Annotated in this window: 37 protein-coding genes and 8 pseudogenes (1 of these 45 running past the window's edge); 16 read left to right on the forward strand and 29 right to left on the reverse strand. The window is 69.3% G+C overall.

Features of this window, described 5'->3' with window-relative positions:
• Positions 1-416: pseudogene (locus CED_RS14740) on the reverse strand (transposase); the annotation flags it as partial.
• Positions 417-652: 236 nt separating this feature from the next.
• Between CED_RS14740 and CED_RS26255 the strand changes: the two are divergent.
• Positions 653-817, forward strand: a pseudogene (locus CED_RS26255) (IS5/IS1182 family transposase); the annotation flags it as partial.
• A gap of 118 nt (positions 818-935) precedes the next feature.
• Here CED_RS26255 and CED_RS14750 read toward each other — a convergent pair.
• Positions 936-2339 (reverse strand): DUF2786 domain-containing protein, encoded by a 1404-nt coding sequence (locus tag CED_RS14750; protein ID WP_011436454.1) that lies wholly within the window; start codon positions 2337-2339, stop codon positions 936-938.
• A 480-nt stretch (positions 2340-2819) separates the two neighbouring features.
• Here CED_RS14750 and CED_RS26260 point away from each other — a divergent pair.
• A pseudogene (locus tag CED_RS26260) lies at positions 2820-4106 on the forward strand (BTAD domain-containing putative transcriptional regulator); the annotation flags it as partial.
• A gap of 1839 nt (positions 4107-5945) precedes the next feature.
• Here the strand turns inward: CED_RS26260 and CED_RS22770 are convergent.
• From CED_RS22770 to CED_RS14775, 3 genes are all read right to left on the reverse strand, one after another.
• Positions 5946-6815, reverse strand: a complete 870-nt coding sequence (locus tag CED_RS22770) for an ABC transporter permease (RefSeq protein WP_011436452.1) — start codon at positions 6813-6815, stop codon at positions 5946-5948.
• A complete protein-coding gene (locus tag CED_RS14765; protein WP_011436451.1) occupies positions 6812-7891 on the reverse strand; it encodes a daunorubicin resistance protein DrrA family ABC transporter ATP-binding protein in 1080 nt (359 codons plus the stop codon). The genes CED_RS22770 and CED_RS14765 overlap by 4 nt, the downstream gene beginning before the upstream one ends.
• A 510-nt stretch (positions 7892-8401) precedes the next feature.
• Positions 8402-8791, reverse strand: a complete 390-nt coding sequence (locus CED_RS14775) for a helix-turn-helix domain-containing protein (protein WP_011436450.1) — start codon at positions 8789-8791, stop codon at positions 8402-8404.
• A 108-nt stretch (positions 8792-8899) separates the two neighbouring features.
• Between CED_RS14775 and CED_RS14780 the strand changes: the two genes are divergently transcribed.
• The 3 genes from CED_RS14780 to CED_RS14790 all read left to right on the forward strand — a co-directional run bounded on the left by CED_RS14780 (position 8900) and on the right by CED_RS14790 (position 12861).
• Entirely contained in the window at positions 8900-9520 is a 621-nt protein-coding gene (locus CED_RS14780) for an NAD(P)-dependent oxidoreductase (RefSeq protein ID WP_011436449.1), read from the forward strand.
• A gap of 812 nt (positions 9521-10332) precedes the next feature.
• Positions 10333-11460 carry a sulfotransferase gene (locus CED_RS14785; RefSeq protein ID WP_011436448.1) on the forward strand — a complete coding sequence of 376 codons (1128 nt, stop codon included), beginning with the start codon at positions 10333-10335 and terminating at the stop codon, positions 11458-11460.
• Between the two features lie 168 nt (positions 11461-11628).
• Positions 11629-12861 carry a pyridoxal phosphate-dependent aminotransferase family protein gene (locus CED_RS14790; protein WP_011436447.1) on the forward strand — a complete coding sequence of 411 codons (1233 nt, stop codon included), beginning with the start codon at positions 11629-11631 and terminating at the stop codon, positions 12859-12861.
• A 196-nt stretch (positions 12862-13057) separates the two neighbouring features.
• On the opposite strand, the gene CED_RS14795 is transcribed toward CED_RS14790, so the two are convergent.
• On the reverse strand, positions 13058-13615 hold the full coding sequence (locus tag CED_RS14795; protein ID WP_035911545.1) for a MarR family winged helix-turn-helix transcriptional regulator: 558 nt from the start codon (positions 13613-13615) through the stop codon (positions 13058-13060).
• A 175-nt stretch (positions 13616-13790) separates the two neighbouring features.
• On the opposite strand from CED_RS14795, the gene CED_RS14800 reads away from it, so the two are divergent.
• Positions 13791-15362 carry a DHA2 family efflux MFS transporter permease subunit gene (locus tag CED_RS14800; protein ID WP_035911547.1) on the forward strand — a complete coding sequence of 524 codons (1572 nt, stop codon included), beginning with the start codon at positions 13791-13793 and terminating at the stop codon, positions 15360-15362.
• Between the two features lie 279 nt (positions 15363-15641).
• Here the strand turns inward: CED_RS14800 and CED_RS26265 are convergent.
• The 3 genes and pseudogenes from CED_RS26265 to CED_RS14815 form a co-directional block, all read right to left on the reverse strand.
• Positions 15642-15899: pseudogene (locus CED_RS26265) on the reverse strand (PEP/pyruvate-binding domain-containing protein); the annotation flags it as partial.
• Positions 15900-16050: 151 nt separating this feature from the next.
• Positions 16051-17019, reverse strand: a complete 969-nt coding sequence (locus CED_RS21600; protein WP_160172397.1) for an IclR family transcriptional regulator — start codon at positions 17017-17019, stop codon at positions 16051-16053.
• Positions 17020-17329: 310 nt separating this feature from the next.
• A complete protein-coding gene (locus tag CED_RS14815; protein WP_011436442.1) occupies positions 17330-17890 on the reverse strand; it encodes an LGFP repeat-containing protein in 561 nt (186 codons plus the stop codon).
• Positions 17891-18599: 709 nt separating this feature from the next.
• On the opposite strand from CED_RS14815, the gene ctaD reads away from it, so the two are divergent.
• Together ctaD and CED_RS14830 are read left to right on the forward strand one after the other, a co-directional pair.
• The gene (gene ctaD / locus CED_RS14825) at positions 18600-20315 is read left to right on the forward strand and encodes a cytochrome c oxidase subunit I (protein ID WP_035911551.1); all 1716 of its coding nucleotides are present in this window, start codon (positions 18600-18602) and stop codon (positions 20313-20315) included.
• Between the two features lie 260 nt (positions 20316-20575).
• Entirely contained in the window at positions 20576-21274 is a 699-nt protein-coding gene (locus CED_RS14830) for a GntR family transcriptional regulator (protein ID WP_035911554.1), read from the forward strand.
• A 74-nt stretch (positions 21275-21348) separates the two neighbouring features.
• Here CED_RS14830 and CED_RS14835 read toward each other — a convergent pair whose 3' ends face one another.
• Complete coding sequence (locus tag CED_RS14835; RefSeq protein ID WP_035911557.1) at positions 21349-24216, reverse strand: FAD-binding and (Fe-S)-binding domain-containing protein; 2868 nt, start codon at positions 24214-24216, stop codon at positions 21349-21351.
• Between the two features lie 322 nt (positions 24217-24538).
• Here CED_RS14835 and CED_RS14840 point away from each other — a divergent pair, with 322 nt between their 5' ends.
• Positions 24539-24865, forward strand: coding sequence for a putative quinol monooxygenase (locus CED_RS14840; protein ID WP_011436437.1), 327 nt, complete (start codon positions 24539-24541; stop codon positions 24863-24865).
• A gap of 336 nt (positions 24866-25201) precedes the next feature.
• Here the strand turns inward: CED_RS14840 and CED_RS14845 are convergent, their stop codons facing one another.
• Positions 25202-25606 (reverse strand): helix-turn-helix domain-containing protein, encoded by a 405-nt coding sequence (locus CED_RS14845; RefSeq protein WP_011436436.1) that lies wholly within the window; start codon positions 25604-25606, stop codon positions 25202-25204.
• Positions 25607-25846: 240 nt separating this feature from the next.
• On the opposite strand from CED_RS14845, the gene CED_RS14850 reads away from it, so the two are divergent.
• Positions 25847-27283 carry a DHA2 family efflux MFS transporter permease subunit gene (locus CED_RS14850; protein WP_082456732.1) on the forward strand — a complete coding sequence of 479 codons (1437 nt, stop codon included), beginning with the start codon at positions 25847-25849 and terminating at the stop codon, positions 27281-27283.
• Between the two features lie 40 nt (positions 27284-27323).
• On the opposite strand, the pseudogene CED_RS25375 reads toward CED_RS14850, so the two are convergent.
• Positions 27324-27563, reverse strand: a pseudogene (locus CED_RS25375) (DDE-type integrase/transposase/recombinase); the annotation flags it as partial.
• A 778-nt stretch (positions 27564-28341) separates the two neighbouring features.
• Positions 28342-28641, reverse strand: coding sequence for a hypothetical protein (locus tag CED_RS25380; RefSeq protein WP_083771072.1), 300 nt, complete (start codon positions 28639-28641; stop codon positions 28342-28344).
• A 236-nt stretch (positions 28642-28877) separates the two neighbouring features.
• On the opposite strand from CED_RS25380, the gene CED_RS22790 reads away from it, so the two are divergent.
• From CED_RS22790 to CED_RS14870, 3 genes are all read left to right on the forward strand, one after another.
• Positions 28878-29918: a homoserine O-succinyltransferase gene (locus CED_RS22790; protein ID WP_084680817.1), complete on the forward strand. Its 1041-nt coding sequence runs from the start codon at positions 28878-28880 to the stop codon at positions 29916-29918.
• A 522-nt stretch (positions 29919-30440) separates the two neighbouring features.
• Positions 30441-31163, forward strand: a complete 723-nt coding sequence (locus CED_RS14865; RefSeq protein ID WP_011436430.1) for a TenA family transcriptional regulator — start codon at positions 30441-30443, stop codon at positions 31161-31163.
• Positions 31160-32389: an O-succinylhomoserine sulfhydrylase gene (locus CED_RS14870; protein WP_011436429.1), complete on the forward strand. Its 1230-nt coding sequence runs from the start codon at positions 31160-31162 to the stop codon at positions 32387-32389. The genes CED_RS14865 and CED_RS14870 overlap by 4 nt, the downstream gene beginning before the upstream one ends.
• Before the next feature lie 75 nt (positions 32390-32464).
• Here the strand turns inward: CED_RS14870 and CED_RS14875 are convergent, their stop codons facing one another.
• On the reverse strand, positions 32465-33766 hold the full coding sequence (locus CED_RS14875) for an MFS transporter (RefSeq protein WP_011436428.1): 1302 nt from the start codon (positions 33764-33766) through the stop codon (positions 32465-32467).
• A 101-nt stretch (positions 33767-33867) separates the two neighbouring features.
• Between CED_RS14875 and CED_RS14880 the strand changes: the two genes are divergently transcribed.
• Entirely contained in the window at positions 33868-34881 is a 1014-nt protein-coding gene (locus CED_RS14880; protein WP_023841230.1) for a GlxA family transcriptional regulator, read from the forward strand.
• A gap of 414 nt (positions 34882-35295) precedes the next feature.
• Here CED_RS14880 and CED_RS14885 read toward each other — a convergent pair whose 3' ends face one another.
• The 5 genes from CED_RS14885 to CED_RS14905 all read right to left on the reverse strand — a co-directional run bounded on the left by CED_RS14885 (position 35296) and on the right by CED_RS14905 (position 39550).
• Positions 35296-35898, reverse strand: coding sequence for a phosphonate degradation HD-domain oxygenase (locus tag CED_RS14885; protein ID WP_035911565.1), 603 nt, complete (start codon positions 35896-35898; stop codon positions 35296-35298).
• A complete protein-coding gene (locus CED_RS14890; protein WP_035911568.1) occupies positions 35895-36674 on the reverse strand; it encodes a phytanoyl-CoA dioxygenase family protein in 780 nt (259 codons plus the stop codon). The genes CED_RS14885 and CED_RS14890 overlap by 4 nt, the downstream gene beginning before the upstream one ends.
• A gap of 93 nt (positions 36675-36767) precedes the next feature.
• Complete coding sequence (locus tag CED_RS14895) at positions 36768-37433, reverse strand: GPR1/FUN34/YaaH family transporter (protein ID WP_035911571.1); 666 nt, start codon at positions 37431-37433, stop codon at positions 36768-36770.
• 108 nt (positions 37434-37541) lie between these two features.
• A complete protein-coding gene (locus tag CED_RS14900) occupies positions 37542-38381 on the reverse strand; it encodes an isopenicillin N synthase family oxygenase (protein WP_023841231.1) in 840 nt (279 codons plus the stop codon).
• Positions 38378-39550, reverse strand: coding sequence for a cobalamin-independent methionine synthase II family protein (locus CED_RS14905; RefSeq protein WP_011436422.1), 1173 nt, complete (start codon positions 39548-39550; stop codon positions 38378-38380). Before CED_RS14905 ends, CED_RS14900 begins: the two co-directional genes overlap by 4 nt.
• A 247-nt stretch (positions 39551-39797) precedes the next feature.
• Here CED_RS14905 and CED_RS14910 point away from each other — a divergent pair.
• Positions 39798-42011, forward strand: a pseudogene (locus CED_RS14910) (PQQ-binding-like beta-propeller repeat protein).
• Between the two features lie 159 nt (positions 42012-42170).
• Complete coding sequence (locus CED_RS14915; RefSeq protein WP_160172399.1) at positions 42171-44315, forward strand: SpoIIE family protein phosphatase; 2145 nt, start codon at positions 42171-42173, stop codon at positions 44313-44315.
• Between the two features lie 108 nt (positions 44316-44423).
• On the opposite strand, the gene CED_RS14920 is transcribed toward CED_RS14915, so the two are convergent.
• The 10 genes and pseudogenes from CED_RS14920 to CED_RS25875 all read right to left on the reverse strand — a co-directional run.
• On the reverse strand, positions 44424-45467 hold the full coding sequence (locus tag CED_RS14920) for a S1C family serine protease (RefSeq protein ID WP_035911579.1): 1044 nt from the start codon (positions 45465-45467) through the stop codon (positions 44424-44426).
• A gap of 139 nt (positions 45468-45606) precedes the next feature.
• Positions 45607-46698 (reverse strand): enolase C-terminal domain-like protein, encoded by a 1092-nt coding sequence (locus tag CED_RS14925; RefSeq protein ID WP_011436418.1) that lies wholly within the window; start codon positions 46696-46698, stop codon positions 45607-45609.
• A gap of 1263 nt (positions 46699-47961) precedes the next feature.
• A complete protein-coding gene (locus CED_RS14940) occupies positions 47962-49002 on the reverse strand; it encodes an SDR family oxidoreductase (protein WP_035911598.1) in 1041 nt (346 codons plus the stop codon).
• A 43-nt stretch (positions 49003-49045) separates the two neighbouring features.
• A complete protein-coding gene (locus CED_RS14945; protein ID WP_035911584.1) occupies positions 49046-52141 on the reverse strand; it encodes an FAD-binding and (Fe-S)-binding domain-containing protein in 3096 nt (1031 codons plus the stop codon).
• Positions 52142-52357: 216 nt separating this feature from the next.
• Positions 52358-52615 (reverse strand): hypothetical protein, encoded by a 258-nt coding sequence (locus CED_RS25395; protein ID WP_023841238.1) that lies wholly within the window; start codon positions 52613-52615, stop codon positions 52358-52360.
• 19 nt (positions 52616-52634) lie between these two features.
• Positions 52635-53027, reverse strand: a pseudogene (locus CED_RS26270) (WS/DGAT domain-containing protein); the annotation flags it as partial.
• The gene (locus CED_RS26275; protein ID WP_084680819.1) at positions 52918-53529 is read right to left on the reverse strand and encodes a wax ester/triacylglycerol synthase domain-containing protein; all 612 of its coding nucleotides are present in this window, start codon (positions 53527-53529) and stop codon (positions 52918-52920) included. The pseudogene CED_RS26270 and the gene CED_RS26275, both read right to left, overlap by 110 nt.
• Positions 53530-53861: 332 nt before the next feature.
• Positions 53862-55118, reverse strand: coding sequence for a DUF2254 domain-containing protein (locus tag CED_RS14955; RefSeq protein ID WP_023841240.1), 1257 nt, complete (start codon positions 55116-55118; stop codon positions 53862-53864).
• Positions 55119-55227: 109 nt separating this feature from the next.
• A pseudogene (locus CED_RS22810) lies at positions 55228-55365 on the reverse strand (response regulator); the annotation flags it as partial.
• 173 nt (positions 55366-55538) lie between these two features.
• A protein-coding gene (locus tag CED_RS25875) for a type I polyketide synthase (RefSeq protein WP_035911588.1) crosses the window boundary here: on the reverse strand, positions 55539-57671 show its 3' portion. Its footprint extends 666 nt past the window's final position; only the last 2133 of its 2799 coding nucleotides appear in the window; its start codon lies beyond the right edge, outside the window; its stop codon occupies positions 55539-55541.

Below are 57671 nucleotides of genomic sequence, written 5' to 3' on the forward strand. Positions count from 1 at the left end.
ATGGATCTTCGAGCCCGGTTTGCCGCGGTCGACCGGGTTCGGACCGGTCAGGCTTCCCCCTTTTTCGCTCGCAGGCTGGCCGCGTCCACGATCGCCGATGACCAGTCGACCCGTCCGGCCACACCGTGCAGATCCAAGATCTTGCGGTGCGGTCGAGGCCAGACACCCGCCCGGGTCCACGCCTGGAACCGACGGTGCGCCGTGGGTACCGACACCCCGAACTCGGACGGCAGATGCCGCCAAGCACACCCCGAGGTCAGCACGTAGACCACCGCGGTAAACACCGCCCGATCCTCGATCGGGGCAGTCCCACCGCCCTGCCAGCGGGCCTCGAACCGGGGCAGCAGCGGTTCCACCAGCTCCCACAACTCGTCCGGGACCAGCCGCCCGGCGAGGCTGCTCCCCAACACATCCATGATCGATATGTACCCGGAGCGGCCACGCGAGACACGCTCTTACCGGCATCCGCGGCACCGGCGGCATGGAGATCGACTCCGACGACACCCACCACATTTGGTTCGATTACGAACTCGACGAGTGAGCTCCCCCCGGGTATGTCGATGATCCAGCGCGCGGCGAACAGCCCTGACGCGCGTCCAGCCAGGTGGGTGCGTCTCCGGCGGGCAGTGTGAACACGACGGTGGACAGCACCGAACGTCTCGGCCGGCATCGGTGGAAAGGCGAGAGAACGATCTCCTGGCTGGATGGCTACCGCCGGTTGACCATCCGCTACGAACGCGATGGCCGGAACTTCCTCGGGTTCCTCACTCTGGCCGCCACGATCACCTGCCGGAAGAAACTCCCACCCCCCACATGAGACGGCGAAGCCCTTCACTCCCAGCGGATGCGCGAGGTGCGCCCGCACGCGGGCCTGTCCCGCCCCGAACAGGATGATCGCGTGACCGGTGAGGCGAGGGCCGGCTCCGGCGCCATGGCTATCGGGACCGGGCGGTGGTCACCTCGCCGTAGGTGTGCAGGGAGGCGAGGTCAGCGGCGGCCCGGCCGGACGCCCACCCCTCGCCGTCGGTCGCGTTCACCGCCCGGGCGACGACCTGCGGGAACATCGTCTCGGCTGCCTCCTTCACGGCGTCGCCACGGGCGGCGAGCACAGGCAGCAGCCGGCTCTCGCCCGCCTCGACCGCGGCCTGTTCACTGGCCTGCTCGGTAGCGGCCGTCAGGCGTTGGCCGATCCGGACCGCGAACGAGGCGAGGAACGACTGGCGGAACGACCGGGTGCGGGACCGCCCGTGGCGGGACCCGGCCTGCATCATCGCCGCGGTCGCCTGGACCAGGAGCGAGGTGTACAGCAGTTCGACGGCGTCGAGGTCAGGCTGGAAACCGATCACCGTGGCGAACCCGAGGTTCTTTGTCCACACCGAACGGCATCGGTTTGCACCGGCGACCACGTCGAGCAGGCTGGCCTTGGCCGCCTCGTAAGGGCTGTCGACGCCGACCCGGCGGCCGGCCGGCTCGTCGCGGGTTCCCTCCCGCGCCGCGAGCAGCGCCTCGTCGATGCTGTGCCGGGCCATGAGCTGCTGTGCCTTGGCGGTCAGCGCCTCAGCCTCGTCCGCGAACCCGGTTGATTCGGCCTTCGCCAGCAGCGCCCGGACCTTGTCGAGGATGCGTGGGTCGGCGCTCCGGCCGGCCCCGGCCCGGTGGCCCGGGTCCGCCTGGCCGTGGCCGCGTCCCGCGGGGCGACCTGGTGGGTCGCGTCGTGTGGTGCCTGGCGGGGGGCACAGGGATTCGATCGCGGGAAGGGTGTGCAGAAGGGTGAGCAGACCAAGGGTGTCGGCAAGCGCCTCCGCCCGGTCCCGGCCCTCCCGGTCACCCCAGGCGTCCAGCCAGGTGCCGTCATCCTCCCACCACAGAACGGCGTTAAGATCATACAGCTGGTTCTTCCACCGCTCGTCGACGGTGGCGGCCGCGTATTGCCGCATCTGGCCGGCGATGGCGTCGACGGCGAGTCGCGCCTGGCGCTGGCCTGCCTGACGGTTCACGATCCGGTGCACGTCAGCCGGCTGCCAGCCGCGCTGCCAGGCGGCCTCGACGGTGCGGTCGAACCACCCGGCCAGGGACCGATTGACAACTCGGCGTCCGGCCGGCCCGCCCGGCGCGGCGACGAGCAACTCCACGTACTCGGCCAGTGCCGCCTCATCCCGGGCGAGCTGGGCGTTCAGCGCCGCCGCGACCAGCTGATCGGCGATCCGGCGAAACATCTCCCGCTGGCCGCGCTCCTCCTGGTAGAAGGCCCCTGCCCCGGACTCCGGCGCCTGGGCGCGGACACGGTTCGCGCGGGCCTTCTGTTTTGCCTTGCGTCGTTCCCGGTTCCGGCTGCCCACCCATCACCTCGCTCAGCGGGAGTCCTGATCTCTCGTCCCCAAGGATCGCATGTCGACCGGAGCGAGAAGGACCGACCCCAGGTTCGGTGATCAACTCCGCGGCCATACGGCAGAATGATCCACTTATTCACCTCGTTGAGGTTCGTCATGGCGATGTGCTCGGCGGGCGGCCCGAACGAACCAGCCCCGGACCATGCCGTCGCCCGGACCATGCCGTCGCCCGGACCATGCCGTCGCCCGGACCATGCCGTCGCCCGGACCATGTCGCTCGACCGCGGAACCGGCCCTGGCAACGCTCCTGGGGACGTACGGATCGTTCCTGGCTGCCGTTCTAGACTGATCAGAGTGGTCGTGAGCCTCATGCTCCTGGACGGGGTGCGCTGGGAGGGCACCCCGGTGATGGGCGACCGCCCCCGGGCGTTGCTGGCGGCGCTGGCATCCGAGCCCGGCCGGCCGGTGCGGGCGCAGCGGCTGGCCGAGATGATCTGGGGCGAGGGGTCGTTGGCCAACCCGGCCAAGGGCCTTCAGGTGGTCGTCTCGCGGACCAGGGCGGCGTGCGGTGCCGGTGCGGTGGTGCGCGACGGTGACGGCTACCGGCTCGGTCTCCTGCCGACGCAGGTCGACAGCTGTCTGCTGGGCCGGCTGGTGGCCGAGGCCGCCGAGCTCGTCGCTGTCGATCCGCGGGCCGCCGTCGAGCGGGCCCGCGCTGCGCTGGACCTCGGCGCGGCGCTGCCGCCGGTGCCGGTGAACGGCTCCGGGCCGCTCGCCGGCGTGCGCCGGGCGGCCGGCCGCGACCTGGCGGCGGCCCGACTGCTGTTGGCCCGGGCCACGAGCCGTACAGGTGAGCATGCCAAGGCGCTCGGGCTCCTGGAGGCGGCGCACGCGCAGCAGCCCGACGACGAGGACCTGCTGGTCGACCTGCTACGCAGCGAGGCCGCGGTGCGCGGGCCCGCGGCGGCGTTGGGACGATTCGAGCGCTACCGCCGGGACCTGCGGGAACGGCTGGGGACCAGCCCCGGGGAGACACTCACCCGGGTCCAGCGCGATCTGCTCGCCCTCGACCGGCCCGTCCGGGGCGGGATCCGATACGACGCCACTCCCCTGCTGGGCCGCCAGCACGACGTCGAGCGGCTGCGGGCGTTACTGGACCGGTCGCGGGTGGTGTCGATCGTCGGGCCGGGTGGCCTCGGGAAGACCCGCCTGGCCCATCTGCTCGCCCGGGACAGCACGCTGCCGGTGGTGCACGTCGTCCACCTGGTCGGGGTGGCGGCGCCCGAGGACCTGATCGGCGAGGTCGGCTCCGCGCTCGGCGTCCGCGACTCGATCGGCGACCGCCGGGTGCTGACCCCCGCGCAGCGCGCCGACCTGCGCGCGCGGATCGCCGCGCGACTGGCGCGGGGGCCGGGCCTGCTGCTGTTGGACAACTGCGAGCATCTTGTCGCCGAGGTCGCCGAGCTGGTCGCCTTCCTCGTCACGGCCACCGCCGACCTGCGGGTGCTCACGACGAGCCGGGCGCCGCTCGCGATCGGTGCCGAGCGGGTCTACCTGCTCGGCGAGCTGGTCCGCGCCGACGCGGTCGAGCTGTTCAGCCAGCGTGCCACCGCGGCCCGCCCCACCGTCCGGCTCGACCGTGAGGTGGTCGGCCGGATCGTCGACCGGCTCGACGGGCTTCCGCTGGCGATCGAGCTGGCGGCGGCTCGGGTCCGGGCGATGTCGGTGGAGGACGTCGACCGGCGGCTGGCGGACCGGTTCGCCTTGCTGCGCGGCGGAGACCGCGCCGCCCCGGACCGCCACCGCACGCTGCTCGCCGTGATCGACTGGTCGTGGAACCTGCTGGCGGAGCCGGAACGGCGCTCGCTGCGCCGGCTGGCGCTGTTCCCGGACGGTTTTACCCTGGAGGCGGCGGAGGAGATCCTCGCCGCCCCCGGCCCCGCCGACGAGGCAGCGGGTTCCGATCCCGTCAACGCGGTCGACGCGGTGCAGAACCTCGTCGAACAGTCGTTGCTGAGCGTGCGCGAGCCGGCCGGCGGAGTGCGTTATCGGATGTTGGAGACGGTCCGGGAGTTCGGCCGGCTGCGGCTGGCCGAATCCGGCGAGCAGGTCGCGGCGCGACGGGCCCAGCGGGACTGGGCGGTCGGCTACGCCACCCGGCACGGCGTGGGTCTGGTCACGGAGCGGCAGTTCGCGGCGATCGACGCGATCGCGGCCGAGGAGACGAACCTCGCCGACGAGTTGCGTGACGCGGTGGCCGACGGCGACACCGAGACGGTCGTGCGGCTGCTGGCGGTGCTCGGTATGTTCTGGGCGATCCGCGGCGAGCACCTCCGGATGTCGGTGCTGATCGACGCGGTCACCGCGATGCTGTCCGGCTGGACACCGCAGCCCGCCGCGGCTCAGGCGGCCGTGGCTGCCGGGACCGCGATGGCGACGGTCGCGATCTTCGTGGGGGACGGGCTTCTCCCGGCGCCGATCCGCGAGCTGCTGGAGCGGCTCGGCCCCGAGGCTGCGGGCGACCCGTGGCTGGCCAACACGGCGCGGGTGCTGCTCGCCCTCGACCCGGCACAGCCCACGGACACCGAGACACAGCTCGTGCGGCTGGCGGACGGCGCCGACCGGCACCTGCGCCTGGTCTGTCTGGTGTGGCTGGCCCATCTGCACGAGAACGCCGGTGAGGCACTGGCCTCGGCGGCAGCCGCCGAGCAGACGCTGGCCCTGGCCACACCGCGGGAAGGGCCGTGGCTGACGGCCATGGTGCACACCCGGCTGGCCGAGCTGACGATGCGGCGCGGAGATTTCGCCGTCGCCCGTTCCCACGCCCAGGCGGCCCTGCCGGNCCTGGAACGGCTCGGTGCCCGCGACGACGTCGCACAGCTGCGGGTGCTGCTGGCGTTCGACGCCGTCAACGGCGGCCGGCTCGACGCGGCCGAGGAGTATCTCGCCCAGATCGACCCGTCGGACGGGGCCGTGTACGGCGGCCCGATGATGGCGGCGATCGGCCGGGCCGAGCTCGCGATCGTGCGCGGCGACACGGCTGTGGGCCTGCGCCAGCATCTGGACGCGGCAGCGGGGATGCGGGCGTTGCGATGGCCCGGCGTCGCAACGACCGGCGTCGAGCCCTGGGTGCTGGCCGGCGACGCGGTGGCGCTCGCCGCCTTCGCCTGGCACGCGGCCAGCGCCGACGACCTCGCCACCGGCCACGACCTGTTTCGCGCCANTCTCGTCCGGTGTGCCGACGCGTTGCGACGCAGCCGGGCCACGATCGACTATCCGGCGTGCGGGACGCTGCTGTTCGCGTTCGGCGTCTGGGGCCTTCGCGACGGCCGGCCGGCCGGGATGCCGGCCGGGATGACAGTGCGGGAGGCGGTCCAGCTGCTCGCGCTGGCGAAGCGTTTCTCCTACATCGCGACGATCCCGTCGCTGGGGTGGGCCCGGGTCGAGGCGCTCGCCGAGCGCCGGGCACCCGGCGCACTCCCGGCAGCCCGGTCGGACGCCGAGGCCCGGCGCCCGGCACAGCTGTTCGACGAGGCGTGCATCCTCGTCGAACGGCTGGCCGAGCGGCTGGCCGATCTACCACCGGGCCGCGACGGGGCATCGCCGGGGCACGGGCTACAGGTGCCGCTTGTAGCTGACGACCGACATCGGCAGGAAGATCACGATCACGGCGAGACCGGTGAGCAGCGTCCAGCCGACCTGCCCGGTGAGCACGCCGTTGTTGGCCAGGTCCCGCGTGGCGGAGACCAGGTGTGACACCGGATTGACCCTGGTGAAGGTCTCCAGCCAGCCCGGCAGCGTCTTCGCCGGCACGAACGCGTTGGACAGGAAGGTCAGCGGAAACAGGATCATCATCGAGATTCCCTGCACGCTGCGGGCGCTGCGGGCGACCGTGCCGATCCAGGTGAACGCCCACGCGATCGCCCAGCCGGTCAGGACCGCGAGCACGATCGCGCCGAGCACGCCGGGCACGCCGCCGCCGGGCCGGTAGCCGAGGATCAGGCCCATCAGGTAGGTCAGGCTCGCCGCGATCAGGTAGCGGACCAGGTCGGCGATCATCGGCCCGGCCAGCGGCGCGATCCGGGACATCGGCAGGGACCGGAACCGGTCGAAGACCCCCTTGTCCATGTCCTCCCGCAGCTGCGTACCGGTGGCCATGCAGGTGGTGAGCACGGTCTGGGCGACGATGCCGGGGATGAGCAGCGGCAGGTAGCTGTGGACGTCGCCGGAGATCGCGCCGCCGAACACGTAGGCGAACATCGCGGTGAACAGCAGCGGCTGGAGCGCCACGTCGAAGAACTGTTCCGGGTTGCGGCGCATCTTCTTCAGCGCTCGCCAGGCCATCGCGAAGCTCTGGGTAAGGGTGTCCCCCACCCCGGCGCGGGCCCGGGTACGGGCAACGGCGGCTGCCGGGTCGACGGCCGAGGCCGGCCGCGGCGCGCCTGCGGCCGGCCCGGCCGACGGCCCGGCGAGAACGGTGTTCATCGAGTTACCTCCGTGGCGTGGTCGTCGGGGCCGGTCGCGTCCTGGTCGGGTACCGCTCCGGTCGGGCCGCCGGCGGTCTGCGGGTCGCCGGCGTCGCCCGGGTCGCCGGCGTCGCCCGGGCCGCCGTGGCCGGGACCGGCGCCGTGGCCGGTGAGGGCGAAGAAGACCTCGTCGAGGGTCGGTTTGGCGACACTGACCGAGGCGATCGCGACGGCGGCCCCGCGCAGCGCGATCAGCACGTCGGCGGCCCGGTCGGCGACGTCGAGCGGGACGTTGAGCCGGCCGGACTCGGGCGTGGTGACCGGCTCCTCGCCGAGCACCCGCAGCACCACCTCGCGGGCGCGCTCCTGGTCAGCGCCGGGGGCGAGCTGAAGCTGCAGCGTCGAGTCGCCGACCTGGGTCTTGAGCTCGTCCGGCGTGCCCTCGGCGACCTTGCGCCCGTGGTCGATCACGCAGACCCGGTCGGCGAGCTGGTCGGCCTCGTCCAGGTACTGCGTGGTGAGCAGGACGGTGCAGCCGTCGTTGACGAGCTCGCGGATGGTGTCCCACATCTGGCCGCGGGTACGCGGGTCGAGGCCGGTCGTCGGCTCGTCCAGGAAGATCAACGGTGGCCGGGTGATGAGGGACGCGGCAAGATCGAGGCGGCGGCGCATCCCGCCGGAGAACGCCGAGATCTGTCGTTCGGCGGCCTCCTCGAGACCGAACTGCTCCAGCAGCCGGCGCGCGGTGGCGCGCGCGTCAGCCGAGCGCAGGCCCTGGAGCCGGCCGAACAGCCACAGGTTCTCGGTGGCGGTGAGGTCCTCGTCCACGGAGGCGTACTGGCCGGTCACGCCGATGAGCTGACGGACCCGGTGCGGCTGGGCGGCGACGTCGACGCCGAAGATCTCGGCCCGGCCGTCGTCGATCGCCAACAGCGTGGCCAGCATCTTCAGCATCGTCGTCTTGCCGGCGCCGTTGGGCCCGAGCACGCCGAAGATCTCGCCGTGGTGCACCTCGAGATCGATGTGGTCGACGGCGTGAAAATCGCCGAATCTCTTGACCAGACCACCGGCCTGGACCGCGGGCATGGCTGTCATCCGTCTTCCTTCCGTGGGGTGTCGCGACAACGGGGGATCGACAACGGGGGATCGACAACGGGGGCGTCGGGTCGAGGGAGGCGTCGGATGAGCTGGCCAGAACGCTAGACAACGGCGGTATCACCGCCCCTGCACGCCGGTTTCACCGGCCTTCGACCGGCCGCGCGGGCGGGACACAGGCGCCGCCACCGGCCGGAGCCGCCTCCGGTACCGACGGCCTGCCCGGTCCGCCCCGTGCCCGCCCGTATGCACGATGCGGGCAGGCACGTCACCCGCGAAGCAGAGTGATCGCGCGGCCGGCGGGACCGGCGGTCGTGGTGACGCCGGTGCGTTCGCCGATGGCGGGGGACGTCGGGGCGCTGGTCGAAGATGGCGAGGGTCCCGGTGTCGAACTGGAAACGGCCGAGGTAGCGGTCACGCTGTGGGTCTCGCTCGGCTGGATCGGCGTCGCTCCGCACGTTTCGGTATGTGTCCAGAACTGTGCGGCGCGTCGGCGATAGCCACGCCGCCTCATCCGGCGCGGTCGAGGCGGAGGGCGCGGTCATACGCCTCGCGGGCGTCGAGGAGCTGGTCCCAGTGCTCGGCGACCCAGGCGCAGGCGACCGCCATCGGCTCCAGCATGCTGCGGCCCAGCGCGGTCAGCTCGTACTCGACATGGGCGGTGGCCCTGGCATCCAGGACGGTGCGGGTGATCAGGCCGTCCCGTTCAAGGGAACGCAGCGACTGGGTGAGCACCTTGGGAGTGACCCGGCTCAGCGGCACGCGCAGCTCGGAGAACCGGCGCGGCCCGTCCTCAAGGCAGCGGATGATGAGCGCTGCCCACTTGTCGCCGAAGCGGATCGGGTTGAGCGAGGACGGGCACAGCTCGTCGAACATGTCGGCGGGCAGGGGCTTCCTCACCGCTTCACGATAGCCAGCCAGCCGGTATCCCCGCGGTAACCGCCATCCCCGATAGCGTCCGCGCACCGGCAGGCGCAAGGGCACCGGCATACGGGGAGAGGGGTTGCCGTGAACATTGTGGTGTTCGGCGCGGGCGGGCGTGCGGGGCGGCAGGTTCTCGCCGAAGCAGGTCGCCGCGGCCACCGGGTCACCGCCGTGATGCGCGACCCCGCACGTCATGGCGACCTGCCGTCCGACGCCCGGGTGGTTGCGGGTGATGTCACTGATGCGGTAAGTGTCGAGCGTGCGGCGGCCGGACAGGACGCGGCGATCAGCGCCGCGGTCGACCTGTCCACGCCGGCGCACGACTTCTTCACCGCGTCGTCCCGCGCCTTGGCCACCGGGCTGGCCAGGGCGGGCGTGCGCCGCCTGGTGGTCGTCGGCCTCTCCTCGATCCTGCCGGGGGCATCTGGCGCCGCGTTGATGGACGAGCCCGGCTACCCGAACGAGTACCGTTCCTTCTTCCTCGGCCACGCGGCGGGCCTCGACGTGCTGCGCGCCTGCGAACTCGACTGGGTGTACGTCGCTCCCGCTGGGGACTTCGACCACGACGGGGCGCGCACCGGCCGGTACCGGGTCGCCGAGCACGGCGACCCGGCCAGCCGGATCGGGTACGCGGACTTCGCGATCGCGCTGCTCGACGAGATCGAGGAACCGCGCCACCACCGCGCCACCGTCAGCGTCCAGTAGGTGCCGATCCATGACCAGCGGGCGGTCGGATCATCACCATCGGCAGTAACGCCGCCGACCGGATCCCCGAGCCGGGTGGCAGCGTTTACGCGGCCAGCAAGTCCGCGCTGACCTATAGCCGTAACCCGTTCGCGATAAAATTTTACCCGCCGTTCTATGCCCGGACATCCACGCGCCTGGCCGGGCCCGCCGTTGTCACTTCAGGCGCGGCCATCAGGTTGTCAACGGCGGGGGATGGGTGGCGTGATGCGACCGTGGCGACCTCGGTTGCCGCGAGGCAGGAAGTATGGGCCCGAAGCAGCGGGGTATCAACCCACGGCCGTGCTGGCTCTGATGTTCGTATCAGCCGATCTCAATTGTCGATGGCTGGCCCCGGGCGCAGAACGTCGATCACCCACTCGTATCGGCTATGATTGGCTCGAAGTCAGTGGAGACCAGTATTTCGCCGGCATGTTCAGCTGCCCAGACTGCCGCACCCGGCGAACGGGTGCCGCCGATGGCCTACCAGGACGTTCGCGACAGTTGCGGAAGGGACGCGGTCATGACGTTCGCATTGTCANCCGGATCGACGGCCATATCTTGCACCGGGACCCGCCGGCGCGGATAAATCAGGAGCGGCATCGGGCACGGCGTCCAGAGCCGGCCTGGGAAACTGGATGTTTTCCGGCTGGCCAGCCGCGGAGACCCCTATACACCCTCCGTACGCTCCGCGAAAAGGCCGGTTCCACCTGCTGCCCCTCAGGGAGGAACCNGTCGTTGTATCTCGAGAATTTGTTGAAGCCGTCTGCTGACGGACCAGAGGAGCGTACTCAGTGGACAAGATCCAAACAATCGAGGAGCTACACACCACGGCATCCGATCTCACCGGACTCACCGACTTCGGCCCGGCGGACTATCTGGAAGGGCTCGAGGTGCTCCTGGCCTCCTATCAGGAAGAGGCGAGCCTGACGCCGCACGGCGTCCAGCTGGTCCAGGACGAGTTGTGCGGCATCCTGATGGCCCGCCTGTTCAGTGAGGCCGGGTGGCAGAGACATCCCGAGCACGCCCAGGTCCCGATCGAGAGGCCGGTGTTCATCGTCGGTATGCCGCGGACCGGCACCACCACCCTGCACCGGCTACTCACCGCCGACTCGGCCAACCAAGGGCTCGAACTGTGGCTGGGCTACGCTCCCCAGCCCCGGCCCGCACGCTCGACCTGGCCTACCAACCCGATCTTCCAGATGGTCCAGGGGGGCGTCGACAAGTTTGTCGAGCAACATCCCGGCTACCTGGGCATCCACAATCGCAAAGCCGGCGAGGTCGAGGAGTGCTGGCTGTTGACCCGCCAGTCGATGGTCTCGCCGTATTTCGAGTTCACCGGGTACGTGCCGACGTACTCCGCGTGGCTGGCAGGCCGGGACTCGACCGAAGCGTACCGGCGGCATCGCCGCAACCTCCAACTGATCGGGCTGCATGACCCCGGGCGACGCTGGGTACTCAAGTCCTCCAGTCACATGCCCTGTCTGGATGCCCTGCTGGCGACCTACCCCGACGCAATGGTGATCCAGACCCACCGCAGACCCGCTAGTACGGTACTGGGATCGGCGTGCAGCATGGCGAGCAAGCTTGCCGCGGGCATGTCCTCAGTTTTCCAGGGCGAGGTGATCGGCCCTACCCTGCTCGCACTCGCCACTCGCACTCTTGCGCGATTCGCCACGGAGCGGGCCAAACACGACCAGGCCAGATTCTACGACGTCGAATTCGACGAGTTCACCGCCGACCCGCTGGCGGTCGTCGCCGACATCTACCGCCACCTCGGATGGGACCTGGCCAACGAGGTCCGCCCGGCCATGTCGGCCGTGCTGGCCGAAGACGCACGCCTCCGTTCGCACCGCTACGACCTGGCCCAATTCGGCATCAGCGCCGAGGAAGTCGACTCCCGACTCGGCACCCTGCTCTGAACCGACCGGAACTCGGTGGCTCCGAACTCGGTGGCCCCGTCGTGGGCTGACCTGGTCTCGGCCTGCTCTGTTTGCGCCGTCCAGCGGTCTCGCATTTGCCCTTCCACCACCGAGCAACGAGAAGACGCCAACACTCCTGGGCCTAACTCGCCGAAATGAGGGACGATCATGACTGCCTTGTCCGCGGAGCCGGCGCTGGCCCGCTGGGGTTTCTCCGAATGGGTCGAAAGCGCGAGGCGAAGCGGTGAACTGATCGCGACTCCCGAGCTTGACGACCGCAACGACGCGGTCATAAGCATCAACGGCAGAAAAGTGGTCAACTTCGCCGGCATCGGCATCCTCGGATGGCAACACGACCCGGACGTGCGCAACGTCTTCGTCGAGACGGCGATGAACTATGGCCTGGTCGTCGGCGGCTCCCGAGTGGTTCAGGGCGTCGCCCGGCCACACCTGGAACTGGAGGCGCTGGTCGCCGAGATCACCGGCCGGCAGAAGGCGCTCACCTACGCCACCGGGCTGCTGGCCAACGTCGGGTTCGTGCACGCGATGAGCGCCAGGTTCTCGTTCAACGACCAGCCCGGCGTGGACAACGCCGACACGGTGTTCGTGCTCGACCGGGACAGCCACTGGAGCATGTGGAAGGCCGTTGAACGATTCAAGTTCGGACGTAACCTGATCAACTTCCGCCACAATGACATTGCCGATCTCAGGCAGGTGCTGGAAAACCTCCGCGGCCGGCGGGTCGTTGTCGGATTCTTGACCGTGTACTCCGACGGCTCGATGGCTCCGGTCGGCGAGATCCTCGACCTGTGCGACGAGTTCGGCGCGGTCAGCTTCGTCGACGACGCGAACGGCTTCATGGTCTACGGCAACGGCGGCCACCGGTTCGCCGCTGAATACGAGGAGCTGCGCCGGGCGACTTTCCTGATGGTGTCGTTCGGCAAGTCCATCGGCTTGGGCGGTGGCGCCCTCGCGGGACCGGCCGACGCTCTTGATGCGTTCCGCTTCCTGTCGGGCACGTCGGTGTTCACCACCAACATTCAGCCGCCGACCGCCGGCGCCATCGTCCATGTGCTGCGCCGGATGAGACAAGACCCGTCCGTGATGGAACGCTACCTCGACCGAGTCGACCGGCTGCGGGAGCGACTGCTCGGGATCGGCTGCACCATCAACGCCACGCCGACCTACGTCACATCGATCTCGGTGGGCTCGAACCACACCGCCGTACGCGTCCGGCAGGACTTCCTCGATCGCGGGTATCTGGTACCGATGTTCGGCTACCCGGCGGTGAACAAGAACCAGACCGTGATCCGGCTGATGGTGAACAACCGGCTGTCCGACGAACACCTGGACGGCTTCCTCGACACGCTCGCCGAGCTCAAGCAGAAGTACGAGTTCTGAACCAGCGCTGCTCGGTCGTCCGCGGGCCGGCCACGGCGGCGGCACGATGATCTCTCAGATCATGCCCAGCCATCTCACCAGCCCGGTCACCCAGGCCGCTGCCGACGAGGCGACCGCCGCCGCCAGTGGAACGATCCCGCTTTTGTGGACAGCGAAGACGGGGTCACTCGGTCAGTAGGAGCAGAAGCGTAACCGATCAGTCAGATGGGGACGTGACGGGACGCGGGCGCAGCGCCGTGGGAATAGTGGGCTCCGCGTCGACGACGCGGATGAGCAGGCGCAGCAGCTGCTGCTGCTCATCCGGCGAGAGCACCTGCAGCGACGCCGGGGGAACGGACAGCATCTCCTGGGCCTGGGCCAGAACGCGTCGGCCCTCCTCGGTCATCGCGACCGTCTTGGCCCGCCGGTCGGTCGGGTGCGGCTCGCGCCGGGCGACGCCGCGGCGCTCGAGCAGGNCGACGACGCTGGTCAGGTAGCTCGGGTCGTGGCGGAACATCTCGACGAGCTCGCGCATCGGGCGCGGGCCCCCCGACAGCACCAGAAGGATCTTCAAAGCGGCCGGCGTGAGATCAAACGCCTGGCAGACGGTGTGCATCCGGCTGGGCGCCTCGCCGCTGAAGGTCAGCGCCAGCATGGCGCGCCACGCCTCGCGAGCTGTCGCCTCGCGAGTGCCCGCCTCGCGAGTGCCCGCGTCCCGGGCGGTCGCATCTCGGGCAGTCGCCTCCCCGGCGGCCTCCCGAGCGGCTTCGATCATGCGTCGATCGTATCGGCAAGCCGCCGCGAACGTCTCGTTGTCACGACGATATATTTGACACAACTCAACGAGCGTCGGATGCTGGGCGGCGACCAGCTTTGTCCCGTCCGGTCGCCGCAGGTCCGAACGCGACCGACCGCCCCCGGCGTCTGCCGCCTTTGCCACGGAGATCAACGTGCCTGACCAACCCAACGCGGCCTCGCCGCCCGCCACCGCCGCGCCCGGGCCCGCCTCGGCCGCCAAGCTGGACCCGGCGCTGATCCGACTGTCCGCCACAGTGATGCTCGGCGCGATCATGGTGATCCTCGACACGACGATCGTCTCGGTCGCCATCCACGCGCTCGGTAACGAGTTCCACACGTCGCTGTCCACGATCTCCTGGGTCACCACCGGTTATCTGCTGGCGCTGGCCGTCGTGATCCCGCTGGCCGGCTGGTCGGTCGAGCGGTTCGGCGCGACGCGGATGTGGAACATCTCGCTGGCGCTGTTCNTCGCCGGCAGTGCCCTGTGCGGCCTCGCCTGGTCGGCAGGGACGCTGATCGCCTTCCGGGTCCTGCAGGGCCTCGGCGGCGGCATGATCATGCCGATCTGCATGACCCTGCTCGCCCAGGCCGCGGGCCCGCAGCGGATCGGCCGGGTCATGAGCATCATCGGCGTCCCGATGCTCATCGCGCCGGTGCTCGGCCCGGTCATCGGCGGACTGATCGTCGACCACCTCAGCTGGCGCTGGATCTTCTACGTGAACGTGCCGATCGGCGTGCTCGCCCTGTTCCTGTCCTGGCGGGTGCTGCCACGCGATGACCGCGGCTCGGCGCACCACCGGCTCGACCTGCCCGGCCTGGCGCTGATCTCGCCGGGGCTGGCGGCGCTCGTCTACGGCCTGTCCGAGGCGGGCAACGGCGGCGGCTTCGGGGCTGCGAAGGTGCAGGTCAGCATCGCCGTCGGCGTAGTGCTGCTGGCCGGCTTCGTCGTGCACGCCCTGCGCCGCGACGGCGCCCTGCTCGACATGCGGCTGTTCGGCGACCGGGTGTTCAGCATCGCGAGCGTCACGACCTTCGTGATCGGCGCCATGCTGTTCGGTGCGATGTTCCTGCTTCCGCTCTACTACCAGGTCGCGCGCGGGCAGAGCGCCAGNGACGCCGGCCTGCTCATGGCGCCACAGGGACTGGGCGCAATGATCTCCATGGCGATCGCGGGACGGGTCTCCGACCGCCGCGGCGCCCGGTCGGTCGTCCCGCTCGGCATGGTCCTCGCCCTGCTCGGCACGCTGCTGTTCACCCAGGTCGACGCGCACACCAATGAGGTGCTGCTGGCGTTCTCGCTGTTCGTGCGCGGTCTGGGCTTCGGGGCGACGATGATGCCCGCGATGGGCGCCGCCTATGCGACGCTCGGGCAGGCGGCGGTGCCGCGCGCGACCACGACGCTGAACATCCTGCAGCGGGTCGGCGGGTCGCTGGCCACCGCGCTGGTCGCCGTCGAACTGCAGCACGCCATCGCCAGCCGGCTGCCGGGCGTCGGTGGCGAGGGTGCGCTCGCCGAGTCGGCGGGGGTGAAGCTTCCCGGCCCTGTCGCCGACAAGGTCGCCGAGGCGTTCGGCGTGACGTTCTGGTGGGTCGTCGCCCTGACCGCCGTCGGCTTCGTCGCCAGCCTCTTCCTCCCCGGCCGCCCCGCTGCCACCGTGGCGCACGGCCCCGCGAACGCCCAGCCGGCGGCCCCGCAGCGCGAACCGGTAGCGGTGGTGGAGTAGCCCGCCGGAAACGCCGGTCGTCGACCACGTGAATCTACAAGGATTCCGGCCGGGTCCCACACGACGGATGTCGTGCNCGCCCCGGCCGAGTCAGCGCGCGAGCCACTCTCGATAGGTGGTCCTGGCGATGGCGGCGCCGTCCTTGGCGATGAGGGCGTCGCCCGAGGCGGCGGCGAACATGCCGGCGCTGTTGTCGGTGACGGCGGTGCGATGGTCACCGTGGGCGGCAAGGGTGATCTTGCCCAGTTCGTCGAGCGCGAAGACCTCGGGGCCGGCAACGTTGCGCTGGCGGTAGGTCACGGCCCGCTCGGTGAACAGCGAGGCCCAGCACCGGCTGACGTGCTGGAGGATCGCCGCCGGCCCCACGACGTTCAGGTACGTGTCCTGTTGGCCGGCGAAGGAGGCCGACGGCAGGTCCTCTGCCGTCGCACTGGACCGGACGGCATACGCGGCTTGCCCGCCGAGCTGGGCGAGCGCGCGGATGATCGCCGCCGCGAGATCGCCCGGGATGGCGATCCCTTCGATGGCTGGTTGCACGCCGGACAGCGGGGGGCTGGCCGGTGACGGTCCCGCCCCCAGGCGCTCCGCCACCACGCCAGCCGCCCCGAACGACCCCTACAGACAATCATGAACTTCAGTTGCTAACCAGCAACTTTGCCGGAGCCCTGGTTACCGAACCTGTCCGAGTCTAGGCTACGCCCGGTCCCTGCCCGCCGGGGACGTCCGACCGGTCCTCGACCAGGACCAGCCGGCCTCGTGCCCGCTTGTCGTCAGTCGCGCCACACGGAAGCGGACGCCCCTCCAACGGACCGGTGAGGCGTCCGCCAAGCCGCCCCGCGGCGTGCCGGATCCGCCCGACCAGGCCGGCGGGGATGCGCTGGGCCACTACCAAGGCGGTGAGCGCGGCCACCACAACCCCGTCACGGCTACGCACCGGCACCGACACGCAGCAGATCCCATCCACAAGATCCTGCTGGTCGAACGCCGCCTCCTCGCGCCGGATGACAGCACGGGCCCGCTTCCACTCCCGCTCGGACATCGAGGGCGGCGGCACCAGCTCCGGCTGGCAGGCAAGCAGCATCTGGCCGGCGGCGGTGTCGAGCCGTAGCGAACTCGTGCTGCCCCGCAGGTCGATCCCACGGTCCCCAGCGGCGCTGGTGGCCAGCACCAGCCGCCTCTCCCGCAGGACGACCAAGGCGATCGCCGTACGGGTGGCCGCGCTGAGCGAGGCGACCGGGTCTCGGGCGATCCGTGCCAGCCGGTGCAGGGAACGGTCCGGGGCTGCCAGCCGGCGCAGGCCGGAGCCGATCCGGTAGCCGCCGCTGTCCCGATCGACTACCCCGAGCGCGCACATCTGCTCGACCAGCCGATGTACCGTCGTCTTGGGCAGCCCGGCGGTCCTGGCGAGTTCCGACAGGCCGACGGAGTCGAACCAGGACAGAGCGTCGAGAATGTCGAAGGCGCCTTCGAGTACCCCGCGTCCCCGGGGCGCCGCCGGCCCGCGAGCGGCAGCGGCGCGCGGTGCCGCACTATGCTCGGCGGGCTCGGCGGAACCTGCCGCCTGTGGTGAACCAGCCGAGTTGGTCCGGTCCTGGGCCCGGTCATGGGCCCCCTCGGCCGTGCACTCGTCAGGTCCACGCGAGCGCGTTCGCGCCACCAGTCCGCCGGATCCGGACATCCGGTCACCCCCGATGACGTAGCTGCCTGAGTGAGGAAAACCTCGCCTTCCGTCGGATTTTATCCAGACTTGATCGGCTGGTCTCACGACTTCATGCGGCTCCCCGATGTCGTGAAGCCGACGTCCGGCGGGAGTGCCCGAGCAGTTTCGCGTTCGATCATCAAGCAAAGTCGACGGATACCCGGAGGACATCAATCGAAGCACAGGTGTTTGTATGGGCGCGGACACGGCAATGGGCGCGGACACGGCAATGGGCGCGGACACGCGGCCCGGCAGCGGCCTGCGGTGGCTAACGGCGGGTGGCTGTGGGCAGGGTCCAGCCCTGGCGGCACTTCGACCCGCCGATGCCGCCGTTGTCACAGCCCTCAATGAGGAACTGGTAGCCGCCGTTGGTCTCACTCACGACGCGGAACTGCCCGGATGTCCCTCCGGTCACGTCCCGCTGCCAGGTGTTGCCGTACGCGGTCCAGCGGACGATGAACTTGTCGTAGTGGTACGGGTCGGTGGGCCCCCAACTCACGTGGGCGTAACCGTTCGCCTCCCACGCAGTGATCACCATCCGCTTCCCCTGTCGGGGAGACCAGGTGATTTCCCCACCCTGAAACCTCTGCCGCCGGCCAGCCCATTCACCGTTGGTGAAGTAGACGTCGCGCTCGCCGCTGGTCGGACAGGCCAGGTAACTGCGGGGGCCGCCGAGCTGGTTCCAGCGTGCGCCGATGAGTCCGTAGGGTGCCAGCTTCGGGTTGCAGGCGGGGGCCGCGGACGCGGCGGTGGTTCCGAGCCCGGCCACGGTGATCGCCGCTGCCGCCGTCGCGAGCAGCATGACGAGGATCCGTCTGACGAGGGACATGTCTTCCTCCTGTGATAGCGGGAATGTTGGACTGTGGTGATGGGAATGTTCGGGGCCCGGCCATTGGGGAATGCGACGTTGCGGTGTTCGCGACGTTGCGGTGTTCGCGGTGTTCGCGGTGTTCGCGCGAGAGCCCGTCGCCCAAAAGTACGCTCGCGATCTGCGTCGCGTAAGACGTCGGTCCACTGGGTGGACCGCCTTCCTGCGCGACGCGGACCGCAGGTACCAGGCGGGGATTCACCTCCGCCGGCTTCGGGCTGAGGCTTTCCCGGAGGCCTGCGCTACCTCGACGAGTGGCGCACGGAGCTCGGGGAGATCCACCGGGATGCCGAACGCGATGCCCCGGCCGCTCATACTGGTGGCCAGGGCGGCCTTCGCTGTGGCGGCGGCCTCGGCCGAGAAGGTGATTCCACCAATGGTGGACCCGCCTGGGCAGGACGTTCTGCGCCCGCTCCGGGTGCCGGAGTGCCTCTGGATGTAGGACGTCAGACCGGGCCGCGGCGGCCGATGCGCGGATAACGTGACTAGTGCCGGCAGGTTCCTCGGCCGGTGCGCCGAGCCGCGCGGCGTGGGGCCGTCTATTCGGCGGACCCGTCCGCGCCGACGGTAATGACACATTCACTGTTGGCTGCCCGGCGGCGGTCGTGACACCCGACGCCGGGGCCGCGCGCACCACCGCTGGCAGCGGCAACACCATCGGGAGCGGAATGTGACACTTGTGCACGATAGGCCGGCCGGGCACACGGACCCGCCGGCGGGCGAGCTCCCGCCCAGGGTTGTGAAAACCCTGGCGCAGTACCTGCGGACGACGTCGCACAAGGACATCGCGCTGCTGTACTTCATGACCTCGCTGGTATTCTTCGCGTTCGCTGGAATCCTGGCGATGCTCATCCGGGCCGAGCTCGCCCGACCGGGCCTGCAGTACCTGTCGAACGAGCAGTACAATCAGGTGTTCACGATGCACGGCACGCTGATGCTGCTGATGTTCGCGACGCCGATCGCGTTCGCGTTCGCGAACTACCTGATCCCGCTGCAGATCGGCTCGCCTGACGTGGCCTTTCCACGGCTGAACGCGTTGTCGTTCTGGCTGTTCCTGTTCGGCAGCCTGACGGTCACCGCGGGCTTCCTTACGCCGAACGGCGCCGCCTCCTTCGGCTGGTTCGCCTATACGCCGCTGTCGAACGCTGCCTACTCGCCGGGCATCGGCAGTGACCTGTGGGTGCTGGGTCTGACCGTCTCCGGTCTGGGTACCATCCTGGGCGCGGTCAACTTCATCACGACGATCCTTTGCCTGCGGGCGCCCGGCATGACGATGTTCCGGCTGCCGATCTTCTGCTGGANCCTGCTGGTGACCTCGATCCTGGTTCTGGTCGCCTTCCCGGTGCTCGCGGCCGCGCTGCTCGCCCTGGAGTTCGACCGCCGGTTCGGCGCGCACATCTTCGACCCGGGTAACGGCGGCGCAGTCCTCTGGCAACACCTGTTCTGGTTCTTCGGGCATCCCGAGGTGTACATCATCGCCCTGCCCTTCTTCGGGATGATAACGGAGATCATCCCGGTGTTCTCCCGCAAGCCGTTGTTCGGCTACAAGGGACTGGTCTACGCGACCATCGGCATCGGGGCGTTGGCGATCGCCGTGTGGGCGCATCACATGTACGTCACCGGCGCGGCGCTGCTGCCGTTCTTCGCTTTCCTGACGTTCCTGATCGCGGTGCCAACCGGGGTCAAGTTCTTCAACTGGATTGGCACGATGTGGCGCGGACAGCTCACCTTCGAGGCGCCGATGTTGTTCGCCGTCGGCTTCCTGGTGACGTTCCTGTTCGGTGGTCTGACCGGTGTCCTGCTGGCCAGCCCGCCGATCGACTTCCACGTCTCGGACAGCTACTTCGTCGTCGGCCACTTCCACTACGTCGTCGCCGGCCTGTTGTTCGCCGGCTTCGGCGGGGTGTACTTCTGGTTCCCGAAGGTCACCGGCCGGATGTTGAACGAGCGGCTCGCGAAGGTGCACTTCTGGACGATGTTCTTCGGCTTCCACCTGACCTTCCTGGTGGATCACTGGCTCGGCGTCAAGGGCATGCCGCGCCGATACGCCGACTACGGCCCGGACGACGGCTTCACCACGCTGAACACCATCGCCACCGCTGGCAGCTCCCTGCTTGCGCTGTCGACCCTGCCGCTGCTGTACAACCTGTGGTGGTCGTACCGGAAGGGTCGGATCGTGACGGTGGACGACCCGTGGGGCTTCGGCAACTCGCTGGAATGGGCGACGTCCTGCCCACCGCCGCGGCACAACTTCACCTCGCTACCGCGGATCTGCTCCGAGCGGCCCGCCTTCGACCTGCACTACCCGCAGGCGGCCGGCGCGGTCGACTACCACGCCACCCCCGAGCTCACCCCGACCCACGACACCCCGGAGCTGAATACCTGAGAACGCGGCTCACGTGGGCGGGTGAACCGCCCCGGGCTCTCAAGAGCCCGGGGCGGTTCAGCCCTGACAGGCCCCGGCCCTCATGGGTTGGTCCGGTTCACGGCGCTGCTGGCCGATGCGGCCCGCCGTGAGGTGCGCCCACCGAGGTCGAGACCGCGCGGGGCTACGACGACCGACGGTTGTAATCTCGGCTAGCTCGTGTTGATTCCATGAGGGTCACCAACCCGCCTGACTCGCATGTACTGGAAGGTGACTGGGTGATGCGCCGCCCTGTACAGCCGGTATCGCTCATAGACGCGGTGGTCGAAAATCTTCGCACCGAGCTGTTCAGCGGCACTATCGGCAGCAACCAGGCGCTGACCGAAGTAGGCGTCGCCACCCAGTACGATGTCGCTCGCCCGACCGCGAAGGCGGCAATCGAGAAGCTGGTCGCGGCCGGTCTCCTTGTCCGCGGCAGTCACAAGGTCGCCCGGGTCCCCGAGCTCGGCCCGGACGACGTTCGCGACATCTACAACNCGCGCTACTNCNTCGAGNGNGAGCCACTCCGGCTGCTCGCCGCGGCCCGCCGCGTTCCCGCGCAGGCCCAGATGGCCAATGACGAGATCAAGTCGGTGATCAATGGCCCTCAGATCGCGATCGTCGAGCCCGACATGCGGTTTCACATCAGCCTCGTCGACTCGATGTCCAGCCCCCGCATCAGCGGCATGTACCACAAACTCGCCGGTGAAGTCCGGCTGTGCATGTCGCAGGTGCAGGGTCGGGCGCTGCTGAGCGCGGAATCAATCTACGGCGAGCACGCTCGCCTGCTTGAGCTGATCGTGACCGGCGATCAGGACGCGGCAACGATCTTACTCCACAAACACCTCTCCCGCGCGCGAGAGAGACTCGCGGGCGCTTTCGGCGCCGAACCGGGCCCGGAGGCGGACTTCGCGTACGAAGCCGCGACGGCGCGCGGGTGACACGTTCGCTCGGGTCGCGCATCCATCAAGGTCACGGGAAGTCGTCGATCGGCGTTCTCCGACACGTCACGTTCTCAGCCGGCACCGCCTGGATGGGCAGAATCACGGATCGGGCGAGTCGCGTACTCCAGCGCCTCGACAATGTGGACGTATTCGCGCCCCGTTGCGCGTGACATTCCGATCTCGCAGGTCCGGTTGGCCGACGCATGCACCTCGAAGGCGCGGGAGTTGACCTCACGTGCCTCGTTCAGCGTCGCCGCCGCAGTCAGCTCGGGATGCAGAAGTCCGCGATCACCGGCGAACGCGCAGCAATTCCAGTCCAGCGGCACGACCACCTCGTCGCTGACCAGCTCGGCGAGTTCCCTGAGTAAAGTCGTGGTGCCCCGCCGCTCGGTCGAGCACGTAGGGTGCAGTACCAGGGACGCCACCCGGCGGGTCACCGAGAGGCGGCCCACGACTTCGGCGCGCACGAATTCGAGCGCGTCCACGAAACGAAGTGCCTCGTAGGCGCCGCCAAGCCGCTTTGCCTCGGCGCGAAGCTCCTCCAGACCTTCTGTACATGACGCCGCGTCGCACACGACCGGCAGGCGGCCGCCGTCAGTCGCCGCGAGCAGCGCCGGCAGGACCTTGGCCCCGATGACCTCGTGGCCACCCCTGAGACCCTTCGACTTCCACGGCATACCGCAACACATCGACGCGATACCCCTGGGTACCCGTACCGCTACCCCGGCACGCGCGCACAGCGTCAGCATCGCGGGCATGACCCCGCCGCTGGATGACGACGAGCCGAACATGGCCCCGACGCACGCCGGGAAGTACACGGCGCACGCCTCTGCGGCAGCCGCGACCGCCCGGCGCCGGTACCCACCGCGGGGCAGCGAGGCGTCATACTGAGGCATCCTGTCGGTGCCCAACGTTCTGCGGGCCAGGGAGGCCGCGGCTGTCGGCAACGTCGGCGGCAGTGCGGCGGCGGCAGAAAGCGCCTTCCCAGCCAGTGTGGTGGTCGCCCCCCAGTGGCGGGCCGCCGAGCGCCACAGCGCGTCCTCGGCCTTGTTCACCCTCTCGGCGCGCAGCTCTCGCACGAGTGATCCGGTGTTGATCTGCACAGGGCAAGCGGTCTGGCACATACCGTCGACCGCGCAGGTGTCGACCACGTCATAGCGGTAGGCCGCGGACAGCTCATCGGCGAGCCCCTCGTCTCCCTCCCGCCGCGCGGCCTCACGCTCCCGCAGCAGGGCGATCCGCTGCCGAGGAGTCAGGGTCAGCGTCCGGCTCGGGCAGACCGGTTCGCAGTACCCGCACTCCACGCACATGTCCGCGCCGTAGCCGACCGTCGGCACATCCTTGAGATTGCGCAGATAGGAGCGAGGATCGTCGGACAGCACGACCCCCGGGTTGAGGATTCCCAGCGGGTCGAACAGCCGCTTCNCCTCCGTCATGACGTCATACAGTTCATCGCCGTACTGGCGACGGACATACCCCGCCATGATCCGGCCGGTGCCATGCTCCGCCTTGAGCGTCCCCTTGTGCTCGAGCACCAGCTCAACCATTTTCTCGGTGAATGCGTGGTAGCGTTCCANCCGCGCGGGATCCCGGAAGGTCTCGGTGAGCATAAAATGGATATTGCCGTCCTTGGCATGGCCGAAGATGACACTGTTCTGATAGCCGTGCGCGTCGAACAGCTTCGTGAGTTCCTGGCACGCTGCCCGCAGGTGCGGCACNGNAACCGCCACATCCTCCAGCAACGCCGTGGTCCCCGCCTGGCGCGCTCCCGCGACGGCCGTATAGAGACCCTTGCGCACATGCCACAGGTCCTTTCGGCGCCACGGGTCCGAGGTCAACTCCAGGGGCGACTCGATCTCGAGCCCATCGCACACGCCGCCGGCCCCGGACACCTTGTCGGCAAGCTCCTCGGTGGTCGCTGCCTGCAGCTCCACCAGGAGCGCAACATGGTCACGCACCTCCAGCGAGCCGATCTCAGCCGGTGTCGCGCCGAGGGTCTGCGCAACGGCAAGGGACCGAGCGTCCATCAGTTCGATCGTCGCGAACCCCACGTCGACCAGCTCGGGCAACGCGGCGGTCGCGGTGGCGAGGTCACGAAACACCGCCAAGCCGGTCGAGGCGTGGGGAAAGAGCTCCACCGTCCGGAACGTGGCCGAGGCGACGAACCCGAGCGTGCCTTCGCTACCGACCATCAGATGGGCCAGGATCTCGACGGGACGCTCGTAGTCGAGAAACGAGTTGAGACTGTAGCCCATCGTGTTCTTCATTGAGAACTGCCGACGCAGCGTCGCCACGGACGCCGGGTTGCGGCAGATCCGCTCGCGGAGCCGCAGCAAGCCCGCATACAGATCGGGTTCCAGTGCGCGCAGCCGTTCATCCGCGTCCGGCGCACCGGTGTCAATCACGGATCCGCTGGGTAGCACCACGGTCATCGCCTCAAGCGTCTGGTAGGCGTTCTGCCCGGTGCCGCAGGCCATTCCGCTGGAATTATTGGCAATGACTCCACCCAGGGTGCAGGCGACCTCACTCGCTGGGTCGGGGCCGAGCTTCCGCCCGTACGGACGCAGCCGCGCGTTGGCCGCACGGACGGTCACGCCAGGCTCGGCGCGCAAACGGTGACCACCGTCGAGCACCTCGGCCGACTGAAAACCGTGTCGCACGTCGACCAGGATCCCGTCGGTGACGCCCTGGCCGCTGAGGCTCGTTCCGCCCGAGCGGAACGTCAGGTACGAACCACTCCGCCGGCATCTCGCAAACAGCCCCGCCACATCGCCCACGCCGGCAACACGTTCCACCGCGGAGGGCACCAGGTGATAGTGCGACGCATCCCGCGCCATCGCGTAGCGCAGGACCGGGCTGCCTGCCACGGCCGGCCCCTGGCCAGGTCCGCCGCGGCTCCCCGCTACCTCCGCGCCGGTGGGACGCCCCTCAAGACTCATTGCCTGCCCTCCCCGGACAAGGAAAGTCTGACAAGTATACATTCGCCCACACTGCGTCGTGACACCTCGGCTGCCCTACGGCGTCCCTGCCACCCAGCGTCCCTGCCACCCAGCGCATCGAGCCCTGATCACGAACCCGCGGCAGACCCCGAAATTTCTCAAATCGAGACTGCCCGTGGCNGCTGTGACTGCTACGACCATGGGCGAGGTGCCGAGCGTGGGGGCCACCCGTCGTCGATGGTGTGGAGACAGTCATTGGAGCTCGGTACCCCAGGCGGTCCGTCGCCCACAGCAAGAGCCATGAGCTCGGAAAGGGTCTATAATGATCTTTATCACCGCCAAGTTCCGGATCAAGCCGGAGTATGCCGACCAGTGGCCGGAGATCTCACGGGCGTTCACCGAGGCGACCCGCGCTGAGCCGGGCTGCAAATGGTTCGACTGGTCCCGCAACATTGAGAGCCCGACCGAGTACGTACTGGTCGAGGCATTCCAGGATGGCGACGCCGGAGCCGCGCACGTCCAGTCCGACCACTTCAGGGCCGCCCGGCAGACACTGCCGAAGTACCTCGCCGAGACGCCGCGCATCGTGAACACGGTTCTGGAGCAGGACGACTGGTCGGAGCTCGGCGAACTCGCTGTGTCCGACTGATCGGTCGGGCCGCCGGCGACGACAGGCGGAGCCCCGGTCGGAAACCTCCGTGACATCCAACCAGACGCCGCTATTCCCGTGGTCCGGCGTATCGGCATGAGGAAGAGACCGGGTCAGCCGCCGACGTGGACACGCCGGCAGTTGATCGACGGAATTCGGTGGCGGACGCGGACCGGGGCACCGTAGCGGGACGTTCCCGCCCAGTACGGGCACTGGCGCATGGTGTACGGGCTGCCCTGTTCCAGGACTGGCATCCGGACGGGATCGCTCCAGCCCAGCGACAGTCACCCAGCGTCATACTCGGATGCATCTTCGCATCATGGCCTCCAGGGTGCTCTACTCGACCCCACCCTGGGGGCCGTGGTTGCGGTCGTAGGCCGCGCGGGCCACGGCGATGTCGTCGCGGTGCCGTTCGGCCCACGATGTGAGCGTCCGCAGCGTGGCATACAGCTCCCGGGCCATATCGGTGGCCTGGTACTCGACCTTCGGCGGCACCGTGGGGTAGACGACCCGCGTCAGCAGCCCATCACGTTCCAGGTTACGCAGTGTGAGGGTGAGCATCCGCCGGCTGATGCCGCTGATCGACCGCTGCAGCTCGGTGAACCGGACCGGTCCGTCGCTGATCCGCAGCAGGATGCCGATGGCCCACTTGCCACTGATCCGGTTCAGCACCTCCAAGACGGTGCAGGCCTCGGCCTCGTGGCCGGGGGAGTCGATCACATCGCTGTTCCCCTGAAACATGAAAGTGCCTCCTTCCGGCCACTCCCACAGTCACACATGATGGCTTCCGTAACAAGGCATGCCCCATGCGGCGGCTGGAACCGCCGCACCTGGCTGGCGGCCGCGACCGGCCCGCCGCCGCGGCCCGTCCGGCCTCCTCGACGTCAAGGAAGACTGTTGACCGACTCGACTCCCCCGGCCCCGCCCCCGGCGCTCCCGTCCCGCTGGCTCGCCCTCGGGGTGCTCTGCACCAGCAACCTGATGGCCATCCTGGACAGCTCGATCGTTACGGTCGCGCTGCCGACCATCCAGCAGGACCTCGGCTTCTCCCAGGCGAACCTGGCCTGGGTTGTGAACGGATACCTGATCGCCTTTGCTGGCCTGCTGCTGCTGTCCGGGCGGCTGGGTGACCTGCTGGGCGGCCGGCCCGTCTTCATCGGGGGGCTCGGCCTGTTCACGGCAGCCTCGCTGGCCTGCGGCCTGGCCAACACCGGCGGCCTCCTGATCACGTTCCGCTTCCTGCAGGGCGCCGGGGGGGCGCTGGCCTCCGCGGTGGCACTCGGCATGATAGTCACGATCTTCCCTGACAGCCGGGAGCGGGCCAAGGCACTGGCCTGCTACGCCTTCGTCGCCGCGGCCGGCTCATCGATCGGGCTCATCCTCGGCGGCGTGCTGACCAAGAGTCTCAGCTGGCCGTGGGTCTTCTACGTCAACGTGCCGCTGGGTGTCCTCGCGGTGGTGCTCGCCCTGTGGGTGCTGCCCCCGATCGCCGGGCTCGGGCTGCGCGAGAGCGCGGACGTTCTCGGCGCCGGGCTGGTGACCGCCGGGCTGATGCTCGGCGTCTACACCGTCGTCCGGGGCGGGGCGGACGGCTGGAGCGACGGCGGGACGCTGGGGTCGCTCGCCGCCTCGCTGCTCCTGCTCGCCGCCTTCGTGGGCCGCCAGGCCAGAGCGGCCAAGCCACTGCTGCCGCTGCGCATCTTCCGCTCCCGCGCGGTCGGGGGAGCGAACATCATCCTGACCCTGATGGTGGCCGGCCTGTTCGGCTACCAGTTCTGCACCGCCCTGTACCTGCAGGACGTGCTCGGCTACAACGCGCTGCGCACCGGGCTGGCGTTCCTGCCGGCCCCGCTAACCATCGCGGCCGTCTCGCTGGGCCTCGCGTCGCCGCTGAACACCCGGTTCGGCCCCAGGCCGGTGATCGTCGTCGGGCTGCTGCTGGTCGCCGCGGCGCTCCTACTGTTGGCCCGGCTACCGGCTGACGGCAGCTACGCGAGCGACATCGCCCCGGTGTTCGTCCTGCTGGGTATCGGTTTCGGCGCGGCGATGCCCGCACTGATCGGCCAGGCGATGGCGGTCTCCGACCCCGCCGAGGCCGGCGTCGCATCCGGGGTGGCCAACACCACCCAGCAGATCGGCGCCGCGCTCGGCACCGCGATCCTGGCCACCCTTGCCGCCTCCCGCACCGACTCGCTGCTCGACCACGGCAGGAGCACCACCACCGCCCTCACCGGCGGGTTCCACCTCGCCTACGCGGTGAGCGCGGCCCTGGTCGCCGCGGCCGTCCTCGTCGCCCTGTTCGTCCTGCGCCCGCCCGGCCAGTCGCGGGCCGCCGACAGCGCACGGACCGCCGACGCCCACCCAGCCGAGACCGACGACCCGACGCAGCCGGCGGGGGTGCCGGCCGCGGGACAGTAACCGCCGGGGCCAGCCGTCGGGGACGGGGTAGAAGGAAATCCTTCGCGACCACCGCGTCCTCGGCGGCAGCGACAAGCCAGCCGGTCACATACCGGGAGTAGATATCGATGATGACGTACAGCCGGTACCAGACGCCTTTCTCGGGTCCTTTCAACGCGGTGATATCCCGCGACCAGACCTGTGACGGTCCGGTCGCGGACAGCTCGGGGCGGACCCGCGGCGGGTGGGTCGCCTGCGCACGGCGTTCCCTGGTCTGCCCCGCCGCCCGGACGATCCGGTACTCGGAGTCCGCTCTCTCGGAGACCTGCCGCAAGAGAGAGCGCGTGCTTTTCCCATAAAAGCCAGCGCGGTTTCTGCCGTCGCAAGTTTCGCTTTCAACCGTTCGTTCTCGCGGCGCAGACGCTCCAACTCGATCTGTTCCGCCGACTTCCCCGGATTCTTCCCCGGAGCGCGGGCCGGGACGCCTGCTCTTCCCAGCGCCCCCGCGTCACGTGCCCGGGTCCGCTCCACCACATGCGAGGAGAACAAACCCTCCCGGCGCAGGATCGCNCCCTTCTCGCCGTGCGGGGCGTTCTCGTACTCCGCGACGATCCGCAGCTTGTACGCCGTGCTGAACNCCCGCCGCGACGGACGCGGCGCCGGGTCCCGCGCCTGCGGTGACCCGGCCGGAGCCTCCTGCGACTCAGGCTCCATGAACATCATGGATCTCCGATCACGCCCTCCGTAGCCAGCTCACACCCACGAGGGTGTCTCACTCAACCCCGACAGAGAGGGCAAGGACGGTCCCTACCGCGACCGCCCGGACTGCTTGCCAACAAATTTCCGCACCTTCAGCCAAAGGGCTTGAGAGTTCATGAAGGCTGGGTGTAGGCTCCCCATTGTGGAGCAAGAGGGAAATTTGGACCGCAGACCTCCACTAGTGCCACTTAATTAACAGATCTTGATTTTGCCTATCGTTCACTTCATCCACCTTCGTCGATCCTGGTCTTGGCGTCGATCGAGTCGCAGATGATCGAAAACTGGTCGACCATAGCGAGACGCGTGCCGGTCATTTCTGTTTACGGAAGGTTGATCCTGAAATCGATATCAACTACGCGCGCACGCGGAACTGGGGCGATCGGTGTCGCGGCGGCCGACTGGGGTCGCGGGAGCCAACAAGTGATCAAGAGAAGACGAGGCCGACGATGACCCAGTTGTCGCCAAAGCCGACCTGCCGGTTGCCCCTTCGCGGAGCCGTCGTGGAACCAGCCGGCGGCCCACACCTTCTTCCCCGCCCGGTGGAACAGGGTGTCATCGACCACGACAGTCAGCGGCCCGGCCGGGAGCAGCCGGTCGACGACGACGCGGGCGAGTGCCAGGCCGACCCGGTCGGGCGACCAGACCGCCCGCGCGAAGAACCGGTGCGCCTATCCACATCGTGAGTGGGGTGACATGTTCGACGGAAACGATCATGTCATCTCTCATCATGCGTGCGTCATGATGTGCGGCGAGGACCGCGCGGCACGCAATGTTTATATCAACTAACTGACACGTCGACAGCTGGCCGCGAGCAGCGGCGCGGGGCTATTCTTGCGGTCGAACAGGGGAAGGAAAGATGCCGGAGAAGCCACCTCATGGATCCCTCCGTGTCGGAGTCGTTGACCTCATGGCGGCCACCGGCCGAGGAACAGGAGGGCAGCAGTTCGACCGGCTGATAAGAAACGCGGCGAACAGCGCCAGAGTGGCAGTCCACGTCGATGTGGTGGACCTCGACCCGACGACCAGCCATCCCCATCTTCCGGGGTCACGAAGCGATTGGCAGCGAATAGCATCATTCGATGCTCTGGTGGTGACCGGCGCACAGCCACAGAATTCCCACCCAGAGAAGGACCCGGGCTATCCGGTGATCGAGCGGATTCTCGACCTCAGCCGGAGACGGAATTTCTTCACTGTGTTCTCCTGTCTGTCTGCGCATTTAGCCCTCCACCAGATGTGCGGCGTGCAGCGCCGCCGACTGGCACACAAGAGGGTCGGCGTGCTCGACCATCAGACCGTCGCACGACGCGGCCCGCTCACCGTCGGGCTGCCCGACGTCGTCACCATGCCGCATTCCCGATGGAACACTGTGGACCGTGACGAACTCGTCGCCTGCGGCGTGCGCCTGGAGCTGCTTACCGGTGGCTCTGACTGGGCGGTAGCGACCAGTCAGGACGGGGTCCGTCAGGTCTTCGTCCAAGGTCACCCGGAGTACCTGCCCGACATGCTGCTGCGGGAGTACCGCCGCGACGTCCGGGTCTTCCTCACGGACCCTGACGCGCCGTACCCGCCGATCCCGGAGGGCTACCTGGCCGATACCGCAAGCCGGCGGCTCGCCGCGTTCGCCCGGCGCGCCCGCAGCCAGCGCTCTCCCACGCTGGCCACACAGCTGCCCACTGTCGGGCCGCTGCCTGACGTCGCCCGGCGGTGGACCGNGGAGGCGACCGCCATGACCGCGAACTGGATCCGCAGGGTCGCCGACGGATCCACCGGGAGGATCAATGACCCACCTACCCGACCAGCCGCCGGACGGCACCAGGATGACCTGGTCCTGGCCAACGGATGTTCGTCCGTACAGTACGGACCTCGCCTCGATGCTGGCCGCGAGCGTGATCGATGACGGCATCCTCGGCTTCACCGAGCCGGTTACGCCGGCCCAGGGCGTGGGCTTCGCGGAGGACCTCGCCCGTCGGGTCGGCACAGGCGAAGCGCTCGTCCTGCTCGGCCAGGACGACGAGGGCGTCTGCGCGATGTGCGTCGTCGCCCTGAACTCGATGCCGAACTGCCGGCATCTCAGCGAGGTCAGCAAGGCATACCTGCGTCCCCGGATCCGTCGCACCGGTGCGGTGATCGAGCTCGTGTTCGCCGTCTGCGAGCGACTCGCCGACGTCGGGGTGGAGCGCGTTCTCATCGACGTCCGCGAAGGCTCCCCAGCCCACCGGGTCTGGAGCGGCTTCGGGTTCACCACCTACGGCGTGCTGGACGACTACAGCCGAGTGCGGGGCATCAGCCACCGCGGCCTTTACATGACTCACGCCGTGTCCGAGCTACAGGCCGTCACGGCCGACCGGCTGGCCCGTCGTGCCGANCCCNCTCGCCGCCACACCNCCCCACAAGCCGCCATCGCAGAGAGGACGAGCCGATGACGCTCCCGCGGGACAGGTTCAGGGCGTCCCTGGAGGAGACCCTGCACCAGCACCTCACCATCGCCCACCCGGTGTTCGGGCTTCTACTGGACGCGGACAACCCTCAGCCGCGTTTCCTCCAGCAGGTAGCGCTACAGGGCTACCAGCTCACCAAGCACTTCCTTACCTACGTCGAGCACCTGTTCTTCTACTGCCCGCTCCCCCGGCACAAGCGGCGCCTGCTGCACAACCTCTACGAGGAGGAGACCGGGCGGATCTCGAAGACGCGGAACCACGTCAAGCTGATGCAGGACTTCCTGCTAGCGATCGGGATCGACGACGAGACCCGGGATGCCGCCGTCGCGCTGCCGACGACCCAGGAGCTGATCGACTACCGGCTCGCGGCGGTGAAGGATCCGGATCGCTATCACGTCGGTGCCGCCGCGGTCACCATCGCGAGCGAGGGGCAGAACCTGGAGAAGCTAGGCAGCGAGAGCCGCGACATCCTGTTCGGTCGGGTGTACGGGCTCGAGCCGAGGGACCTGCTGTTCTTCTCGGTGCACCAGGTCGAGGACATCACCCACACTCAGCAGGGCCTCGACCTCGTCGCAGACCTGTGCACGACGGAGCAGATGCAGCAGGAGGCGCTCTACGCCGTAGCGCATACCTGCGAGCTGTTCTACGGCATGTACGAGGGCATCTACCAGGAATACCTGGCCGGACGGCTGCTGCCCGCATGACGCCTCCGTCCTCCAACCGTACGGCCTCCGGCACCCGCCGCGGACTGGCGACGGAGGCGGTGCGTGCCGGCCATCGCCAGTCCGTTGACGACCAGCACAGCGAGGCGCTGGTACTCACGTCGAGCTACCTGTTCGACGACTCGCACGACGCGGCGGAGAAGTTCGCGCAGCGGCGCCCCGGCAACGTCTACGTCCGGTTCACGAACCCGACGGTGCGCGCGTTCGAGGAGCGCGTCGCGCGGCTGGAGGGTGCCGAGTCCGCCGTAGCGACCGCGTCCGGGATGGCCGCATTCTTGGCGGTGTCGCTCGGGCTGCTGCGCGGCGGGGACCATGTCCTGCTTGCGGAGGGTGTCTTCGGCACCACGACCCGGCTCTATGCTCACTATCTGGACCGGTTCGGCGTCATGACGACCGTCGTTCCGGTGACCGACCCGGCCGCCTGGGCGCGCGCAATGCGTGCGCAGACCAGGATGCTCGTCGTTGAGAGCCCCACGAACCCGGTAATGGCCGTGGCCGACATCAGGTACCTCGCAGAGCTCGCACATGCCGCCGGCGCGCTGCTGCTGGTCGACAACACCCTGTGCACCCCGGTGTTCCAGCAACCGATCGTGTTTGGCGCAGACCTCGTTCTGCACTCCGCCGGCAAGTACATCGACGGTCAGGGCCGCTGCGGCGGCGGCGTTGTCGCCGGCCGCGCGGGCCTGATCTCCGAGCTGCACGGTGTGCTGCGCACCGCGGGCCCGAGCCTCAGCCCGTTCAACGCGTGGATCTTCCTGAAGAGCCTGGAGACGCTGCCGGTGCGGATGCGGGCGCACGACGCCAACACGGCGGTGGTGGCTGCCTGGCTAGCCGACCAACCGGACGTACGGGCGGTGCACTACACCGGCAGCGCGGATCACCCGCAGCGGGAGCTGGTAGCCGCCCAACAGTCCGGGCACGGCGGAGTGATCAGCTTCGAGCTGTACGGCGGCCAGCAGGCCAGCTGGTCGTTTGTCGACCGGCTTGAGCTCGTGTCGAACACGACAAACATCGGGGACACCAAGTCGATGATCACCCATCCGGCAAGCACCACCCACGGCCGGCTCACGCCGGCACAGCGCGACTCCGCCGGCGTCACCGACGGCCTGCTGCGCCTATCGGTCGGCCTGGAGGACGTCGAGGACATCGTCGCCGATCTGGCCCGGGCGTTCGCAGCGACCAGGCCTGCCGGGGCCCGCGCCCGATGAACCCGCAGCCGACAGCCCCGCAGGCGCCAGGCCAGCCGGTTTTTCCAGGGCTCGACAGGGTGCCACGCAGACCGCTCATTGCCGGGAAGCGCCGGCGGGGACGGCCGCCGGGCGTGGCGCGGGCAGCCGGGCGATCAGCAGGAACGACACCCCGACCAGCAGCGCCTCGCCCATCGCGACCTGCGTATAGGAGTTGTACGAGTCGGCGACCAGCGCGCCCAGCTGGCTGGAGAGAGCGGCGCCGATGCTGTGCAGCGTCCACAGCAGACCGAGGCCGGTGGCCCGGGCGCCCTCGGGCAGCACCCGGCCAATCCACAGCGTGGTCGCGACCACCGTCGCCAGATAGCTCGCCCCGAAGATGACCCCGAAGGCCAGCGAGGCGGTTACGGTCGCGTCGAAGGCGACGAGCACCATCGCCCCGCCGCGCAGCGCGTAACCGACAAGCAGGGTCTGCCGGACCCGGCCCCGGTCACACCTTCGGCCGGCGGCCAGTGAGCCAAGGATCTCGAAGACGCCCAGCATGGCGAGGGTGCCACTGACGACACCCGGGCTCATGCCATGTTCGTGCAGATCGGTGACCAGGTGAACGTCGACAAACGCCATCGTGATCCCACAGCCGGTGAACGCGACGGTCAGCGCCAGGAACACAGGGTTGGCGGCTGCCAGCCGCAACCGGTCCCCGAAGCCGAGCCGCGCGTCGTCCGCGGTCCCGGGTGTGCCCGGCGTCGCCGTAGGCGCCGGCTCGTCCTGGCCGGACAGCCGATACAGCAGCAGCGCAAGTGGGGTCAGCACGAGGAGCATCGACAGACCGGCGACGACGAAGACGGCCCGCCAGGACGCGAACGCGCCGAGCCACACCCACAGCGGCACCAGCACGATGAACCCGACAGCCGGGCCGTTCGTCATGACCGCGTACGCCAGGCCCTCCCCGCGGGCGGTGAACAGCTCGCTGGCAAGCTTTCCCAATGGAACGTACGAGAGCATCGTGAAGGCGAAGGCGCCGAGCACGCCGTAGACGGACGCGAACAGCGACACCCCCGGCGCCGCCGCGCAGATCAGGAAGGCGGCACCGGCGAGCACCGTTCCGCTGACCAGCACGGCCGCGCCGCCGAACCGATCGGCCAGCACCCCGACGACCGGGCTCGCCACCGCGATGACCACAGCGAAGACCGTCGTCGACCAGGCGAACGTCCCGCGGCTGACACCAAGGTCCACTGCGATCGGCGAGAAGTCCACTTGAATCGTGTTCTTCAACGCCGACCCGGCCAGCGACAGCGTGAACGCGAGCGTCGCGGCGAAAATCAGCGCCGTGTTCCGCCGGCTACGACCAGCAGGGGACGCGACTTCAGGTGCGTCGGCGGCGTCTCGAGTCGTCATCGGGTCCGCATCCTTCGGGTCGGCCCGGCGGGGCAGCGGCTTGCTGGACACGAGGCCAGAGTGCCGGGCGCCGAGTGCGCAGCGGAATAGGCTGTTCTGCCGTGCTGCATAAGGAAACGGCCACTCGCCACGCCGTGGTGGCCCTCGCGGTCCCGGCCACCGTCGCGATGGACCTCGCGATCCCGGCCCAGGTGTTCGGCCACCTGGACCTGGCCGAGCATTACACGTTCACGCTGTGCACGGAGCAGCCTGGCTCGCTGCCCACCACCACCGGCTTCGCCTTGGAGGTGGCGCACGGGCTCGCCGCGCTGGATGCCGCTGACACCGTCGTCGTCCCCGGGTACGCCCCACTGGTCACACCCGCACCAGGGGTGCTCGACGCGCTGCGCGCGGCTGCCGACCGCGGCGTCAGACTGATGTCGGTGTGCACCGGAGCGTTCGCCCTCGCTGCCGCCGGGCTACTCGACGGTCAGCGGGCCACCACCCACTGGGAGGACGCGGGCGACCTCGCCGCCCGCCATCCGACGGTGCAGGTGGACCCGAACGTTCTCTACGTCGACGGGGAGCGGATCCTCACCAGCGCCGGAGTGTGCGCGGGGATCGACCTGTGTCTGCACATACTGCGGCGCGACCTCGGCAGTGCCGTCGCCACCCGCGTCGCCCGCCGGCTGGTGGTGGCGCCCCATCGCGCAGGCGGCCAAGCCCAGCTGTTACGCCGCCCGGTGCCCGGTCCAAAGCCCGGCTCTGGCGGTCCTGGCAGGCTGGCCGCGACCTGCGACTGGGCGCTGGAACGGCTCGCCGAGCCACTGTCCGTCGCTGATCTCGCCGGCCACGCTGGCTACGCGACGCGCACGTTCGCCCGGCGCTTCATCGCCGAGTACGGCGTCACGCCCAGGCAGTGGCTGCTCGCCCACCGGATCGCCGAGGCGCGGCTGCTGCTCGAGGTGACCGACCTGCCGGTGGATCGGATCGCCGCCCGTTGCGGACTGGGGACCGCCGCCAACCTGCGGATCCACCTCGCCCGCGACGCCGCCAACACGCCGTCCGCCTACCGCGCCTCCTACCAGGGCCGCCCGCGCCGAGCGAGTGGGCGTGCCGACGAACTCGCCCCGTAACAGCCGGGTCCAGACGAAGTACCGGCGTGGCGTGTTCGATGAGGCGATGCTCGACGCCTGCGAACGGACGATGCGCGGCGTGTGCGCCGACTTTGGCGCGACCCTTGCCGAGTTCACCGGCGAAGCGGACAGCGACACCGTATCAACGGCGGCAGGCTCACCCCTCATTCACGGGTTGTTCACCCTGGCCCGCACCTGGCGGCAGCGCCAAGTCATATCTTGGCCGATTTCGCTGACTTCGCAATACGAAAGCGCTGGTTCCATCTACCCAACGAGCCGGGGACAGCCCATCACGAGCTGGACTTCCGCGTCGGCGGGCACGAGTATCGCCCGCGGCACGGGCCTGACCCGCACAGAACAGTACGCGTTCCTCGCCTTCACGGATGACGGGCGGTCAGGGGCCATACCCGCCTGTCAAACCACCGCGGAAGCCTCATTGACCAGCCGGCAGACAGCCGGACNCCAATGGTCAAGTTCCGGTACCGCGACGCCGGCTCGCTTGGCGTTGTCGTCCCATCGACGCAACGCGATGGCGAGGTCGGCATGTGGCAGGCAAAGGAAGGCATCGACTTCTCTGCCAGTCATCGGGCCGCCTTGGACGCGTAGGCTTCGGGTGGAGGCTACGGACAGGCTGTTGGCGTAGGCGGGGTCGGTGGCCACGAGATAGCGCTTGGCTTTGACGTGCAGCGCGACCGGAGTGCCGATATCGGGGCCGAACCATCGGGTCAGGTAGCGTGCTCCGACGATTTCGTGATGGAGGTCTTCGGCGAGGAAATTGTGGTGCGCGTCGTGTTCGTCGAGGAGGAGATGGCCGATATCGTGCAGCAGCGCGGCGACCTGCGCGGCCTGGTCATAGCCGTCGGCTTCGGCGAGGGCGGCGGTTTGCCGGGCGTGTTCGAGTTGGGTGACGGTTTCGTCGTATTGACTTTGGCCAACGGCGGTGAGGTAGGCGAACAGTTCATCGCAGAACTCGTCCGCGCCAGTGAAGGTGCCGTGGAGGAGCCGGTCGGTATTCATGCAGATTCCTCGGCGCCCCGGGCGCTGACGTGGCTGTCGCCGGTGAAGTGGCCGATGAGGCTGATTCGGTCGGTGCCGGCGGCTAGGCGGTGCTGCTTTTCCTGGTAGTAGTGGTGGCGGTGGTCACCGTCGGAGGCTGCGTTGTAGGTGAGGTAGATGGCCCGGCGACGATGTGGTGAGGTGTTGACTCNGGAGCGGTGCGGGACGTACCAGTTGAACCAGAGCAACGACCCAGCGCGGACGGGGACGGGTTTCCAGAGGAGGGTCTCGGCGAGACTGGCGGGGATGCAGCCGACATCGTCGGTGGGGAGCGGCTCGTGGTGCATGCCTTCGACGACGTCCAGGCAGCCATTGTCGGTGGTGGAATCGTCGATAGCGATCATGCAGGTGATGGTGGACCGGACAAAGGGGTAGGCGGGCGCGTCCTGGTGTGGGGCGAACCCGGCGCCGCCGGGTTCCTTATAGTTGATCTTTTCTTTGTAGAGGACGGCGGGCTCGCCGAGCAACATGCTGGCAATGTCGAGCAGCGTGCCCCGGGTGAGCAAGGCACGCATGCCGTCATGGAAGGGCACGATGTTCTCGGTGCGGCACCGCACCGAGAATCCGTCCCCGGTGGTCTCGTCGTACTGCAGCAGACCGTCCTCGCGGCCCGGCAGGGCCTCGATCTCATCGACCCAGCGTCGCACCTCCCGCAGGCGCTCCGGGCCAAGGAAGCCGTCCATGAGAAGAACGCCACTGGCCTGCCAGGTCGTGAGGTCAAGGGAATCGGTCAGCAACGTGAGCCTCCGAGGAGCCGGTCAACCAGAACGTCTGTGTAACTCTTGTATCAAGAAGAGACGCTGTGATGCAACTTTGTTACAGCGACCGAGTCAAGATACGAGAGGCTTACCGAGAGGAAGTCCACGGCCACCGGTCTCGCTCCACATAAGATCGACATACAGGTAGACGGCGACGGCAACGAAGGCGAAGACCACGTNCCCGCCGAGATGGATGAAGGTGGTGTTGGCCTCCAGGGTGCCGACGAGCAGCAGGACGAGGGCGACGTCGACCAGGCCGAGGAGCAGGGTGAAGCTCCNAGGTAGCCGTATGGTGACCAGAGTGAGCATGGCAATGGTGACCAGCCAGCAGATCAGCCAGATGGCTTGCGTGTGCACGATCTGGGCATCGGGGATGCCGTACCAGTTGTGCCCGAGTCCGAGGGCGAGTGCGGCGTAGCTGGCGTAGAAGCCGAAAAAAACGGCGAACAGGCTAGCCGAGGCATTTTGCCCGAGCGCGGCGGCCCAGACGGTAGCCAGCAGCAGCCCGATCGAGGTTGCGGCGAGGATGGTCGGGATGCCGGCGGCGGCGGCCTCGGCGGGCACGTAGCCGGCGTCGACCAAGCCGAGTCCGAGCGCGCCAGCGATGGTAATCGGGATGCCGACGATGCCGGGGTTGCCTCGCAGCGGGTTCGTGACCGGTGGGTCGGGCGGGGTTTCGGCCTCGGTCAGTAGCGGTACATGCGTTGCCACCGATGCGGGCGGGGCATCAACGGTCATGGCGGATCGCCTTTCTGTTCAGGGGATGACTGGGCGCGCGTGGGAGCCGTGGGGCGCGGGGCGCGCGGGCCAGCACGAAGGCGGGTTGCGGTGTGCCGGTGGATCAGGTCAGCTCTCGGCGGCGAGCAAATCTGCGTGGTGGAGTTGCGCGACGTCGGCGTGGGCACGCAGCCGCACCTTGAGGATGTTCTCGCCGTAGGTAGCGAGGATGGGGTTGTCCGGGTCAGCGCTGTGTCCGCCCGTTGCCTGGGCGGCAAGTTCGGCGGGCAGGTCGATGGGAGTGAGGGTGGCGTCCAGGCGCGGGTTGAAGAAGTAGATAACCGAGAATCGCCGCACGCCAGCGGGTGGGCTGATGACGCGGTGGACGGTGGCCTTGAGGTAGCCGTGGGTGGCGAGCTGCAGCATTTCGCCGAGATTGACGACCAGGGCGCCGGGCAGATGCGGGACGTCGAAGAAGCATCCGTCGCGCTCCACCTGCAGTCCACCGACGGCGTCTTGCAGGACGAAGGTGAGCAGCCCGAAGTCCCGGTGGGTGCCAACGCCTTGATGATCGCAGCCAGGTCCGGACGGAGGGTAGTGGATGGCTTTGATGGTGGCCTCGCCGAGGTCGATCTCCTCGCGCCGGTCGGCCCGACCGTTCGTGAGTTCACCACCCAGTGGGGTGTAGCCACGGAAGTGTGGCGACCGGGTCATCGCGATCGCCATTCGATCGGCTTCGGGCAGAGCGAAGAACGCTCGGGTGACCTCCTCGACCTCCCGGAACAGGGTGTCACCGATGCCGTGCCCCACCAGGTAGAAGAAACCCACGTCATGGCAGGTCTCGCGCAGTCGCTCAAGGAACCGGCTGCGCACCGCGGGATCAGTGCCAGGGTCGAACTCGCGCAGGTCGAGCACCGGCAGCGCCGCGTCGTGCTCGGTCGTGCTGTGGGTCGGGGTGGTGCTGGTCATGACCACAGTCGATCGCTGGCCAGTCGAGCGCCGGCGGTGAGGGATTCGAGTTTCGCCCAGGCCAGGCTCTCGTCGACGGCGAGGAAGGTGGCGAAGGACGCGAAGCCGCAGTCGGTTCCGGGGATGACGCGCTCGCGGCCGACGATGTCGGCGAAGCGGGTGATGCGCTGGGCGATGAGTTCGGGGTGTTCGACGTAGACGCTGGAGGTGTCGATGACACCCGGGATGAGGACCTTCTGCTCGGGAATCTTCGCGTCGGCCAGCACCTGCCATTCATGTGCGTGGCGGTGATTGGCGGCCTCGAATACCAGCCCATCGGCCTTGAGCTGAATGATCGTGTCCAGGATGACGTCCAGGCCGACGTCCTTGTGGTGCGGGCCCTGGTAGTTGCCCCAGCACAGGTGCACCCGCACCCTCGCCGGGTCGATATTGCGTAGCGCGTGGTTGATCGCCTCAACGTGCACGCGCAGCCGGTCCAGGAATCCCTGCTCGGACAGGTGCGCGTACTGGATGTGCCGACCCATCGCCAGATCCGGGGCGTCGATCTGCAGGACCAGCCCGGCTGCGGTGATCGCCTCGTACTCGGCCCTCATTCCTTCGGCCAACGCGAACAGGTACTCATCCAAACTGGCATAGAACTGGTTCGGAAGATAGAGCGCGATAACTCCAGGTGACGCGGCATTCATGAACCGCTCGGTCGGCTGACCCGATCCTGCCGAGATTGAGCTGACGCCGGCTGCGAAGTTGGCCAGATCGGTATCGAGCAAGGCGGTGCCGGTGTAGCTGATCGGACCGGTACAGGTCGGTGTCGCGGTCTCCAAGCCGGCCAGGGAACGTTCGGCCATGCCAGGGTAGTCGTCCAGATCAGCGATCGACAGGCCGCCGCCCTCGGGAACGGCAACGTCCACGTCGAAACCGGTGAGGCGTTCTTTGACGTAGGTGGCGTACCCGATCTTGCTCATTTCGCCATCGCTGATCACGTCCAGCCCGACCTGCGCCTGATGGCCGACGACCACGCCAACCGCGTCCGCGATCCGCTCGGGCAGGTACTCGGCGTCCGCGACCGAGAGGGTCTCCTGTTCCCGGGCCCGGATCAGCTCGGCCAGCCCGGCCGGTCGGGGCAGGCTGCCGGTGTGCGTGGTCAGGATGCGGTCGCTGCTGAGTTTCATGACAGTTCCTCCATCAAGTGGACTAAGCGGTACAGACGGTTCCGGACAGCACCGGCCACCCGGACAGCCTCGTCGAGGCCGCCCCCTGTGACTGCGGTGGCAGCGCGAGGCCGGGTGGGGTCATGGCGGTGACACTGACAGGCCAAGGGAAACTTTATCTAAACAACATCTTACTTCCGTAAGGAAATTACATACATAATGATGCGAAGGGTTGTAAATGATCTATTGTCGGAGACTAGACTCAGGCATGCAGATCATCGGCGCCGTGCTCACCATCCACGGCAACGCGCTCGCAGGGATCGCGGTAAGCGACGGGCGGACCTGGACATTCACTCGCGACGACGGCTCGTTCAGCCTCCGCACCGTGCCGGGGCGCCCGGTCTGGGCCCGGCGCCCCAACGGCTGGACGGGCCGCTGGTGGCAGCACCCGGCAGCGGGGGAGCCGGTGCTGTTTCAGCTGCACCCAAGCCGCACCGGCAGCGATCCACAACCACCCTCGGCTCCCTCAGGGGAGCTGCGATTCGCGCACATCACGGACACGCATGTCAGCGCGATCGACGGCGACCCGTCCCAGGCGGTCGAGCTCGCCGCCCGCTACGGCGACCAGACGGACACCACCAGCGGCCTGCACCNCGCGCTGCGGACCGCAGCCGACCACGGCGCGGCATTCGCCGTGATCACCGGTGACCTCACCGACCACGGCACACCCGAAGAGTTCAGGCGCGTACTCGACTCCCTCGCCGCAGCGCCGCTGCCGGTAGAGATCGTGCCGGGTAACCACGACCATTACGGCCACCGCCACCAACCCCACCCCAGCGACACCCCCCACGGTGGCGGGTTTCTCGGCGCGGCTACCCTCACCCGCTACGAGCAGGCCATGGGCCCGCGCTGGTGGTCAGCTGACCTGGCCGGCGTGCACCTCCTCGCCCTGGACTGGTTCAGCGCCTGGTGCGCGATCGATGACACCGATCAGCAACGCTTCATAATCACCGATCTCGCCACCCGAACCCCCGGGCTGCCAGTCGTCGTGCTCACCCACGACCAGCCCGACCACGACACACTCGAACTGATCCGCTACAGTGCCGCACCCGACAGCCTCCTCGCCGTCCTGTCGGGACATTGGCATGCCGACGCGCAGCGCAACGTCGGCGGCTGTCACCTGCTCAGCACGCCCGCAGCCAGCTTCGGCGGACTGGACTGGTCACCACCGCAGCTCCGCCTCATCNCCCTCNCCCCCGGCTTGAGAACTATGGATCTACGGCACGACACGATCCCGGCGCTACCGAAACCGCCACGGTCACCGACCACGTCTCGCGCCGATGCCCCGGCCTCGCCCCGCACCACCAGCCACTCGATCGGCGCCCATCAACATCTGGGCACCCTCGCGACCATCGCCGGCACCGTCATCGCACCGAGCACCGACACCCACGGCGCAGGACNNNTNNCNNGCCTACACCCCTCCAACACCGGCAGTAACGACAGCCGAGTCGACGTGCTGTGGACGGTGCGCGCCGCAGACGACCCCATCACCGGCGTTCTCGCCGGCCATGACCAGATCCTGGCGTGCAGCCATGCGGGCACCCTCACCGCGCTCGCCCCAGCCACCGGCGCACCCCATTGGACCCGACACCTCCCACACCGGCAGCGACGCCGGCTGCTAGCCACCCCCATCCTCACCGCGGCGGGCCGGCTGATCGTCGGTGACGTCGGCGGCGTCACCTGCCTGGACCTCGACACCGGGGATATCGCCTGGCACCGCGACCAGCTCGGCCAGGTCGACACCCTGCTCACCTACGGAACCGGTCTGGCCACCGACCGCTTGGCCGTGCTGCCCCTCGGCGGCCCCACCCCGGGCCTGACCGCCCTGGACCTGCGCGACGGCACCATCACCTGGACCGATCCGCCCGGCACACCACCGCCCTCCAGCTCGCTGGTCGCCATTGACGGGACCGATGCGCTGCTGCTCCGTACCGCCGGACCCACCCTCGAGCGGCTGAACCTCTCCACCGGCCAGACTCGGTGGCGCACCACCCTGACCGGCCGCTTCTCCACAGCCGCTCCCCTGGTCACCGACGAGGCANTCGTGCTCGTCACCGGCGACGGCATCGCGCACCGGCTCGACCCGGATCACGGCGGCATCCTCGACCGCCAGCACCTGCACGGGCTGCGCCCCGCCTACGGTCCCTACCGGTCCACTGGTACCGGCGCGCCCACCACTGCCGTCCATACCCCACTCGGACCGATGATCGTGCTGCTCGATGGCAGTATCTGGCAACTGGACAGCCCCGCTGGTCCGCTGCTGGTCGGCGACGTNGCGGCGCCCGTCACCACCCAGCCTGTCCTGCTCGGATCGAACACCCTCGTCGTGCTCAGCACCGACGCGGTCGTTCACCTGCTCGACATCAACGCCACCGCAACCCGCCCCATGCTTGCCGGTCCGGCATCGCGGTCTGCCTCATGACCAGCGCCATCCGCAACCGAATTCTGGCACCTACCCGCGGGACCGCCACCCACCGTAGTCCCAGGCCTGATTTGATCCTAAGTTCCTGGGTATTAGACCAGGAGATGATCATTCCACACAGGGGGATGTGATTTAATGACGTCTGAGCCGAGGAGAACCTTGTCGGACGTTTCGTCGGACTACGCACTGGATGCCGGTTTCGATTCGCTACTGGGCACGCAACTGATCGATTTCAGTCCGACGGCGATGGTAATTATCGATCCGGATCTGCGGGTGCGACGGAGCAACCGGTCCTTTCGGGAAATATACGGCCTGTCTCCCGAGCAACTGGCGGGAACATCCATCCCCGAGCTGCTGCCGGATATGGACCCGCGGGTGTGGAAGCTTGCCCGGTGGGTCCTGGCCAGCGGTGAATCAGTTGAAGACACGGAGATCATCGGCAGGAGCGTGGCTTTCCCGCAGGAGGAACGCACCTGGCGCTTTTCGCACTTTCCGCTCCGGGACCGTGAGGGGGTGCCCGCGGCGGTTGGCGTGACGCTGGTCGATGTGACGGATCAGCGCCGTGCCGAGCGGAAGCATGCGGAAGCAGAGCGGCGACTGCGGCTGCTCACCCGGGCGAGCACACTCGTCGGGCGATCCCTGGAACTGGACGCCACACTGGCGAGTATAGCCGATTTTATGGTACCGGAATTCGCCGACNCCTGCAGCGTGTACCTGCTCGACGAACCCCTTGACACAGACGCCCGACCGGAGCTGTTGGAATTGCGGCGCGCCATAAAAACACGCGTTTCCGGTCCGCCCCTGCAAAGTTGCGACATCCCGTTCTCAGCCGCCGGAGAGATCCTTTACTGCCACCGAAACTCTCCGATCTACCAAGCCTTTGCGTCGGGTCGCCCGTTTCACCACGCGGCCGACGATGAATCGTTGATCAGCGGATATCAGACTCCTGGATTCCTCGACTACTTCCGGCGGCTGCTGCTGCGTTGGGGGATCGCGGTGCCCCTGCTGGTGGGGCGCTACTTTCATGGGGTCATGGTTGTACATGTCGGCGTTTCCGGGCGTACCTACACCGACGACGACGTCGAGATGGCCGCCAACCTTGGTGGACGTATCTCAGCCGCCATCGCCAATGCCCGCGCGTACGCTCGCGAGCGGGAGGTTTCTGTCACGCTGCAGCGCAGCCTGCTTGCACCCGACATCCCGGCCGTGGCCGGAATGGACATCGCCTGGCGGTACGAGCCGGGCTCCCTTCCCGGCCGGTCGCCCTGCGCCGAGCCGGGTCCGCCGATCGACGCCGAGGTGGGCGGGGACTGGTTCGACCTCATCCCGCTCTCGGCGGGTCGGGTAGCTCTCGTCATCGGAGACGTGGCCGGCCGCGGTGTGACCGCCGCCGCCGTCATGGGTCAACTCCGCACCGCCAGCCGGGCGTTCGCCTCACTCGATCTGCCCGCCGACGACGTACTCACCCACCTGGACAACCTTGCCCAGACCATCGGGGCAGGGCCTGACGGTGCCTTGGCGAGCTGCGTCTACGCGATCTTTGAGCCCACCACCGCGACGATAGTCCTCGCCAACGCCGGCCACCCCCCTCCCGCCCTGCGTGATCCCGATGGCCGGGTCCGCCTCCTGACCGGCGGGGGCGGCGCGTTTCTCGGTATCGGCGGGCAAGTTTTCGTCCAGACCTGCTACCCGTTCCCCGTCGGGGCGACGCTCGCGCTCTACACCGACGGCCTCGTCGAGTCACGCGATATCGATATCTTCCAGGGAATCGGCCGGCTACAGCACGCTCTCGCGGACGCCGGCACCGCGGACGCCACCGCCGACCGGCTGATGCGCCTGGTCGATCAGGCCAATCGAGACGACGACGTGGCGCTCCTGCTCGTCCGGGCCGCCGCGGCCATCAACACTCGCACCCTTACCATCCCTCTCACCCTCGACCTCAGGGCCGTCGGACAGGCTCGCCACGCCGTCAACGCCGCGCTGCGTCGCTGGCAGCAGCCCGAAACCATCGAGACCGCGGAACTACTGGTGAGCNAGATCGTCACCAATGCGATCCGCTATTCCCGAGTCCCCGGCGAACTCGTGCTCCGCAGCGTCCCGACGGCCCTCTACATCGAGGTCTCCGACAGCGACAGTCACCTCCCCCGTGTCCTCCACCCCAACGAGCAGGAAGAACACGGTCGTGGCCTGATCCTCGTCGATGCACTCGCTGCCCGGTGGGGCACCCGCCCTACCCACTCCGGCAAGACGGTCTGGTGCCAACTCGACACCGGCACTGACACCGGCCCGGAAATCTTCACCTAGATCTCGTCCACGAACCCGCTGTCCCCAGGCGCGTGACGGCGCGTCGATGCATCCTCGGAAGCCCCGGGCCGAGCCCCGAGGTGGGACGCCGCATCGGCGGCGAAGCTCTCAGCCGGGCCGGTCGGACACCCTGACCTGCACTGTGTGGTCCCTGCCGTCTCGGTGGACGCCTAGCGTCACCATGTCACCCGGGGATACCTCGCGCAGCCTGGCGGAGAACTCCCCGGCGGAGGCGACCGACTTGCCGTTAAAGCTACGGATGACATCACCGGGTAGAACACCTGCCTTGCCCGCGGGCCCGCCGCGCACGACGGCCAGCACGAGCGCCCCGGCACGCACGTCCAGTCCGAGCCGCTCAGCGATCGCCGAGGTGAGGGTGGCGAGCTGGACGCCAACGAAGGCGTGCTTCACGGTCCCGGTGCGCAGCAACTGCTCAACGGCGTCAACCGCGGTCGCGGACGGTATCGCGAAGCCCAGCGACGAGGCTCCGGTCGACGGTGGGATGTAGGCCTCGTTGATGCCCACGACCCGGCCCTGGCTGTCCAGCAGCGCCCCGCCGGAGTTACCGGGCGAGATCGCCGCATCGGTCTGGATAAGGTCCACCAGCGGCCGCCCCTGCCCACCCTGCTGACCGGATACGGGCAGGTTCCGGTTCACGCCGGAGATGATCCCGGCGGTGACGCTGTTCTCGAATCCCAGCGGGCTGCCGATCGCCACCGCCAACTCGCCCACCTGGGGCAGATCCTTACGGAACGTCGCGGCGGGTAGGCCGGTCCGGTTCACCTTCACCACGGCGATGTCGCTGATCTCATCGGCGGCCTGTACCCGACCGGCCACCCGGCGGCCGTCGGCGAAGGCCACCTCGGCCTTTCCACCGGATGCCTGGGCAATCACATGCTGGTTGGTGACGATGACACCGTCGGCGCGGTAGACGATGCCGCTGCCCAGCTCGTTCCCGACCAGGATGGTGACAACGGACGGCTCGACGTCGGAGACGATGCCCGCAACGGCGCCGAGCCCGGCTCTGTCCGCGGCGGCGGCCCGGTCCGCCGTCGGCGAGCCGGGCCCGCCGCCAGTACCGCAGCCGGTGGCGCCCACCAGCATCGCGGCAGCGGCGACGATCCCACTGATCCAGCCGGTCANCCGGCTCACGCNCCTGCCATACCCGCCAGAAGCTCCTGCCATACCCATCAGAACAGCCCGAACGCACAGCGGGCGGGGCCGGCGCACACAGCCCAGCGCATCGACCCGTCCGGCCCGGTGCTGTGGTCCGCCTCGCCGTACGCCGCGGTCATCGGACCCGGAACCGTTCGGCGTCCCGCTGCCGCACCGACAGGCCCAGGCCGCACCGCGACCGATCCGGGACCAGCGTCCCGTCCGGCCGCGCATCGAGGACCCCGTCGAACAGCAGATGTTCGACCCGGACGTGGTCGTGGAAGTACTCGAGGTGCCGCAGATGCCACACCGCGGTGCAGGCGTGCACGCTGACCTGCGGCGCACAGTGGGCGGACAGGTCGATCCCCCGCGCGTCGCACAGCGCCGCCGCCCGCAGGAACCCGCTGATGCCGCCGCAGCGGGTGACGTCCACCTGCAGGCAGTCGACAGCACCCGCGGCCAGCATCCGTTCCAGACCGGACAACGTGTAGCCGTACTCGCCGGCCGCGATGTCCATCCCCGCCGGGCCGCGGTCCCGCAGCAGCCGCAACCCCTCCAGGTCGTCGGAGCTGACCGGCTCCTCGAACCAGCGCACATCCTGCTCCGCGAAGATCTCCGCCAGCATCAACGCCTGCTTGCGGCTGTACGCCCCGTTCGCGTCCACATAGAGCTCGACGTCGGATCCGACTGCCCGCCGGGCCACAGCCACCCGCTTCCGGTCCTCCGCCGGGTCCCGGCCGACCTTCATCTTCACCCGCGGGATACCCGCCGCCGCCCAACCCGACAACTGATCGCAGAGCTGGCTGTCCGGATAGGACGTGAAGCCGCCACTGCCGTAGATCGGGACCCGGTCGTGCACCGCGTCCAGCGCCACCACCAGCGGGACACCGAGCAGCCGCGCCTTGAGATCCCACAGCGCTATGTCCACCGCCGAGATCGCCTCTGCGGCCATGCCGGGACGGCCGATGTTCCGCACCGCCGCCTGCATCGCCGACCAGCAGGCACCGACCCGCAACGCGTCCCGGCCAGTCACCACCGCCGCCAACTTTCCCGCGACGACATCCGCGGCAGCGAGATGGCAGTAGGTGTAGCCCAGACCGGCCTGGCCGCCGGTCCGGACCGTCACCACCACCAGGGTGACGGAACCCCACTCCAGCGTCCCGTCCGACTCGGGCTGCTCGGTCGGCACCAGGTAGGCGGCGACCTCCACGCTCTCAACCGCTGGCATGCCTGCTGTCTCCCCGAAACCGCGGCNCGCCACGCCTACCCGGTCGCCCAGGCTGCTGCCCCGGGACGGGGTGGGCGAGGTTGGCTTCCGTGGCCACGGAAGATCCGCCAGGCTCGCGGGGCTGGGCGGCCCTCCGGCACGAAATCCTCCTCCGAACGTTCACCTTGGCTGGCGAAGCCAGGAGACANCCTCGGCCCCCGCGACCCGCCGGTCACCTCAAGGCACCGGCGGCAGCCGCACCAGCCTTCGGCGGGACCGAGTCACCAGGGCGGTGCCGGCTCTGCCGGCGAGCGCCCAGGCGGTACTGCGAGACTTGCAGGCCAGTCTGATCAGCCAGATCCGGACAGGCTGGCTATGGCTGGCGGCAGCGCCGATGCTGGGCGGCNGCGCCCTCGGTCTGGCCGGGGCCGTCGCCCGCACCCCGCGCGGCCCGTCCCCTCGCCGCGGAGACCTCCTGCAGGGTTGGCTGCTCGGCCGCGAACGCTGACGCCGCGAACGCCGACGCCACCACGGAGTCGGCCAAGGCCAGCCGGCGGTGCCCGGGAACGGCCGCGGCGAAAGCGAGCATGCTCGCGGCATGCAGGCAGTCCGCAGCGACGCCAAGCCGGCCCGGCGGTAGCAGGCTCTGGACGAGATGGCGGGCTCCCAGCACCCGCACGGCTGCCGGCCGGGCGCGGCTGGAGGAGTGGCCGCCCGCGGCCCGCAGAACCAGCCCGGGCTGCGCCACCAGCAGGATCCCCCACCCGGTCCGCATGGCCCTGAGCGCCGCCCACCCGGTCCGACCGATCCGCCACATTGTTGGTCCCGCACATTGTTGGNCCCGCGGCTGGTNCCNGGCNGNGGGACACCGCCTCGGTTGCCACGATCCGTACCGTGGTCAGGTCCCCTGTTCGGACCGCTCCCGCTGCTCGTGGCCTTCGGCTTCCCTCTCGTGGGCCTGAGCCTGAGCCCGGGCCTCTTCCGCCTCGCGCTGCTCCCGGCCCTTCTCCTCCTGCTGCTGCCCCNCCTGCCGCAGCCCTTCGCTGCCGGTCACATCGGCTGCCGCTTTCTTGATCTTGCCTTTCGCCTCTTCGAATGCGCCCATGAGTGAGTGTTCCCTCCTGACTGACTTTTTTGGCAATCTTGGTGCCACCTACGGCGGCCGATCTGCACGGGCCGCCAAGGTAAGCGTTCCCACCTGGGCGGACGTTCTCCCCTACCGCTGGGATTCGTCAGGCAACCGAAAGATCAACAGGCTGGCCCGGCGCGCCCGTCGCCGGCCCCCTACCGGTGCCGGGGCATCCGGTCGGCCCCGACTCCCATGCCGGCCCCGACTCCCATGCCGGCCGCGGTGACCACGGCGGCGAGCACCCCGCGGCGGTGCTGGCTGAGCCAGAGTTCCGGGCTGTGGGCGTGGGCGCGGTCGTCGAAATCGCCGTGCGCGCCGTGGTCGCCGGGCACCGGGTAGAAGATGTTCTCGCCGAGCATCGGGTTGTGGTCGTCGGGTGCCTGCTGGCTGGCGTAGCCGGTGCGGGCGAGGTAGCGGTCCAGCAGGGCGGGCGCGATCCGGTTGCCAAGGATGGTGGCGACGGTGGAGACGCCGACCCACATGCTGCGCCGTGGGTGCTCGGCCGCGTGGACCACCGCACGCGCGCCCACCTCGGGCTGGTAGATCGGCGGGACGGGCCGCGGGNGGNGACGCAGCCGGGAGCACACNNNGTNNAACTGGACGGTGTTGAGCGCGGGCATGTGTACCATCACAACCCGCACGTTGCTGCCGTCGTGCAGCAGTTCGGTCAGCACCGACTCGGTGAAGCCGACGATGGCGTGCTTGGCGCCGCAGTAGGCCGACTGCAACGGGATACCGCGGAAGGCGAGGGCGGAACCCACCTGGATGATCACCCCGTGGTCACGTGCCATCATGTGCCGCAGCGCCGCACGGGTTCCGTTGACATGGCCCAGGTAGGTGGTGACTGTGGCGCGTTCGAACTCCTCCGGGGTGATCTGGGGAAAGGGAGCGAAGACGCTGGCCATCGCGTTGTTGACCCAGACGTCGACCGGCCCCAGCTCCGCGCGCGCCCGCTCGGCGGCCTCCTGCACGCCCGCGGCGTCGGCGACGTCCGCGGGCAGCGCGAGGCCGCGCCGGCCCGCCGCCGCCACGTCCGCTACCGCACCGGCCAGACCATCCTCGCCACGGGCCAGGACACCCACGTCGTAGCCGCGGCGCGCGAACTGCCGGACGATCGCCCGACCGAGCCCCGCCGAACCCCCGGTGACCACCACCACTCCGCGCCGGCCGCCCGGCTGGTCAGCTGATCTCCGCATCATCCCTCCGTCCAGTGCCGCGATACGTCCAGTGCCGGGATATTCAGTGGTCACGGATCCGCTGTCCCGCGGCGCGGGCGGCCAGGCCGCCTGCGGCCGCCGCGGCAACGCCGAGACCGGGCAATACCGCCAGCGACGCGGCCCGTGGCGACGAGGGCCGCTCGACAGCCTGCTCCGGCCGGGCTGCCGGCACGTCGCCGAACCGGGCCATGGCCACCACTTCGGCGAGATGGACGGCCTGCCGCCCACCGGCCTCGCCCTGCTCGATCTGTGTGCGGCAGCTGAAGCCGTCCGCCAAGACCAAGGCGCCGTCGGGCGCGTCGCGCAGGGCGGGAAACAGCACCCGCTCCCCGCAGGCCTGTGACACGTCGTAGTGGCCCCGCTCGAAGCCGAAGTTGCCCGCGAGTCCGCAGCAGCCCGAGTCCAGCACCCGCGGGTCCATCCCCATCTCGCGCATCAGCGCGGTGTCCGCGTTGAAACCCAGCACCGCGTGCTGGTGGCAGTGGGTCTGGACCATCGCGGGCCGGCCCAGCGACGGAGGTTGCCAGCCGGGCGTTCGGTCGTACAGCAGCTCGGCGAAGGTCAGGGTCTGCTGGCGCAGCCGGGAGACGTCGGGGTCGCGCGGGAACAGTTCCTCGGCGTCTGAGCGGAAGACCGCCGTACAGCTCGGTTCGAGCCCGACGATCGGCGTCCCGGCCCGCAGGTACGGATGCAGCAGCCGGGTCGTGCGCCGCAGCACCCGCTGCGCGGTGGCCAGCTGGCCCGTGGAGATCCAGGTCAGGCCGCAGCACACCGTCCCGCCGGGCGTCACGACCCGCCAGCCGGCGTCCTCCAACACCTCGATCGCCGCCTGCCCGATGTGCGGGTGGAAGCGGTTGGTAAAGGTGTCCGGCCAGAGCACCACCTCGCCCCGCCGGCCGGATCCTCGCGGCCCGCGCCGGGCGTACCAGGCCTGCAGGGACTCGGACGCGAACGGCGGGATGGCCCNTGCCCNGGCCACCCCNCCGGCGAGCTTCACCAGGTCGGTGAGCCCGGGCGCGGTCGCGAGCGCGTTCACCGTCCGGGGCGCCAGGGAAGCGAGCCTGGCGGCCAGCGGCAGCCATCCCATCGAGTAATGAGCCAGCGGCCGGATGCGCCCCGCATAGTGGTGGGCCAGAAACTCGGCCTTGTAGGTGGCCATGTCCACGTTCACCGGGCAGTCGCTCTTGCAGCCCTTGCAGGCCAGGCACAGGTCGAGCGCGTCGCGCACCGCTGTCGAGCGCCAGCCGTCGCGGATCGGCGAGTCCGGGTGGCCCGCCAGCATCTCGAACAGCAGCCGGGCTCGGCCCCGAGTCGAATGCTCCTCCTCCCGGGTGACCATGTAGGACGGGCACATCACACCGCCGCCCTCGCGGCGGCAGCGGCCGACCCCGACGCAGCGCAGCACCGCCCGGCTGAAACTGCCCCCGTCATGTGGGTAGCGGAAGAAGGTCTCCGTCTCGGCGGGTTCCCAGTCCGCGCCCAGCCGCAGTTTGTCGTCAATCGGATAGGGAGCCACGACCTTGCCGGGGTTCATCCGGTTCCCCGGATCGAAAATCGCCTTGAACTGACCGAACGCGCGGACGATGTCCGCGCCGAACATCTTCGGCAGCAGCTCGCCGCGCTGCTGGCCGTCGCCGTGCTCCCCGGACAGCGACCCACCATAGGAGGCGACCAGGTCCGCGGCCCGTTCCAAGAACTCCCGATAGCTGCCCACCCCAGAGGCGGTGACCAGGTCGAACGGGATCCGGCTGTGCACGCAGCCCTGCCCGAAATGGCCGTAGAGCGACGCCTCGGAGAACCCGAACTCGCCGTACAGCTTGCGTAGGTCGCGCAGGTAGTCGCCGAGCCGGTCCGGGCTGACCGCGCTGTCCTCGAACCCGGGCCAGGTATCCGGCAGGCCCGGCACCCGGGTAGTCGCGCCCAGTCCCGCCTCCCGCACCTCCCACAGCTCGGCCTCCCGGGCCGGGTCGTCGAAGAACGACGCCACCGGCGGATGCGGCGAGGAGCACAGGTCGTCCAGCATCGCCCGGGCCTTGCGGTCGGCCTCCTCGGTTGTCTGGCCGCCGAACTGCACGAGCAGCCAGCCGGCCGATCCCTCGGGCAGCAGCGCCAACGCCTCCGGGTACAGGTGCTTCTCCCGCTCGAAGTGGATCAGCCTGTCGTCCAGGCCCTCCAACGCGATCGGGTCGTGCGGCAGCACCCGCCGTACCGCGTCCCCGGCCGCGGCGATGTCCGGGTAGCCGAGCACGACCAGCGACTGTGCCGGCACCACCGGCACCAGTTCCAGCTCGGCCCGCAGCACCGTGACCAACGTCGACTCGCTGCCGACCAAGGCCCNCGCGACATGGAAGTGCTTTTCTGGCAGCAGGCTGTCCAGGTTGTAGCCGGACACCCGCCGCGGCACCTCCGGATAGCACCGCCGGATCTCGGCCAGATAGTGGTCCCGCAGCTCCCGCACCTGCCGGTACACCTGCGCCCGACGGCCTCCCGCACGCACGGTCTCGACATACTCATCGTCGGATGTCTCCCCCACCCACATCCGGGTCCCGTCATACAGCAGCACCTCCAGGCGGGCGATGTTGTCCACCACCTTGCCGGCCCGCTGTGCCGTCGACCCGCACGAGTTGTTCCCGATCATCCCGCCGAGGGTGCAGTGGTTGTGCGTGGCCGGCTCCGGCCCGAACCGCAGCCCATGCGGCGACAGCAGGTCGTTGAGATGGTCCAGTACAACGCCCGGCTCCACCACGCACCGCCGGCCATCCGGATCCACCGACAACAGCCCGGTGCAGTACTTCGACCAGTCAATCATCACCGCCGCGTTCGTCGACTCCCCCGCCAGGCTCGNCCCCCCNCCCCGCGACAGCACCGGCGCGTCATGCNCCCGGCACNCCGCGACCGCCTCGGCACCCGCCTCCACCGACCTCGGTACCACCACCCCGATCGGCACCTGCCGGAAATTGGACGCGTCCGTCGAATACGCCCCCCGGGTGCCGGCGTCGAACCGCACCTCACCATCCACCCGCGCCGCCAGATCCCGCTCCAACGCCGCCGCGCTCACACCACCAGAACGCATCGCCCGGACCCGCCGTACCGGGTCAGGAAGCCGGACCGCGGTCATATCGGCCGCCCCGCGCCCATTCCCGCGCCAGGCCTGATCCCCAGGTCGATCGGGAAGTCGCGCATACCCNCCCCTCTCCTGCGAGCGTCCCGCACCGACTCTCCGTCAGGCACTCTCCGTCAGGCACTCGACAGGCCACCGCCTCGGCCATTCCCGCACCGGCGACCGGCCAACCATCCGCCCCCACCCACGGCCGCTCCCGGCTACACGCCGTCCTTACGGGTCACCGGCATCGCCCGGGCGACGCCAGCCGCGGCCAGCCCACTCGATCGAGATTGGGCGCCCCTGGTAGCCGGCCGAGGCGGACCCCGTCCCAGGGGCGCGCGCCGGGGCGCTCACCTCGCGACGCAGCTGGTCCAGCCCGGCGGACAGCCGCCCGGCCAGGTCCGCCGTCGGCGGCACAAGGCTGGGATCCGTCGTCACCGAGAGGCAGAGTTCGTCCTGCCAGCCGAGTGCCCCCACCGCAAGCGGCACGCCTTCGGCGAGGGGGGACCAGCGGGTAGGTGTCGAGCAGTGGCAGGCCGACGAACTCCCGCGGGCCCGCCGCGCCTGGAAGGTTCGATACGATCATTCCAATATGCCGACCCTGATAGACGCTGCGAGCCGCGGGTCCGCGCAGCGGCGCCGGCAGGGCACCTATCACCCGCAGGGCCGCGCCGGCCGCGAGGATCCGCCCCGGGCGCCGCGCCCGCCGGCCACCGGCGGTAATCGCCCGCAACTGCCAGGACACTGGCATCGGGTCGAGCGGCAGGTCAAGCTGCACCGCCGTGGTCGCGTTACCCAGGTCGTCGCCGATGGCGGTGCCTGTCGTGCGCAGAGAGATCGGCGTGATGGCACGGACCGCCGCACCGCACGGCTGGCCCTGCTCGGCCAGCAGCTGGGCCAGCCTGTGCCACCATGGCGAGCAGGACGTCGGTCACGCGGGCGTTCGCGGCCCGCGCGACTGCCCGAACCTCGGGCAGTCGCAGCCGCACCATCCGCNCCCGGCGAGCCGGTCCCGATCGCCCAGACCAGGGGAAGGGGGGCGCGGCTCCGTCCAGCCCGAGCCGCACCATGCCGGTGGTCACGGCCGCCCATCGCGCGGGCGCGGGCGAGGCGGACAGCGAATCCGGCCGCACGGCTCCGGGCTGCCGGGTCACCTCGCGGACATGCCAGGACAGGTCGATACTCCGGGCCAGTTCCCATCTGTAGCCGGACAACGGCCCCGGCGACACGACTCGTCGCAACATCGGGGGAATATCCGCCAGGCGCCGAGCGACATGGGCGCGGATGTCGGCGAGCGTGGGCGAGGAGCTGCCGGGGAGGAGTCTCAGAACCGCGACGCCCCCGACCTGCTGCGGGCTGCGGGGGCCTTCCNCCTCGAGGAAGAAGGCATCGGTCGCGGGCATTCGGCGCCGTTCCCGCGGCTGGCTGTATCCCGGCCCCTCCGGACGAGCTCGCGCCCCCGCCCCGCCGGGGCCTGCAACTCACCTTCCTGATCATGATGGCTCCCATGGTGGCCGCCGGCCTCGTCGGTCTCCGGGCGCTACGCACCTATCCCCGAGACGTCACCACAGCCGCGCAGTACGAGGACCGCCACCACTGACCGCGGCAACCGCCAAGCATCCCCGATCGCACACCTCATCCATCAGCACACCCATCGGCGACGTTCACCGGCGGTGAGAAGGNGACGTCTGGGCAGTCACGGGAGGGGATGCAACGGGACATCTAGCCGTCCCGGTCAGCCTTTCCTGGCGGCGAGGCGGCGCTCCAAGCGGGTGACGCGGCAAGCGATGCGCGCCCGGTGCTCAGGCCGAGCCTGCTCGTACACGTCGCGCAGCATGAGGCGCAGCCGGGAGAGCACCCGTGGGGAGTCCTGCGCCCACCGGCTAATGTCGTCCACGCCGATCCGCAGGTAGTCCTCGAGATCGGGTTCCGGCACCACGAGCCGCGGCTGGCCGTCCCGGTCAGTATGGGCCCGGGGCGTCAGGTGCCGCGTGACAAGCCGGCGTAGCAGATCATGCACCTGATCGACCGCCGCCACCGCGGTCGTATGGTCGTTCATGGCTGGTGACAGGGCGCGTTCCGCGATATCGGCCAGCTGCCGGAAGCCGAACGCAATGTCCTGCTCCATGCTCCGCTCGATCTCGATATCCACCGCGTCAATCACGGCCTGCCGGTCGAGGTCTCCGCGGAGGCCGTCGGCGGGGCCATCGTGCACGGTGAACAGCGGCATCCCGGCAGCAACGAAATCACCGATCTTTGGCACGAGCACAACCAGACAATTAGCCTGCGAGGCAGCCCGAACCACCGGTCGGTCTCGCACCACGGCGATAATACCGTTCCGCGGGGCGCTTATGATCTTATATCTTGGGCTGCGCGCGGCCGTCGGCAGAGGTACCGAGGATACGGAGCCGACGCCATCGAAGCGGCGAGCGATGCATCGGCGGGTCTGCGTGCCGATCGAGGCCAAGATCTGCGACACCCGGACCGCATTGGTCACGTGGTGGATATAAGCGATGAAGAGCACAACGCTGATGAGTACCAGCAGAACCGACAGAGTGACAGCCGTCCGCGGCACAAACGACCGGGCCGTGTCCGCGCCGCGGACCGAGCGCAGGACCGCCAGCGCATAGACGAAAGTCGCAACGAAGACACCCAGTGCCAGTTGGGTGAGGCGATCCTGAAGGAAGGTCCGCAGCACCCGAGGCGAGAACTGGCCACTGGTCAGCTGCAGCGTCACGATCGTGATCGAGAACACCAGCGCGGTAAACGAGATCATGGAGGAGGCGACCGCGGACAACACGGATCGTGCACCGTCCGGCCCGCCGCTGAACAGGAACGGCAGCGCGGCGGACAGCCCCCGCTCATCCAGCCAGGGAACCGAAACGGCAAGACCAACCGCCAAGGCGGTACACAGGGCCGGAATCGTCCAGAAGCTGGTCCACAGCCGGCGCGCGCGGGACCGCCACATGCCTTGTTGCCGCGCGGACAGCATGGCCAGGAGATGCCCGTCAGCTGCCCGGCTGACCCACAGGTGAGGCGCGCGTCGCGGCCGTCCCGAAGGACCACCCCCTCCGCGCAACGGATCTCCAGGGGGCCGACGGTCAGCGCCCGCGGCTCACCAGGCCCGGCAGGTCCCCTGAGGTACGCAGGCGACGGCACACCTCCAAACCATCCATACCCGGCAACATCAGGTCGAGCAGAACGGCGTCCACCGGATGCGCGGCAACCTCCACCAGGGCCGCCTCGCCCGTAGCCGGCTATCGTCGCCCCGCCCAAGCCGTTACCATCGACCTTCCCACCCAGCAGATGAGCCACCCTTGCGGGTGCGGGTTGGCTCGCGGGATGCCGAGACACGACACGTCGAACGACACCGGCGGCCTGTCCCGGAGGCATCCGCGCCACGGACCGCCGGCTACCCCGTCAGGGTGCCTGGGCCGGTGCCGGGCAGGTCCTGCGATGCCGCCAGCTTTTCCACGTAGGCGCGGATAGTCGGATGATCGGTGAAGACCGAGGCCCGGACGTCCTGCTCCAGCTCGGCACCCAGCCGTGCCGCGATCTCGATCAGATTCAGCGAGTCCAGCCCCAGCGTGAAGAGGTTCTGATCCGGGTCCACCTGTGCCGCATCGTCCAGTCCGAGCATTTCCGCGACCTGATGTTGGATGAAATCGATGACAAGTGCGGGTCTCTCGGCGTCCCGTGCCGTCTCCACTCGGTCGCGCAGCGTCCCCTCCGCCGGCGCGGGGCCGGCATCGGTTCCTCCGGCAGTCGCCGGAAACGCGTGCTCGTCCGCCTCGACCCAGTAGCGCCTGCGCTGGAACGGGTAGGTCGGCAGGGGCACGCGCCGATGTCCCTGGCCAGCATGCAACGCCGACCAGTCGAGGCTGACGCCGCTTGTCCACAGGCGCCCCGCGGTCGCCAGCCACACGTGTCGGGCGTCGTCGTCGGGACGGGTGCCAGCGTCGGGACGGGTGCCGCGCGGGTCCATCTCCAATGGCACAACCTTCCGCCCGGATGATGTCTCGCGCCGACCGTCGAGCAGGAGGGCGAGACGTTCCTCGGCGTCGGGAGTCTCGTCACGCGGCCCGACCCAGCCCGCCGACGGCACCGGCGCACCCACGTCCAGCCAACCGTTGACTGCCGCGGACCACACGGGGTACCGGGGGGCCGCTGGCGTGAGGTTGCCGGCCGGCTCGCCGTGCGCCTGCGCCCAGGCCAGCCCGAGCGCGGACTCGAGGGGGAAGATCCCGGCGAGGCAGGCGGCGACCAGATCGCCCGAGCCGAACCCCACCAGCGCGCTCGGACGCACACCACATGCCGTCCAGAGCTCGGCGAGAGCGTACTGCCCGACGAAGGCGGCGACGGCGTCGCCATGCCGCGCACGCAACAACGACGCCGGGTCGGGTGTCCGCGGCCTCACCCCGAGAGTCTTGAGGGCCACCGCGCACCGGTCGACCGCGTCGCGGAACACAGCGACGTCGCGGTATACGGCGGCGTCGCGGTACAGGCCGGCGAGAGGGGTGTCGTCGCCGTTCTCCATAAGACGGTGCGCGAAAACGAAGACTACGTCGGCCTCGCCGTCGGCAACCTGCCCGGTGGACACGCGGTCGGGCTCCCCGAGCGCGAGCGTCAGTGCGGCGTCGTGGACGTCCCGGCACACCAGCGCCCGTCGGTACGCACGTGCCCGGCGTCCCACCGCGAGCGTGTACGCCACGTCGGCGAGGTCGAGCGTCTCGCGGTGCACGCGCAGATGACGCGCCAGATTCTCCGTTGCCTCCTCGAGCGCCGCGACCGAGCCGGCAGAGATCATCAGCAACTGCCAGCCGTCCGAAGGCGGCACCCCGGGCTCGCGTTCGCGGGGCGGCGGCTCCTCAAGAATCACATGGGCGTTCGTGCCGCCAATGCCGAACGAGCTCACGCCGGCACGTCGCGGGGCTGTGCCCGATGCCGGCCACTCCTGGGACTCCGTGGCGACGCGGAAGGGATTGGCGTCGAAGTCGATGTCGGGATTGGGTTTTTCGAAGTGCAGGCTCGGCACGATCCGCCGGTGTCGCAGCATCAGCGAGGTTTTGATCAGTCCGGCGATCCCGGAGGCCGCGTCCAGGTGGCCGATGTTGGTCTTGACCGAACCGATGGCGCACCGGGCGCCTGCCCCTGTCTGCCGCAGGAACACGTCCTGCCGCAGGAACACGTCCTGCCGCAGGAACACGTCGGTCAGGGCGGCGAGCTCGACCGGGTCCCCGAGCGGGGTGCCGGTACCGTGGGCCTCGACATAGGTGATCGTCTCGGCGGCGCAACCGGCAAGAGCCTGAGCCTCGGCGATCACGGCGGCCTGGCCCTGCACGCTGGGAGCCGTGTAGCCGGTCTTCGCGCCGCCGTCGTTGTTGACCGCGCTTCCCTTGATGACCGCGTGAATCCAGTCGCCGTCGGCGAGCGCGTCGGCCAACCGCTTCAGGACCACGATGCCGACACCGCTGCCGAGGATCGTGCCCTGCGCTCGGGCGTCGAAAGCCCGGCACCGGCCGTCCGGCGACAGGATCATTCCCTC

Source organism: Frankia sp. CeD (assembly GCF_000732115.1).
Classification (GTDB): Bacteria; Actinomycetota; Actinomycetes; order Frankiales; family Frankiaceae; genus Frankia; species Frankia casuarinae.

Coding starts and splice junctions, on each gene's coding strand:
- CED_RS22770 (WP_011436452.1), bottom strand. CDS start 6,815: ATGAACACCGTTCTCGCCGGGCCGTCGGCCGGGCCGGCCGCAGGCGCG.
- CED_RS14765 (WP_011436451.1), bottom strand. CDS start 7,891: ATGACAGCCATGCCCGCGGTCCAGGCCGGTGGTCTGGTCAAGAGATTC.
- CED_RS14790 (WP_011436447.1), top strand. CDS start 11,629: ATGACTGCCTTGTCCGCGGAGCCGGCGCTGGCCCGCTGGGGTTTCTCC.
- CED_RS14815 (WP_011436442.1), bottom strand. CDS start 17,890: ATGTCCCTCGTCAGACGGATCCTCGTCATGCTGCTCGCGACGGCGGCA.
- CED_RS14840 (WP_011436437.1), top strand. CDS start 24,539: ATGATCTTTATCACCGCCAAGTTCCGGATCAAGCCGGAGTATGCCGAC.
- CED_RS14845 (WP_011436436.1), bottom strand. CDS start 25,606: ATGTTTCAGGGGAACAGCGATGTGATCGACTCCCCCGGCCACGAGGCC.
- CED_RS14850 (WP_082456732.1), top strand. CDS start 25,847: ATGGCCATCCTGGACAGCTCGATCGTTACGGTCGCGCTGCCGACCATC.
- CED_RS14865 (WP_011436430.1), top strand. CDS start 30,441: ATGACGCTCCCGCGGGACAGGTTCAGGGCGTCCCTGGAGGAGACCCTG.
- CED_RS14870 (WP_011436429.1), top strand. CDS start 31,160: ATGACGCCTCCGTCCTCCAACCGTACGGCCTCCGGCACCCGCCGCGGA.
- CED_RS14875 (WP_011436428.1), bottom strand. CDS start 33,766: ATGACGACTCGAGACGCCGCCGACGCACCTGAAGTCGCGTCCCCTGCT.
- CED_RS14900 (WP_023841231.1), bottom strand. CDS start 38,381: ATGACCAGCACCACCCCGACCCACAGCACGACCGAGCACGACGCGGCG.
- CED_RS14905 (WP_011436422.1), bottom strand. CDS start 39,550: ATGAAACTCAGCAGCGACCGCATCCTGACCACGCACACCGGCAGCCTG.
- CED_RS14925 (WP_011436418.1), bottom strand. CDS start 46,698: ATGCCAGCGGTTGAGAGCGTGGAGGTCGCCGCCTACCTGGTGCCGACC.
- CED_RS14955 (WP_023841240.1), bottom strand. CDS start 55,118: ATGCTGTCCGCGCGGCAACAAGGCATGTGGCGGTCCCGCGCGCGCCGG.